Raw genomic sequence first — 57671 nt, forward strand, 5'->3', positions numbered from 1 at the left:
AAGGGGTTCTCTGAGAACATACTGGGCAACAGATGACGATTAAGCAGTGAAGCAGTGAAACAGTAAGGTAGTGAAATAGTGAAACAGTAACCGACTTACCAACAACTAACAACTAACAACTAACAACCAATAACTAATAATTAACAACCAATAATGGAAAAAGAAAATCTAGACAAAATAATAAAACAGGTAGCGGATATAAACGTACCAGTTCAGCCGGAAAGGCGAAATCCTAAAGATCCCGGGTATAAAAAAGGAAATTTGTATGATGGACCGGTATATCATGGTAGGAAAAAGTTTTCTGTGAACAAAGATATTTATAAAGGTAGGTCCAGGGCTGCGCGAAGCAGTATATCTGGCAGCCCCAAATCCCAAAGAAATGCGCTTAGAGTTATTCCGATTTCGGGTCTCGATGAGGTTGGTCGCAATTGTACGGTAATTCAATATGGCGACGACATTGCAATAATTGATCTGGGAATGGGCTTTGGTGACGACAAATCATATGGCGTTGATGCAAAACTTCCAAACGTTGAGTATCTTGTTGAAAATAGGCGTAAGATAAGAGGAATTCTTGTTACCCATGGGCATATGGATCACATTGGGGCGCTTCCTTATTACATTGCATCACTTGGATATCCTACAATTTACGCACCACCTTTTACAATAGAAATGATTAAGAGCACAATTTTTGATGATAGGGTCGAGGGAGTTGAAAAAGGCAAGGTTAAATTAGTGACTGTATCGCCAAGGCAAATTGTTACGCTTGGTCAGATTAAGGCACAGTTTGTAAGAGTTACGCATTCTATTCCCGATTCAAGTACAATTGTAATGCATACTCCGGCGGGTGCCGTATTTTTCTCGGGTGATTACAAGTTCGATGATACACCATTAAATGAGCCAACGACAGACTATTCCTTAATAAAAGCAGTTGGAGACAAGCACCCGATTTTAGCACTTCTCGATAGTACAAACTCCTATATTGAAGGAAGAAGTAAATCCGAAAAAGATATTTATAAAATTTTGGAAAGTTCTGTGAAAGAAGCTAAAGGGCGGGTTATAGTTGCAACCTTCTCGTCAATGATAAACAGGGTGTATTCGCTTATAGATATTGCACATAAACTCAAGAAGAAGGTAATTCTTTTGGGTGGTAGTATTCGTAAAACCTATGATATTGCAGTAAAAACCGGATATATTCAGGCACACAAAGACGTGGTTATCGATCCTAGGCAGGAGAGGAAATACAAGGATTCTGAACTTTTGTTCCTTGTTACCGGAACGCAAGGTGAAGAGATGTCAGTTTTGAGTAGGCTTTCGCGAAGTGATTCCAAGTGGATAAAGATAAAGCCAGGTGATACTGTAATTATGTCTTCATCGGTGATTCCGGGAAATGCCATTGCTATACAACATGTAATCGATGGGCTTATTAAGCTTGGAGCGGATGTTGCGCATCAGGCAATTCTGGACGTACACGTTAGTGGGCATGCATACCAAGATGATATGAAAAGAATGACCGAGCTGGTAAGAGCTCGAAATGTGCTTCCCGTACACGGACATTTGTCATTTAGGGTGCAGCATGGAAAGCTTCTTAAAAAATGGGGATACAAGGATGAAAATATTCTTATAGCTGATGATGGAACGGTGTGGGAATACACCGGGCGCAACTGGGTTGCCGTTGAACAACTCAAAGTTTCGCCGGTTTTGGTTGACGGATCAATGGTTATGAAGAAAAACGATCAGGTAATGCACGAACGTGTGAATATGTCTGAGTCCGGGGTAGTGTTAGTCAAGGTTAGTAGTTCTCGTGAAATTAAGTTTGCAAGCAAGGGAATTGCACCTGAGTCATATATGAATAATGTATTTAAAGAGCTCGAATCTTTGGTTAGGGAGGAGCTGAATTCCAAGAACAGTGCCAAGGAAGCGGCGATTGTAGCCGTAGTCAAGAAACACATTGAATTTAAACTTGGAAAGATCCCCGAAGTGTTTGTGGCGGTTAGTGATCAGTGAAATAGTAAAGTAGTGAAACAGTAAAGTAATAACCAACTTACCAACTTCAGTCAAAGGCTGATCTGTCTCCTTGTCCGCCCTTTGGTGGATGGCAGAAACTAACTTACCAACTTGACAAACTGTACCCGGCTTTACTAAAATAGCAGTCGTGGATTTAAACTGCCAATAACGTAAAACGTATAACATATAACTTTACTTAAATAACCATGGAAAAAATAATCCCTATCGGACATAGAGTCTTATTGGAACCACTTGAAGAGAAAAAAACAATAGGTGGTCTGGAAGTTCCCGAAACCGAGAAGCAAGAATCACGTAAGGCTAAAGTTGTTGATTTGGGAAGCGGAATCGATAAAGACGGCAAAAAGCGCGAGTTCCGGGTTAAAAAGGGGGACACTGTAGTGTATAAAAAATACGCAGGTGAGGACTTTGAGCTTGACGGTAAAAAGCTTGTTGTTATTTCGGAGGACGATATCATTGCGGTAATTCAATAACTAGTAAGGACATGTCTGTGACTTGTCCAATAACATGCAATCTGTAATATATAACTTTTTAAAATCTTAAAATGGCAAAACTAGTAACTCATGGTGATAGTGCCCGAGAAAATCTTCTTAAGGGTGCAAACCTTTTGGCCGATGCAGTAAAGTCGACACTGGGACCTGGTGGTCGCAATGTAGCAATAGGTAAGTCCTTTGGTGGTCCTCAAATTACCAAGGACGGCGTGACTGTTGCAAAAAGTGTTGAAAACAAAGACCCATTAGTTAATGCGGGAGTTGACATGATTAAAGAGGCTGCTGTCAAAACCGGTGATATTGCCGGTGATGGTACTACTACGGCCGTTGTAATTGCTCAGTCAATAATCCAGTTAGGTATTAAAAATATTGCTGCAGGTGCCAATCCAATGGAGATTAGAACCGGAGTTGAGAAAGGTATTAAAGTTATTGTTGATAAACTCGAAAAAAATGCCAAAAAGATTAATACTCGTGATGAGGTTGAACAGGTTGCCGTTGTAAGTACAAATAACGACAAAGCATTAGGTGCACTTATTGCGGATGTTATTGATAAGGTTGGAAAAGATGGTGTCGTTACGGTTGAGGAGTCCAAAACAATGGAAACCACAATCGATTATGTTGAAGGTATGCAGTTTGACAAAGGCTACATTAGTCCTTACTTTGTGACCAATACCGATAAACTTGAGGCCGAGCTTGAGGATCCTGCAATTCTTATTACCGACAAAAAGTTAAGTACTATTCAAGATATTACTCCAATTGCCGAGCGAATTTTACAAGGACTTAAAAAGCCATTGGTTATTATTGCCGACGAAGTCGAGAATCAGGCACTTGCTACACTTGTATATAACAAGCTTCGTGGAGCAATTCAGGTTGTTGCTGTTAAGGCTCCCGGATTTGGTGACAGACGTAAGTCAATGCTCGAGGACATTGCTATTTTAACCGGTGCTAACGTGATTTCCGAAGAAACTGGTAGAAGTTTGGAATCAATTGATCCGGAGGATTTAGGATCTTGCGAAAAGATTATCGTCCAAAAGGAAAATACAATTATTGTTGGTGGAAGTGGTGAAAAGAAGGCTATAACCGAACGGGTTGCTCAGATTAAAAAAGAAATGGAACTTGTTACATCGGATTATGACAAAGAAAAATTACAAGAACGACTTGCAAAGCTTTCCGGTGGAGTTGCCGTTATTAACGTTGGTGGCGCTACAGAGGTCGAGCTTAAAGAGCGAAAAGATAGGGTAGACGATGCTTTGCATGCTACTCGTGGTGCTTTGGAATCAGGTGTGCTTCCCGGTGGCGGTATTGCTTTTTTGGATGTTGTTTCGGAACTCGATGATATTAAGGAACTTCGTGGTGATGAAGTTGTCGGTATCAAAATACTAAAAGAGGCGTTAATGTCTCCTATTAAGCAGATTGCTGAAAATGCAGGTAAGAATGGAGATGTTGTTGTTGATAAATGTGGAAAAGGTATTGGATATGATGCAAGAAACGACCGATTTATCGATATGGTTAAAGAGGGTATTGTTGACGCTGCTAAGGTTACAAAATATGCGCTTATTCATGGTGCTTCCGTTGCTGTTATGCTTCTTACAACCGAGGCATTAATCGTCGACGAACCCGAAGATGAAAAGGCTTCTGCCGGTGCTCCCGATATGGGTGGTATGGGCATGATGTAACCGGCGTGTTCCTTTTGCCGGTTAAGGCACTGATGACACAGGGCAAATGTTGTAGCATAATGAAAGGGAATGTTTTGCGATGTACTCAGATATGATATATTGGACCAGGAAATAAGTTCAGTATATCAACTAGCCATGCATACAATCCCGACAGGTTCCGCAAAGTCAGCATCTGCAAAAGTCTTGCCTATTGCGCCGGAGCCTCCATTAGAAAAGCTTATTCAAATGTCCTTGCCGCCCGATATTAAGGCCGATGCAATGGCCGCTCAATAAGGATTTGAAATTAAATCTACAGGCGCTGCAGCTGTAGAGCTCGAAGATGCTGGTACGCAGTTAGTAGAAGCTCTTACTGGTGCAACAGAAACTGCCGCAGAAAACGTTGAAACAGATGTACAAAAGTCACGTAAAGGTATTTGGGAGTTTTGGGGTACAGCCATAGGTGAGAACTGGCGAAGGGTTTTAAACGTCGAAGATACAACCTCCTTTAAAGATCATGCTAAGGGTCTGGCATTTGACCTTGTTGTTTGGGCAACGTCACTTGGGGTAGATGTTGCAGACCTTTCTGTACTTGTTAATGCAGTGGACTTAGCGATTCCCGGTGCTGGGACAGCCATTTCTGCTGGTATAGACATGGCCTCAAGTGCAGTTGTAGGTAAAGCCACCGATGTAATTTATTCAAAAATGAAAGAAAAGGAGCTTAGAGATCAAGGCATTTCAGAAGCAGAAATATCAGAGCGTAAGAAAGGGGGTGAATTTAAATATGTTAGTGATACTGCCAGTGCAATTGCGCTTGCGCTGGGTTGGATCCCTGGGCTTAAAGAGGTAATAAGTAAAACATCTGTACAGGCGACACTTAATCTTATGAAACATTCAGCATTTACAGGTAGTACGTACGAAAGTGGGCTTGCTAGAGTCGAAGCATTTCTTGATGGGAAAACAGAGGCAGAGTTTAGAGCATTTGCGGAAGCACTTGGTATTAACCTTGGGAAAGATAAAGAGACAACAAAAACAAGTGATCGGACAATGGTTTCCGGTATTATTGTTAAAACCCTGGCATCGCTTTTTGCGACACAGCAGACTGTATCGACAGCTGCAACTGCTTCTTTCTAACCTAACTAAGATAATTTAAATATCGCTAATGGACATACAAGAACTAATAAATCAAAGTGTGGTTATCGAGAGACCTGCCAAAAAATCGCTAATTAATCTTGCTAAACTTCTGCCGGAAAATAGTCTGGAGCCGCTTAAGAAAATCTTAGAAACGGGTCAGGAAAAAATTAGATCTCACATCGAAACTTATCTTTTGGCTGTGCACGAAGCATTTGCCGAATACAAGAGGACTGTTTTGCAAATAAAAGGGCTTAAGGTTTTTGAAAAGTCAGAAGTTATTAAAAACGTTAATGTAATTGAAAATGCGATGATTGATAAAATTCTTGAGACGTTAGTTTAGTGACGTCTTCGATAGTTGACTTTAAAGGTACTTTCTAATATTCTTGAGTATTGGACATTGCATGGTTCCTGTGTTTCATGCTATAATACGCAATGTAATTAACTGCTAAATTTATACAATAACGAAAATGACTACTAATTGGTCTGCAGGACTAGAAGTGAGAACCCTTTCGCAACGACCCGATGCATCAGTAGCGGCTCAAACAAGTACTGGTAATGTTTTTGTTGATGCTAATCCTTCTGCACAAGGGACTGTTGATGCTAGGCCAACCGCTCCACAAACTCAACCTCCGGCTCAATCTGAGCGAACCGCTCAAGGTCAACCTCCTGTAATGGAAGCACAACAACCAGAAAGTTCACCAGAAGCACAGGATCTAGTAGACCAAGCAACAGCTGAGCTCCGTAGTGAATTAAATGGGGCTTCAGCAGAGGCTGCAGCTGCAATAGAGAGCGAAACTCAAGCTGCTCACAAGGGTCTTTGGGATCATGCAAAAGAGGTTGCAAGATGGCTTCTCAATGTTGATCAGGGCAAAACTCTTCCTGGTACGGCAGTTGGAGTTTTAAGGGATCTTGCTGTTTTGGGGATCTTCGTGGGAGTAGATCTGGTGGATGCACCTCTAATTGGGCATGGAGTGGAGGCTTTGTTTGGTGGATTAAATTCTGCGTTGGGTGCGCGTGAAGCTAAGTTCAAGGATCTAATTGATGCATATTTGAAGGGTAACGCAAATGCAATCAACGGAATTAAACACGAGTTTCAGGAAGTTGTACTGGATGTAGTTAAACAAAAATTAGGCATGGATCCTAAAGTACCTATTGGTGAATCCTTTGGAGTAATAATTGGTAGAACGGTAAGAGACTTGTTTGGGAGAGTCATGGGTTCTACTGCACAAGCAGCCGCATAATTTGTCTATACTTAAGTTTAAACTGCCAAAATGAACATGCAAAACGTCATAACAAAAAGTACAGTTATAAGTCCTTCTGTCAAGGAAGCTCTTAATAACCTTTCAGTGGTATTGCCAGAGGATATCATTCAGCCAATTACTGATATTTTAGAGGATGCACAGGCAAAAATAGATTCAAAGGTTGAACAATATTTTTTGTCTGTACAAGCCTCTTTTAGTAAATATAAAGCTAAGATTCTTTCAATTGACGGACTTTCATTGAGATTAAAGGCACAGATAGTGTCCAACGTGAACACTATCGAAACCGCTATTATGGAAAATATAATTAAATCTTTAAGTTAATAATAAATAGAGCATGGCAGTAAATCCAATTAGGGGTCCGGTACCACAATTTTTGGGTGGACCTCGTGGGGTAATGAATGAAGTCAATGCTGTTGTTCAACGACCTGCTGAGAATGTTTTTCGCTGGATTGACGAGAACCTTAGGCCCGTTAGAGTAATAGGTCGGCTTGCACAACGAATAGGCAATGCTTTCGATGCAGTTGATAATGTCGCACGTGGAGTTAGACCAGGTGTTGGTAATGTTGTTGATCAGCTCGACGCCCTTCGTGGAAATGTAGCCCAAGCCGCTGCAAACGTAGTCGATAAGGTGCCTTTGGTTGGGCATAGACTTAGCCAAAATATAGAGGAGCATCACGTTATTGCAGGCAAAGAAGTAGAAAACCTAGATAGAAGGTTTTATAAAAAGACAAGGGGAAAATCACTTGAGCAAATCGTTGATGCGCAGCTTCACTATAATGCAAAGCGTGCAGAGTATGAAGATATTGCAAATCAGCCTACGGTTCCTGGTGCACCAAATCTTGTAGAGCAATGGGCCGCCGGGCGTACAGCAGACATTGATTTGCATGGGCGGGAAGAGCTTGCTCAAATAGATCCATCAGATACTGCCGCCATTGACAAAAAGCGAAAAGAAATTGCCGCAAGACTTATGGCAGACGAAGATATGCGAGGTGCAGTTTTGGCTGGAAATGTTATGGACAGAAATTCTTCAAAAGCGGTTCTTGATGCAAAATATGGTAGGGCTAACGCAGACCAAATGGTCAAAATTATAGAAAAGAGTGCAAATGCAATGACTCCTACATATGGAGAAGTTCGCGGAGAAAAGAGATTAACCCAAGTTGATACACTGTCTACAGACGATCCGAGGCTTGGCGTAAGACTTGATATTGCTTCGGACATTGTAAAGAAAAACGCCCTAGATGCTGCCAGTAAAGAGTTTGGTAGAAGAATTGCCGATCCGATTTTGGAAGGTCAAAAGGTTGATAGGCAGATTGGATTTTTCCGGGATGGTAAGGCTAGGGATTTTGTAGCTGATCTTAGGGCCGGGCTTAGTAAACCTCCTACGGCTGACGAAATCAAAAGACTTGAAAAGGCTTTAAATAAAAGCCCATTTAACCAAAGAGTTGATATTGACGATAGACTTGCAACACCAGGATCAAGAGTTGGGCCTGCGGCCAGAGCGCTTGATGTTATCTGGCGAGAAATTTATACGTACGAAGGACTAAGAAATATTGATCTTAGTAAGCCCAAAGATAGAAATGACTTCAGAAAGACAGTTCTATGCAATATTTATGGTTTAGATACAGATTTAGATCCCAAGGTTAGGGATATGCAGAAGGTTACTGCAGAAGCCAAGAAAATTGCCGATGCTAATAACCCCGCTGACAAAGCCAATGCCATAAGTGCGCTTATGGCTAACACGCATATTTCAGAAAATATGAAGTTTGCAATTCTTTTTGATGCTGCCGTAACAAAGGGTAAAAACATAAATGGAACGCAGAACATTGAACAAATAATTGCATTTATGGATGGGAAGACAATGCCAGAAGTTATGCAAGATCTTGCTAACGCACTAGGCGTTGCCGATTTAAATAGCACTGCGCCAGGAATTAATAACATGGTTGATTATGTGTTTAATATGCTTCCCGATGTGCAATTACTCGTGGAAACTCCAGATGGTGATCTTAACCAAGCAATGTGTGAAGCCTTTATGAAGATGCAGCTTCTCGTTGATATGGACAAATTTATGGTAATGAAGGCAGATGGTTCCGGATGGGAATTTGCGGTTGATGCTAACGGAATTGCTTATTGTCCTCCAAACCTGCAGCCAGCTGTTTTCAAGTACATGGAAATGCTAGGTAAGGACAGAAATATGGGCAATGGATTCCTTAAGGCTGTTGGTGAATGGGCAATTGCAAACGCTGGAGGCGCTATGGGTGTCACAATCGATCAGTTACCTGATCGATTCTTTAACACACAGGCACAAAACAAGCGTGAAACTCCAAAAACGTTGCGTGATCTTGAAAAGAATCCTCAACTTGCCGATGCCCTTCGTGAACTTGGGCTTACTCCTGCCGAACAAGCTCGAATCATTAAAGAGAACGAAACAAGCTTGCTTGGACGTTTAATTAGTGGTAGCAAAGAGGCATTTCAAAAATTGGTTCGCGGTGGTGCATTTGCACTTGCTACAGCCGCAGTAATGACAACCATTGGAGCTACATTAGGAGCTCCGGTCGCTACTGGGCTTGCCGTAGTTATGGGTATTTACGCGGCGTTTAACGTATTACGAGGTGGTTCGGATACAATCGTTGGATTTGTAAGATCAGGTGCGGAACTACTTAACGCATGGATTCATGGCGAAGATAAAGATAGACTTGCCGAAAAGCAGCAAAGATTTAAAGTTGCACTAAAGCGACTTGGTGCATTTGCACTTGGAGCTGCCGGTGGTGCTGCAATGGTTGTTGGTTTTGGAAATTTTGCGGGCGTAATTGCGTCATTATTAATGATTCCTGCCGAAAAGGTATCAGAGGTTACCAGGCTTATGGAAAACAAATCTAGAGTCAAGAAATTAATGCAAGAGATTGCCGATGGTACTATTGCTGGCCTTTCCGAAGAAGAAAAAGCTGCCAGGAGAGCCGAATTCAGAAAATGGATTGAAAAGGAAGATAGGGCTAAGAATTTCTGGACCGCACTCGTATCCGGTGTCGTAACTGGTGCTGCGGCCGCAGGCTTATGGGTTCCTAAGCAGTATCAAAATCTTGGAGGTAAGGCTATTCAAAGAATTCGCGCAAGTAGAATGACTGGTCCTACTGGTATTATTGGTGGACCTGGTCCAAGCGTTACTCCACCCGCTGGTCCCCAAACTCCACCTGCTGGCGGAACTGTTACGGGTGACATTATCGTTGAGCAGGGTGGTAATCATGGAACCAGACTTGTTCCATTTGAGGCAGATGCTAATGGATATAAGGTAACGTTGGGTCAAGGAGATAGTGCGGGCGTAGGATTTAAAGCACTTTTTGAGGCACGTAAGGGTGCTGATATCCCGGATTTATGGCCAGATCTGGCGGCCCAGGGCAATCCGTTTGCACAGTTTGTGGCAAAACACTTGTATAATCCTACAGGTGCTGTTATACAGAGGAATGTATTCATAGACTTCCTTCGTAACAGAGGGGTAGCCGACCCTGTGGCGTTTATTAATGGAATTGATCAAAAGACGCTGGATGTTTTGTTGCGTACTCCTGGTACTGGTAGGGTAGTTGCAGGAGATGTACTAAAGTTGACCAATGAACAAGCACGCGTGCTTTTTGACTAATACGAATCTAAATTAACTGCCCACTAAAAATGGACTTAAACGACTATAGTAGTAAGTTGCAGGCTCTTACCGGCGTTGCAATGACCGACGAAGAAAAGGAATCAATTACGGCGCTTGCCAAAACTGTTGTTCCCATGCAAACAGATACCGACAGATTAGAGATTTTATTAAAGGAAAAGGGTTTAAACGCTGAAGAGGTAGAAGCAATTATCGAGCAAGCAAAGGCACTTTTAGGCCTTTGGCTTTTGCGATACATTTTCGACAATACTACAGAGGACGAGCGCAAAAATATTGAAATTGCTGCCGAAAGTCTCTCTCCAACCCAAACCAACGAACTAATGGATGTTTTAATGGAAAAAAAGATAGGTAAGTCAATGGCTGATTTGTCCGACGAGTTGTGGGCGCAGGTAGTTGACGCCTTTGTTGAAGATATCGAGACAATCATAAATGACAGTAAGAGGTAGGTGATAAATAACACCGATAGGTGTCGTAGAGACATGTTTACAACTTGTCCCTATGTATTATTATCGTACAATTGAAAAGGTATCTTGTATCCTGTATAATACGCGCATGAAAATTTGGCAACAAATAGTAACATATCTGACTGAAATTGATCCCAGCGGTTCAATTACCGCAACAGATACTAAGTCCGTGGTAACTTTGATCGTGAACATAAGTATCGGGGTTGGCGGGGGAATCGCGACTTTACTTATTATCATCGGCGGTATCCAAATGCTTGGCAGCGGCGGTGATCCGGGCAAGGTTAAAGAAGGCCAGGAAATGATTGTAAACGCATTAATGGGTTTGGCTCTTATTTTACTTGCTGTAATGGTTGTTCGAACTTTAGGATTTGATGTACTTCGTATCCCGGGCTTTACCATGTAGTTAAGTGTTGACATTGCATAATTACTCTGATAAAATACCCCTTGCAGTCTATATCAAATTCGGGAGATATCACTAAAAAATGGTAGATCTATTACTAGATAAGCTTTTTTGTATGTATAGTTTTTGTTCGCCTATTAATCGTTTCGCGTCATAAATTAACCTTGATCTAACTCATGTCGCCTAAGACACCTTTCGCATGGGGTAATTATAAGAGAAGAGGTAAAGTTGAACGAGTGAATCTTGGTTTCGTAAAAAGAATCTCTGATCCACCTTCACTTTTAGTTGCTCAGTTTAACTCCTTTGAGTGGTTTAAGCAAGAAGGAATTGACCAACTTTTCTCTTTAGTTAATCCAATTACTGACCCAACCGGGTCAAAATGGGAAGTTAAATTCCTGGATTTTCGATTTGGTGAACCGAACCGAACCGAAGATGAAGCTCTTCTTCGGGAATTAAGCTATGATGCTCCGGTTTATTCAACAATTAGACTTACAAACAAGCGTACGGGCATTGTAAAAGAAAAAGAAATTTTTCTTCTAGATTTCCCCGTAATCACTCAAAATGGCGGATTCGTTCACAATGGTGTTTCTCGAGCTGTTATTCATCAATTGATAAGAGCCGAGGGCGTTTCTTTTATGGAGGCTAAAAACAGTACTCACGATAGGGCTTTGTATATGGCGAAATTAAGACCGCAGAGAGGTTCTTGGATCGAGTTTGTTGTAAATAGACAAGGTGTTATTTTTATAAAACTTATGCAGGGCAACGTAAGAATTCCTCTTACAATGCTTTTAAAGGCACTCGGTCGTGGTTCTAATAGTGAACTGCTCGAACTTTTTGCCGATGTTGATATAGGTGAAATAAAATACATTGAATCTTGTCTAAAGTATGACCTTACTGTAGGGCAGGAAGATGCCGCATTAACCATTTATCGAATGCTTCGTTCAGACGAAACGGTTGGCGTGCAAACCGCAATCCGTTACATCCGCGGGCTTTTCTTTGATTCCAGAAAGTTTTACTTGGGCCGAGTGGGTAGGTATCAAATGTGTAAAAAGTTTGGGAAAAAGCTTGTTGAAAAAGAAAAGTTTTACAAATTAACTGTTGACGATATTATCGATATTTCAAAACGTCTTATTGAAATTAATAACGGTAATGCTCCGATTGACGATATTGACGCACTTACAAATAGAAGGATCCGAAGTGTAGGTGAGCTTTTTGTAAGTCAGCTCGAACAAGGCGTTTTGCGAATGGAGAAGAATATTCGTGACCGACTTAGTATGTATGGTGACGACGCAAAAATTAATCCTAAGCAGGTTGTTAATGCAAAGCCATTAAGATCAGTTGTTGATATGTTTTTAGGAACAAATAGTCTTTCAAGGTTTATGGATCAGGAAAATATATTAGCCGAACTCGAAAACAAGCGACGTGTTACTGCAAGTGGACAGGGTGGCGTAAGTAGCGATAGAGCCACGTTTTCAATTCGAGATATCCATTTTTCACAATATGGTCGAATGTGTCCCGTAAAAACTCCTGAAAAAATGAACATTGGTGTTGTTACTCACCTCGGATTGTACTCAAGAATAAATGACTATGGGTTTATTGAGGTCATGTACAGAGTAGTAAAATCATCACTTAGTGTTGGTAAAGACAGCATCTTAAATAGAATCCCAAGGGAAGACATAAAAGCCGGTTCTAAAATCCTTATAAAAGCAGGTGAACTAATTACAAACGAAATAGTAAAGTCTGTTGAAAAGGAATTAAAAGGTAAAGATCTTTTAGTCAGACCTTTTATTACGAATAAAATAATATGGGTCGACCCGTATCAGGAATTAGAATTGGTTTCTGCGCCTTCAACTGTTGAGCAGGACGAACACGGAAATATTCTTGCCGAAATAATCCCGGCTCGAAACAAAGGCACCTTTGGAAACGTATATGCTAACGAGCTTAATATTGTTGATGTTTCGCCGAGCCAGGTTGGAAGTGCAAGCTTGGCCCTTATTCCTTTTGCCGGAAATACCGACTCTGCCAGGCTTCTAATGGGTACCAACATGACAAACCAGGCCGTTCCTTTGGTTACGCCTGAGGCACCTATTGTTGGTACAGGTTTCGAGAGGTTTGTTGCGAAGGAATCCGGGTGGGGAATTTATGCCGATTTTGACGGCGAAATTACTTACGTAGATGCAGAAACAATTGAACTTTCCGTGAAAGGACGCCAAAAGCAAAAATATAAGCTAACTCGATTTAAACAGTCTAATCAAAACACTTCATTTACACAGCTTTCCAAGGTTTCAGTCGGAGATAAAGTTAAAAAGGGTGATCTTTTGGCCGATGGACCATCTATGGCTAACGGTGAATTGTCAATAGGTCGAAATCTTTTGGTTGCTTACATGTTTATGGATGGGTTTAATTTCGAAGATGGATTTGTAATATCTGACAGGCTTGTTAAACATGACCTTTTAACATCGGTTCATGTTAGTACTCATAGTGTTGATGTTCGTGAGACCAAGTTGGGACCGGAGGTTATAACTCGAGATATTCCAGGTGTTTCCGAACGAGCTCTAAGACATTTGGATGATAATGGAATTGTACGGGTTGGTGCAAATGTTACCGGTGGTGATGTTTTGGTAGGAATAATTGCACCTAAGGGTGAACATGAACTTTCGGCGGAAGAAAAACTTTTACGTGCAATCTTTGGTGAACCTTCACGAGAAGTGGCCGATAACTCGCTTAGAGTTCCCTATGGAGAAGACGGGGTTGTTACTAAGGTGCATATTCTTTCTTCGGAAAAAGGAGACAGATTGAATGCAGGTGTAATTAAACAGGTTAAAGTTTGGATTGCAAGCACAAAGAAGGTTTCATTTGGAGATAAGCTTGCCGGACGATACGGTGACAAAGGGACTGTAACAAAGATTTTGCCGGCAGAAGATATGCCGTATATCGAGGGTGGACGAACAGTTGATGTTGTACTAAACCCACTTGTTATAAAACGTATGAACCTGGGGCAAATTTTGGAAACATATTTTTCTAACGTAGCATATTCTGCAGGTGTTAATGTGGCAATGCCAAGTTTCGAAGATTATGACAAGGAATGGTTTAACGGGAAAATAAAAGAATTAGGGCTTTCGGATACAAACAAGGTAAACATGTACGATGGTCGAACCGGTGAAAAGTTTGATCAGCAGGTTGCAGTGGGCTGGCGTTACCTTATGAGACTAAAGCATATTGCAAGTGAAAAGATTCATGCAAGGTCAACGGGTCCATACACTATGGTTACGCAACAGCCACTTGCAGGTAGGTCTCATAGAGGTGGACAGCGTTTTGGTGAAATGGAAGTATGGGCGCTTGAGGCTTATGGTGCTGCACACACACTTCAGGAGATGCTTACAATAAAATCAGATGATGTAGATGGACGATCGGCTGCTTACAAAGCGATTCTTAGTGGTGAAAAGGTTGAAGTGGTAAAAGTCCCTGCATCGTTTTCCGTACTTGTTCGTGAACTTAACTCGTTGGGTCTAAATGTTGAACTTTTAAGAAACCCCAAAGAAGAGTGGCGTTCCGAAGACAAACCGGAACTGGATACAAATAAATAATATTTTTTGAATATTTATGTTAGATCTTAGACGGGAGATCAAGAACTTTGACGCGATAAAAATATTACTTGCGTCTCCGGAGGATATACTTAGATGGTCACATGGGGAGGTAACTAAACCCGAAACAATTAACTACCGAACGGGTCGTGCCGAAGTTGATGGACTTATGTGTGAAAAAATTTTCGGACCTGTGACAAGCTATCAGTGTTATTGTGGAAAATATAGGAAAGCCAGGTATAAAGGAATTGTTTGTGATAAGTGTGGTGTCGAAGTAACCAAGGCTGATGTTCGAAGAGAGCGAATGGGTCATATAAAGCTCGTAATCCCGGTTGTACATGTATGGTATGCGCACAGTATTCCAAGCAAGTTATCTATAATCTTGGATATCTCCCAGAAAGACTTAAGATCCGTGATTTATTACACAAGGTTTATTATTACTACAATCGATGAAACAAGGCGAGCCGACGCATTAAAGTTGGTCGAGGAGTATAGTGAAAAGCGAGTCGGCGAATTAAAAGAAGAGGAAGGTTTAAGGATTAATGATCTTGAAGAGGAGAAGAAGTCCGAAATAAAAGCACTAAAAAAACAAAAACTTGATAAAGAAAAATATACGATTCAGGAAGGCTTAATCGATGAGAACTATAAACGACTTGTAGGAGAAGTAAAACGCGATATCAAAGGAGAATTAGATGATGTTGAGAATGAAATTCAGCGACTATCTGATCTTGTTAAGAATTTGCGTGTAAAATCAATAATCACCGATGACGAGCACTCTCTAATGAACGATGCCGGTATTGATTTCTATTCAGCAATGATTGGCGCCGAGGCAGTTGAACACCTCTTAAAGCAGGTTGATCTTGCTGCCGAGGAGAAAATGCTAAAACAGAAAATTGTTGATGCCGCAGGAAGACAAAAGGCAAATGATATCCGAAGGCTAAAATACATAACCTCAATGATTAAAAACAAGGTAAAGCCTGAGTGGATGATTGTTCACGTTATTCCTGTAATTCCACCTGACTTAAGGCCTATAATCGGATTAACCGGTGGTCGATATGCCGTTTCGGATCTAAATGATCTTTATAGAAGGGTTATTAACAGAAACAACCGACTAAAGCGCTTGATCGAAATAAATGCACCCGAAGTTATTTTGCGGAATGAAAAGCGGATGCTTCAGGAATCAATTGATTCACTAATCGATAATGCACACACACCACACAAGCCGGTACTTAATTCAAAGAGAATTGCGTATAAATCACTTACGGATCAACTTCGTGGTAAAAAGGGTAGATTCAGAAGGAACTTACTAGGTAAGCGTGTTGACTATTCCGGACGTGCAGTTATTACCGGGGATCCAACGTTAAGTCTTTACGAATGTGGAATTCCGAAAGTAATGGCACTTGAACTTTTTAAGCCGTTTATTATTCACGAGCTTATTGATCAGGGTCATGCAATTAACGTTCACGAGGCGAAGCGTATTATAAATGATGAGGAAGTAATCGTTTGGGATACTCTCGAGAAAATTCTAAAGGATCGCCCCGTTCTACTTAATAGACCACCAACACTTCATAAACAGAGTTTACAAGGGTTCTATGTTAAGCTTGTAGAGGGAAGTGCAATCAGGTTTCATCCGTTAGTTTGCGGAGGATACAATGCTGACTTCGATGGCGACCAAATGGGAGTTTTTGTTCCACTTACCGACGAGGCTGTAGAGGAAATAAAAACCAAAATGCTAACAAAGTACAACATTCTTAAACTTGCAAACGGTGAATCCGTAATTTCTTTGTCAAAAGATATGGTTTGGGGTGTTTATTATATAACTCAGGATCCGGTTGATAAGCCCAAGCGAGTTTTTGCGGATACTGATTCTGCAGTTGGTGCCTTTGAGGCTGGTTTTCTTGGAATTAGAGATCCTGTCGTTACCGAGACAAAAGCCGGAGTTATCGAAACAACCGTTGGTAGAGTTTTGTTTAACGAAGTTTTTCCCAACGAAATCCCTTACATAAACGAGCTTATGAATAAGCGAAAAATTAATAATATAATTGCTGAGTTTGCCGAGACAATGGATCCCGACCTGTTGGTTAGTCTTCTTGACGGACTAAAGAACTTAAGCTTTAAATATGCCACCGTCTCGGGATTTACAATTGGAAAGTCCGATCTGACTTCATATCAGGGCAAGCTTGGCGAGATTGATAATGCTACAAAATCCGAGTCAGAGATTCTTGAAAATTATGAAGAGGGACTTATTACTCAAGAAGAGAAAGAAAGATTGATTCAGGAACTTTGGCTTGATACAACAGAGAATCTTGCCAACAAATCATGGGAAGATCTTCAAAAGAATGTTGAAAACTCGGTTTATATGCAGATAGAGGCCAAACTATCGGGAACGATTGACAACTTAAAGCAGGTAGTTGCTATAAAAGGACTTGTTCGAGATCCTTCCGGTAAGTGGGTGAACCTTCCAATTAAAAGTAATTATACCGATGGACTTTCCGTTTTCGAATTCTTTGTTGCGGCACGTGGTGGACGCAAGGGTCTTGCCGATACGGCATTAAGAACTGCCGATAGTGGATATTTAACAAGAAAGCTTGTTGATGTATCGCACACATCAATTGTTCGCATGGATGATTGCGGATACTCCGGCGAGGGTGTTGAACTTCACAAGAACTCTGCGCGTGAAATTGATTATTATTCAAACATTAAAGGAAGAACAGTAGCTGAAGATATTGTCGACCCCAAAACCAAAAAAGTTATTCTTAAAAAGAACGAAGTTATTGACAGAGATATCGCTAAATTTATTGATCAATGCGAAAAGATAGAGTCAATAAAGGTAAGATCACCACTTTTATGTGAATCTCCGGTTGGACTTTGTCAGAAGTGTTATGGATCTGATATTGGTACAGGAAAATTGGTTGAAATCGGAAAAGCCGTTGGAGTTATTGCATCGCAGTCTGTAGGTGAAGCTTCAACGCAGATGACGCTTCGAACTTTTCACTTTGGCGGTTCTAAAGTTAAAGATATTACCCAGGGTGTGCCTAAGCTTGTTGAACTTTTCGAGGTTAGAAATCCAAAGTTTGCTGCCAAATTGTCCTCGTTAACCGGAAAGGTTAGCCTTAGGAAAACCAAGGCTACAACTGTTGTTGAAATAAATGGCCGAAAGCAGCAAAAGATAAGATATATTATTGAAGGTGTAAAAGAAATAAACGTAAAAGATGGGGATAACGTCAAAAAGGGAGAAGATCTTTTCAAGATTGACGACAAAAAGAAAGTTATTGCCGTTATGGACGGAGAGGTTTTTCTGTCGGGTGACGTACTTACTCTGACAGGTGAGGTTTCTTCCGTGGAGCGGTTTAGATTTAGAGAAACGACACAGGTTATAGTAAAAGATGGTGATAAAATAAAGGCCGGTGATCCCATAACCGAAGGTAACATTCCTCCTAAAGACCTTTTTGATGTAACTGACATTATTACAACTCAAAAGTTTATAATAGAAGAATTGCAAAGAGTGTATAAAGATCAGGGTATTGAAATAAGTGATAAGCACCTCGAGGTACTTGTCAGGCAGATGAGTAAGAACGCATTAATAATTCATCCGGGTGACAGTGACTATGTAATTGGTGAGGTAGGCGATAAATACTTAATGAAGCTTAAGAATGAAATACTTATGAAGTCCGAAAAACGTCCAATTGTTTTTGAACCATTGTTAATTGGCGTAACGGCATCATCACTTAGGGCCGAAGGAATTTTATCGGCACTTTCGTTCCAGGAGCAGGTAAGAGTATTAACGGATGCTTCATTAAAGGGTACGGTTGATCACTTGGTTGGATTCAAAGAAAATGTAATAATTGGAAGGTTGATTCCAACAGGCGAAGATGCTCGGATAAAAGCACCGGAGGATCTTCCTTACGTAAAAGGACTTGTTTGATAAAGTCCCTAAAATATGGTATAAATACGAGCTAAATTTTGTTCTACAGAACGTGCCAACAATTAACCAGTTAATAAGAAACGGTAGAAAAAAGGTTACCAGAAGAAAGAAATATAGAGATCTTGCTATTGACCACAATAAGATTAAAAATAAATATACAGAAAGGGCTAATCCCTTTAAACGAGCAGTTGTTTTACAGGTTAAGACGATGACACCTAAAAAACCTAACTCTGCAACACGAAAAATTGCAAGGGTTAGACTTGCTAACGGTCGAGAGGTTACTGCATATATTCCCGGTATAGAGCATTCCATCCAAGAGCACGCCGTTGTGCTTGTTAAGGCCGGTCGAAAGCAAGATTTACCTGGTGTAAGGTATCAAATTGTTCGTGGCGTATATGATGTCGAGGGTGTTGTTAACAGAAAACAGAGTAGGTCAATATATGGAGTTAAAAAATCAAAAGATTAATTATTAGTTGTTTTAAATAAATGAGAGGAAAACGTGCAAAGCACCGAAAACCAATTCCAGATGTAAAGTACCAGAGTGTGTCGGTTGAGAGACTTATCAATCGGGTCATGCAGGGTGGTAAAAAAACTCAAGCCACAAAAGCTGTTTATTATGCAATGGAGCAGGCAGCTTCAAAGTTAAATGAATCGGCTCTTGTTGTTCTGGAAAGGTCATTAAACAATATAAAGCCCGTAGTTGAACTTAGATCACGTAGAGTTGGTGGTGCTAACTACAGCGTTCCGGTTCCCGTAACCGAAGCTCGACAAGAAACATTAGCAATTCGTTGGCTTGTTGAAACCGCCAGAACAGCCAAAGGCATAAAGTTTAGGGAATCACTACTTTCAGAGCTTGTTGCAGCGTATAACGGTTCGGGAGAAGCCGTCAAAAAGCGTGAAGGTGTCGAAAAAATGGCTGAAGCAAACAGAGCCTTTGCTCACTTTAAGTGGTAAATTCAATATTCAGTTAGTAGTATGCAACTCGTAAATCCAGGTATACGATTTCTTTAGGTGATGTTTGGTGTAGCTACATGAACTTGATATTTTCCTTATTATTTCTTATACTTTAGAAGATCATTACTTTTACTGCCTAATGCATGTATAGCGATAGCATAAACTTGTTAAGTCCATCAACTGTTCCCAAAAACAAGAAAGACGTCTTTCTAAATTGGATATTACTTTGGGGTAGAATTCTATCACTCATTACCGCTGCTTTCCTCATAGGAGTCTTTGTCTATCGACTGTATTTGGATACCAAACGTAATAAACTTGAGGAAGATGTTGATTCATACATAATAACGTTAAATCACATGAAGGAAAAAGAGATCGAGGTTTTGACCCTTCAAAAAATATTGGCGGAGGTATCTTATTTAAAGGCCGGGCAGGGATTAATAACTGACAGGCTATTTATAATTACAGAATATCTGTCCGACGTTGAGCTTGAAATAGTAGCAATGACTCAGGAGAGAGCAGATTTTGAATTTATTGTTGATAGCTACGAAGAATTATACGAAATAGAAAGTAAGATGCGTGAAGATAGTCGAATCCAAAGTCCCGGACCAAGCTTTAGTGTTGATGAAACAATCAAAACAGACTCGGAGATTCGAGTTGTTGGTGTAGTTAAGTTTGAATAATTAAAAGTCGTAAATACGATGCCAGATAACATACAAAATCCCGAAATAACTCAGCAGCCGGTAGCAATGGTAGCGCCTGCACAGGGAATGAAAATACAGGAAATAAGATCCGGAACCTATGCAACCCTTAGGCGGATATTTCTGTCTACACCGGAACGAAAATCGTATACAATGCTAGGATTAACACTTATTGCCGTTGTTATTGTTATTGTGTTTGTTATTAGACCTATGCTGATTACCATAGCCGATCGAAGAACGGAGATATCTATTCTTACAACGGACAGTAAATTTCTTAATGAACGTATAAGTACCGTTTTATCAATTCAGGAAGATATGGCACGTTATAAGGATGAACTCTCAACATTTTTCGATTATTTTCCCGGTGATCAAAATATAAGTGAGATTCTTAGGGACTTATTTTTTTCTGCAGAAAACCTGGGGCTTACAGTAGTGGATATTAGTGCCGGTAGGGCTGATTATCTTGAAAATACGTCAACTGCACTTGTTCCGGGTTGGTTAACGGTTACGGTTTGGGGTACAAATTTTGACAGCATTCTTGGTTATATAAATGAGGTCGAGGACATGCCAAACTATCCGTCAGTTGAGCAGATTACGATAACCGTAGATGATGGGATGTACAGACTTATATGCAGAGTTCCGATAAGTACCGTTAATTCCAATATTATATTATTTAAAGAAACCCAGTAGGTGAGAGCAAACGTAATAATTATTCTTGCACTCCTAATTTCGGGATTAGTAGGAAGTCTTATTTTGGAAATTGCTTTCAAAGTTGAAAAATATGACTCGTCCAGAATAAACGATTTAAGATCAGCTCAAATGGAGTCAAGTCTTGATCTCGAGCTTGTGTTTGATGTAGTTAGCCGATCTAGATAGTAATTCTAAATGGTTTTTGTAATGTATTTATCGAGCTGTTGTTTTTTACTCATTTCTTTTAACTTTTTAAGGGCTTTTGCTTCAATTTGTCTTATCCGCTCGCGAGTTACGTTAAACTGAAGCCCTACCTCTTCGAGTGTCCTCGAGATTCCATCCCTAAGACCAAAGCGAAGTCTTAATACCTCTGCTTCACGTTGTGGAAGTTGATCCAAAAGAGAGGCCAACTGAGCTCTTAGAAGCTCCTGTTCCGCAAAATCCTCGGGAGATATTGATTCTTCATCGGCTATCATTTCCTCTAGTACACTTTTATCGTCATCTTGGAGTGTAGTAGTAAGTGAAATAGGAAGTCGAGCAACTTTTATTACCTGTTCAACCTTTGAAGCCTCTATCTCCATTTTTTCGGACAGTTCATCGATTGAAGGCTTTCTCCCAAGTTCCGCAGAAAGTTCTGCGTTTACTCTTGCAAGTTTGTTTATTGTTTCAATCATATGAACGGGTACACGAATAGTTCTTGCCTGATCAGCTATTGCACGTGTAATAGCTTGTCTTATCCACCAAGTTGCATAGGTAGAAAGTTTGAAACCACGCTTGTAATCGAACTTTTCAATGGCTTTAATTAAGCCGACATTTCCCTCTTGAATAAGATCAAGTAGGTCCATCTGACCCTTTGAATATTTTTTAGCAATACTAACAACTAACCTTAGGTTGGCCTTTATTAGTAAATCTTTTGCCTCGGAATCACCTTCTGCATAACGTTTTGCCAAGATAACTTCTTCTTCGGCAGTAAGAAGAGGGATCTTTCCGATCTGATGAAGATACGCTCTAATTGCGTCTTTTGAGGCATCGGCTTGGATACTTTTTAGAATTTCGAGTTTCTTTTCAAAAGTGATATCTGTGGATTTTGTTGTGGTTTCGCCTGTGGATTCTTCTTGATCGATTATTGCAACGCCCTCATTTTCAAAGAGTGCCAGGATTTCTTCGAGGGTATTAATATCATCCTCGATGGTCAAAAACTCTGAAAGGATATCATCTTGAGTAAGAAAGCCTTGAGCTTTTCCCTTTTCCAAAAGCGCCTTAATACTAACGTTTTTCTGCAAATTGTCTTTCATACCGCTTGAAATTTGTTAAGTAAATGTCGTAATATATTATACGGGTTAGATATAACATGTGCAACGTTGTCTTACATGGATAAAAAGGCGTTACTAAACATTGCTGCAAAGTTCTGTGATAGGTGTGGCAGTCCATACAATCCCGAAGATCTTGATGTTGTAAAAGAGTTTGGGGGCACATTAATTTTGATGCTTAGGTGTCATAACTGTGGAGTCTCTCACATGGTAAACATTGCATTAAACAAAGGGGTTGGTACACGGTTTATGTTAAATACCGATCTTATGGTTGATGAAATGAAACGGGTTCCAATAGGTAGGGCAATCACCTCAAATGAAATGCTGGACCTTCACGCCGATCTTGCAAAAAAGATTAAAACCATAAAAAATCTTAAAGAGCAATTCTAGGGAAACAAATCTAAAGTTCCAAGACAACATCAGTATTAAATTCCGCTGAGTTTTTCTTTGTGTCGCCATCTGAAACTATTGTTACCGAATATACTGTATTGTAAATGCCCGGCTGTTTAACAAGATAGAGCTTGGGATATGAAGATTGCGCATTGGAAAAATTAACCTTTATCGATCCGGTTGATTGAATACCAACGTCTATGTCCACGTATACGGTTGTTTCTGTTGCAGAGTTTATCACGTTATATGAAGTCGAGCCCGAAACGTTGGTAACAATTGTGTTTGCGGGAAACTGAATTCTTATGGAGGCTTGATAGTTACCTTGCGGGTATATATTCTCAACAGACAGGTTCCGCCACTCTATTTGAGTTTCACCCGTTAAAATTGAGGACCTGGTGTCGAGTTTAACTTCAATACTTCTTGTTAAGAATGCATTTGCCTTGTTACCGCCATAATTCCATTCCGATGGATAGATGTAAAACCCGTCAGAATAGTTGGATATGGAATTGTTCCACGATAAAGCTGATAGCTTTTCTGAAATCAATGGATTGTCGACAGAAATTATAATGTTTTTTTCGTTTAGTTGAGTCTTAAAAAAGTCCAATATGGTAACAATACTGATTGAATTATTTGTTACAAGTGCGTTATAGGCTTCCGAGGCTATTTCTGACAGAATGTCCGGTTTGGTGTCGGCTCCCGGAGTAAAAGAATTATGGTAATCGACTACCTGCAAGAGAAGGTTGCTGGAAGTAATTGGCTCGTTGATAGTGTCAATTTCGATTGGCCCGGTGATAGAAAGTAGGTCGGCAAGCAAAAACATGTTTATTGTTATTACACCATCAATTTTTTGACGTACATTCATTGCTTTCAACATTGTTTCCAGTTCGGCAGACATTTCTTCGTGATCAAGGTTCCAGTTTACTTGGCTTGTAAGCCAGGTGGAGTCTTGATAAAGAAAATCCTTGGGGGGTGTAATAAAAAGACCTTCATTTTTTATTATTCCATCGAGATTGTAGATATTGTCAAACTTTAACACCTTTATTTGACCATGTTCAAATTCCAAAAGTCCGTAACCGGAAATCCAACCGCCCTGTGCCCTTAATTCGTAGGGATTTTCTAGCAGAATAATATATGTGGTTCGGTTATCAACACCTACAAGATCAGGAATAGAGGAAAGTAGTGAAAAGCTGCTTTCAATGTATTTTTCGTTTGAATCAATTAAGACTTTAATTTTATCAACCTCTTGCCCTAAAATCTTTGGAAAGACATCAGTGTTAACGGTTTTTATTATATTAGTCCCTTTGTAAAATTCTTCCTGAGACCAGACCAGGTATTGTGAATTGTTTTCGATCTCCTTGAGTTCGAGTGAATACTCTTTTGATGTGTTAATCCTCTCATATTCAATTAGTTGGGGAATTTCGAGTTGCGATAAGTAATTTATTATTGGCGTTGCGCCCTTGTCCCAATATGAAATTCCTGTGGTTATGTGATCAATGCTTAGAAATAGTTTATCGAGTTCGTTATATGCAGGAGTTATATATGAAATTGATTTGCTCCAGGAGAGTCGCTCCCAGGCGCGTTGAAGACCGGTATTACTGGACTCTATTATCTTGAGCGTTTCTGCGTTTTGGGTTGTATCACTTCCTAAAAGACTTATTGCATAAGATTTAATGTTTTTTTGATATCTGTAGCCATTATAAAATAGGCTTGTAATCGGGAAAACTAGAAAATAGAAGAGTAAAGCTACAACTGCTGATAATATCGTAAATAGTGCAATTTTTGCGGGATTGTTGACAAACATATTCCAGGACTGCTTTGCCGACGTAATAAGATTTCTAAGTGGGGATGTGGATCTTTTAAGGGTTTCAAGTAATTTTCCAATGGGCGTAAGCTCCTCGATTTCAGAAGATTGAACCGAAGTGGGAACAGGTTTGGGAATAGAATCAACCTCTTTGGGGGTTTCCTGGAACCTAGCTATAAGTGGAGGTGCCTTTGCTATTCGTTTTTTCTCGGAAACGGAGTATAGGTAGTTCACCGTTTTTTCTATTGATTCATCGATATTAAATCGGATGTCGAATATCGTTGTGTTTTCCAGACTAAGGTCGGGTTTAAAAGATTCTTTCTTTGTTTTTATAAGCTTTGTAAATTCAATGTCCTGAATTACCGGATTGTACTCAATTACTTTATACGCAAAAGAAAGAAGCGAGACTTTCTCCTTTATTGACATAAGTACGTTCTTTGAGTCTCCTGAAAAGTTTGACTTAACAAGTCCGTATACGTAGTCGGATGTATAAATACAGGAGTATGACTCAAGTCCATCTCCGGAAATTGATACTTTTTCTTCAATAATGGAGTCTATTAGCAGGTCTCTGAACGGTGTGGATACCGTAATATTCATGCCGGGACCGATAAGTTCACCGGTATATATCAACTTAACAAATTTATTTTTCTCGGTGACTTCATTTATTTTTTTTGTAATATTTGTGTAAAGATCCTTTATTGTATATTGACCTTCTGCTTTGGATTCGGTGGGGTATGTGTTGAGTGGAAATGTTATTGCAACTTTGGTTTTAGTGCTTTTGGCATATTCAAGGGTTGCTTGGAGTGTGTTTAAAATCTCAAGATATTTCTCGCTTTTAAGTACGCTTTCTCCGTCAATATGTTGGTCCAATAGTACAAATATATAATCGATTTTATTTATTACCGACTCAAGTTTCGAAATTGCATCGAGAACTATGAACTTAAAAGACAGGTTGTTTCGGATATCTCTGAAGAGTTTGTGTTTATCTTTGTTGTAGATATCGGCAACAATTACGGACCCATTTTCGGAAAGCAGTGTAGTTATAATATCCAAGGAGACAGGATAAGCTCCATAAACGACAAGTGTTGTACGTTTGTTATTCAGTCCTTTCATATTTTACTGGAATTTTCATTAATTGAACGGTTATTGTTATCTTACGTTTGTCTTTCATTACTATCTGTACACTGGTATCTTCGTAGCCATTGGATCTAAAAGTAAGTGTGTGTCCTCCTGCACTAAGCTCCCCTGTGAAGATTGGTGTCTCGCCAAGTGTAATTCCGTCTATTATTGTAAGTGTATTTGACGAATTGGAAAACACAAAAAGACTAAGATTGGAGTAGGGTTCCTCGAGATATTTTAAGACTTCAGTGACTTCTTCCGTTGGTCCCAGCTTTATATTTACTGTAAGCGCCGACTTGTTGGGCATATCAATGGTTTCGTTGTGTATTGCATAAAACTCGGAATATTCACCTGTCTTTTTAATTTGGATTTTGTGTGTTCCGCAGACGACTTTGTATGTTGCAAGTGGGGTTGTTCCAATTTCTTCGTCGTCAAGAAGAACAAGCCCGATTCCGTTTGAGATATTTACCGAAATACTACAGTTCTTTTGCTCACTAACATAGGGGATAAGCCCAATAATTGATCTAAAGTCTATTTTGTATGCAATAAAGGTTATCAAGATTACGGCAATTACCAGAATTAGCGGAGCAATAAATTTTATGGATGAATACTTTTTGTTGCCCGGTCCGCGATCGATCTCTTTTACTTTTCTTTTGTAAAGCTGTTTAAGGTTACTCATGGCAGTAGTGGTATATAAGTATTTTATTATACAGCAAAAGATTCTTCTTATGTAGATATGGGTATAGACTTTCCTTGCATAAGAATACGAACATAATGGCGATTTGATATAATATCTCATTATACTTATATCTTATTGGCATGGATATCTCTAAAATACGCAATTTTTGCATAATAGCACATATTGATCACGGAAAATCCACACTGGCAGACAGGTTTTTGGAATTTGCCAGCGGTAAAAAACTTAAAATGGGACAGGAGCGGGTTTTAGATACTTTGGATATTGAACAAGAACGTGGAATTACAATTAAAATGCAGAGTGCAAGGCTTAACTGGGATGGATACATTCTAAATCTTATTGATACTCCGGGGCATGTTGACTTTAGTTTTGAAGTAAGTCGTTCTGTTGTGGCAAGTGAAGGTGCATTACTTTTGGTCGATGCAAAGCAGGGAATTCAGGCTCAAACCATTACAAATGCTAAGCTTGCACAAAAATATGGACTTGAAATTATTCCTGTAATTAGCAAGATCGATATAGAGGGAGTTGATATAGAGCGTCGTAAAAAAGAGATGCAGGCAATGTTAGGATTTAAATTGGGTGATATTTTTCTTGCCTCGGGCAAAACCGGTCAAGGTGCAAAAGAGTTGCTCGATGCGATAACAACATTTGTACCATCGCCGGAAGCCAGATCCACAAAGGAGCTCCAGGCCCTTGTGTTTGACTCGTTTTATGATGAACACAAAGGGATTATACTTTTGCTTCGTGTGTTTGGAGGTAGTATAACAAAGGGACAGAAACTATTTGTTTCCGGCAGACCGTTTGTCGCAGGTGAAGTTGGTTATATAACTCCGGCGTTTATTCCTCAGCAAGTGCTTGGTGCCGGAGAAGTAGGGTATGTTGAAACCGGTGTAAAAGACGTACATTACATATCTGTCGGAGAAACGGTTACGGAATCGCCTGATACCAAGCCAATTTACAGTTACCAGAAGCCTGTGCCGCGTATTTTTGCTTCTGTTTTTCCAATCGAAAGTTCAGAATATGTTCAACTTGAAAAGTCTATAGACAAGTTAACGCTTAGCGATCCATCACTAAGTATTGTTCCGCAGCGATCCGAATTTTTAGGAACTGGGTTTAGAATAGGTTTTTTGGGGCTTTTACATATGGATGTTTTCCAGGAACGGCTGGAACGTGAGTTTAATTCAGCACTTATTGTTACTAGTCCGAGCGTAAAATACAAAGCTTATACAAATACGGGAGAGGTATTTAATATTGAGACGCCATCGGATTTTCCTGACCCTGCTAACATTAAGTATTTTGAAGAGCCCTTTGTTGATATGGAGATTTTAACTCCGGTTGAATACATGAGTGCAATTATGGATCTTTGCCAAAACTGTCGAGCCGAATACATCGAAACCCAGATGGGCGAAAATTTGTATGAACTTGATTTTATTGAGCTAACGTATAAGATGCCATTAGCCGAAGTAGTATCGGGTTTCTTTGATAAGCTTAAGTCGGTCTCCCGTGGATTTGCCTCAATGGATTATTCAGGAGAATTTTATCGAAAGGTACAGCTTTCTAAAGTAAGTATACTGGTGAAGCAAAACGAAGTACACGCACTTTCGTTTATAAGTGTTTCGGACAGGGCTCGGACAAAAGCGGTATCATTACTCTCGATTCTTAAGGATACCATTCCGCGTCACCAGTTTGAGATACCTTTACAGGCTGCCATAGGTGGAACAATAATTGCGAGAGAAACAGTTCAAGCCTTCAGGAAAGATGTGCTCCACAAATTGCATGCATCTGATCCGGGTAGGCGGATGAAACTTCTCGAAAATCAAAAGAAAGGTAAAGCCCGAATGAAGGAAGTCGGCAATGTAAATATTCCTCAGGAAGCATTTCTAGCCGTTCTAAAATCATGAAATTAAAAAGGCTTAAGCTCATACAATTTGGCAAGTTTCAAAAGAAAATCTTAGAATTTAATGACATAACTATTATCGTTGGACCTAATGCTAGCGGCAAAACGACAATACTTGATGGTGTATCATTTTTGTCAGATGTTACCGAGAAAAAACTTGATCTTTACAAGCGGATTGAAACCTTGGAAATAACATCGGTTTCAGGTGATGTTGTTTTTAATAAGGAGCCGGTTTCGTTTGCAATAAAAGCTGCGATTTCTGAAAGAGGTAACGGGCTTTCGAAGGTTTACTTTTTGAATAAAATTAAAACACCTAAAGTCCAAATAAACCCCTTTCCGGCAGCGGTTAAGTTTAATCCGGAGATTGTCTCTTTGTTTCATGTGGATCCTTCCGTAAGAAGACAGTTTGTGCTTGGGTATCTTAAAACCCTTGATCCGGATTTTGTACACGAATGGTCGAGATATAAAGCAATTGTTCGAAATAGAAATCTACTTATAAAACGGCTTTCGGAAGGTTTAGACGTTAAAACACAGATAGATTTTTGGTCAGAAAAAATTGTTCCGGCAGGGATAACGCTTATTGAAAAAATCGGTTACTGGACATCCGAAATTAAGAATAAACTTAAAGAATCGAAGATTAGTCTTGAGCTTGATTTGAGTATCTGCTCTATTGATGAATTTAAAAATCATATAGAAAACAACTTTAATATGGACAAGGAGCGTGGCTATACCTTAGTTTCTCCGCACACGTTTGATTTCGACATAAAGTTTAACGGACTTTCCGTGCAAGAGTATGGTTCACGAGGTCAAACAAAGCTTGCCATAGTTCATGTTATAAAGGCATTATGTGAGCTTTACCACGAAATCTTTGATGACTATCCCATTTTGCTTCTCGATGACATTGAGTCGGAGCTTGATGACAAGAGTCTTGCAATTATAAACGAACTGCTTTCAGAGAAGGAACAGCAAAAAATAATTACAATGCTTGCAGGTAGGTCCAGTCAGCTTTTTGCCGATAAAGATATTTTAAAAATAAATATTAATGAATAAGGTGATCTTTATTTACGGACCAAGCCTTACCGGTAAAACTACACTTGCCGTGAAAATCGCAAAGTATCTCTTTGGGAAATATGATATAGATTCGACACTTGTTTCGGCCGACTCTCGAAAAGTGTATAAAAACATGAATGTTGTGCAGTCATACATTTTCCCGTCGGTCAAAGAAAAAATAGATGTACATTTGGTTGAATTTTGTGACCTTTCAGAGGAGTTTACGCTTGACATGTTTCTTGTGTCCGCCCGAGAGATAATTAAAAGTGCGCATGCTTCAGGTAAATTGCCAATTGTTTTTGGTGGAAACGGTATATACATTAAGGCACTTATTGAGGGGTGGGTTACATCCGAAACGTTAAGTGAACGAACAAAGCAAACTCCGGAGTTTGAATCGATACTATTTTCTCCCGTGTTTCAAAAGGAATCTTTACTAAAGCGAATGGATGGTTGGGCTAAGCACCTCGTAAAAAACGGATTGATAGAAGAGTACGAAAAGTTAATCAAAACCTGTGCTAGAAATGGATTTTGCGCCTTACGAACAACATTGGGATATAAGCAGGTAGATGAGGTTAAAAATCGATTTAGAACAATTGACAAGGTTAAATTTGTAAAATATCTAGCTAAAGAGCTTAGGCTTTTCGTGAAGAAGCAGATTAAGTTTTATGCAAACTTGCCTGACTTCGCGGAAATCACCCTGGATAATTATAAGGACGTCATAGATCTTCTTTTCCAGTCGAAACGAACGAAAGTACCTTAAGACGGGTGTTTCGTGGGTATGTTTCAATAACGTGGTTATTATAAAAATATAGACTTTTGTGATGTTTTGCGAAGCTTTTTTGCTGAATATATTTCGCAATGGGTTCAAGGACCCATATTGCAGGAAGCAAAGGAAGTGTAAAAAGGTTTCTGAAAAGTTCCCCTAAAGAAGTTTTTCTGGAGCTGTTGCCTATTGTCAATTTGCCGTAAATAAAGTCTTCAAGCCAACTGTTCGAAGAAATCAGGTCTTGATAAGTATTCTTTCCGTAAAGTGGTGTAATTGACAAAAGCTGAAATGCTGAAAATATGTCTTTGTTTCTTAGTACTAGGTTGTTATCAGCCAAATAGGTATTTATACAAAGCAGGTTGTTTTCCTTTCCCTTGGGTGTTGTTGAGACACGTCTTACTCTTAAGAATCGATAGATTAGGTGATCCAATATCCGTGTCAGCCAGAGTGCTTTTGGATCTGTAATAATAATTACGTCGATGTCATCATCCGGAGCAGGTGTTTTTGCGGCAACCGACCCCGAAAGTGCAATCATTTTTACAAAAGGAAATAGCCAGAGTAAAAACAGGAGTCGTTTTGCAATTTTAACTTTTGTTTTTGTAAGTTCAGGTAAATTCGACGGCAGGGTAGTTTCATTTAAAACTATATACCCATTAATAAGTTTATGAGTTTTAGGAATGGCGGATTTGGGGGCATTAATTAGTTTTACAAACGAGTAGGATAATGGTTTTTTGAAGTACTCGGAGATTCTAAGGTAACGGGTAAGTAAGTTTTTGTGTATGCTCATTTTCTTTGAAAGTCCTCTATGATATACTGAAATCATAACATAAATAAGGCGTAAGTGGCACAAAAACAACACGTTATCCCTCATAACATAGTGGATGTAGATTTTAAGCTGTTTGGGGTAATGAACCTTAAACAGTTTATATATGTTGCAATTGGCGGTGTTTTAACATATATAACATTTTTGATGGTAAAAGAAGGCTCGATTCCTGCAATAATTGGCTGGCCTGCCATGGTAGTATTTGTTGTGTTTGGGCTTTCATTTGGGTTACTTCCGGTTAGGGGTAGGTCACTTGATCAGTGGGTCTTAAGCTATATTGCAGCTGTTCGTAGTCCTACTAAACGTGCCTGGATGAAAAAAGGTATAACACCTGCCGCAATTCCTTCGACAATTCCTATTGAGCAGTTAAAACCTATGCAGGTAAAACTTGGTACCCAGTCGACTGTTGGTCAAATAATCGGCGGACTGCACATCCCAACTCCTGAGGTTGACGTAAAACAGGTAAGCTTGCTTAAAGAGCCTGATTCAACCCAGTCCGTATCAATTAAAGAAGGTAGGCAGACATTGCTTTCACCAATGCATGGAACTTCCGGCACAGAAGCACAACCCGCACAGCCGATTGTGGAACCTGGTGCAGCTCAACGTTCCGCACCAACAATAATGCAGCCCCAAGAAGAATATCAGCAAGCAAGATATGAAATGATGAGTTCGTTGCCAGCCGAACAGATACAACCTCAAAAAGTGCAGCCCCAGCAAATTCAACCGACTCAGATACAGCAACCCGGACAGATACCACTTGAGCAGATACCCACGGATCAATCACAGCAACCTAAGCAAGGAGAATTAACTCAACAACCATATTCAACGGTAAATCCAACTTAATTATTTTAAACTGCCATGACGGAAGTGGAACTGCAGCAACTAACTGCGCAGAACCAAAACTTAATAGACGAAAATGCAAGGCTTAGAAAAACCATAGATGAGCTTAATCTTAAAGTCCAGGAATTAAGTTCTAAGCTTGGTGTTGGGAAAGAACAACCTGTCCAGTCCGACAGAATCACTATAAATCCACAAACAGTAAAGGATTATAGGATTGATATTATGGGAGTTGTTCCTCGTGAAAATACTGTAAATTTTGTTGTTAAGGACAGGGAAGGGCTTTTAGTTCCAGACGTTGTATGTATAATAAAAGACTCTTCGGGGCGACCAACAAGGGCCGCCAAAAGTAACCAATTGGGGCAAGTTTTATTTACAAGCCCAATGCCAACCGGAAATTATACACTTGAGCTTACCAAGTCGGGATATGCATTTCCCTTGTGTGAACTCGAATTAAATGGTAGAGTGCTTGGTTCATTTGAGATTAGGGCTATATAAATGGCACAATCTGTAAATCCAAATAAACAACCGATTTTCGATTCAACGCAGGATCATCTTGATATCGTTGAAGTGATAGACGATATGTTACTGCTTCGAGGAAATAAAGTTGCGGTTGTGATTCAAACAACGGCAGTAAACTTTGATCTTTTGTCAGACGAAGAGCAAGATTCCAGAATTATGGCTTTTGCAAGCCTCTTAAACTCGGTAACATATCCGTTGCAAATTGTTGTGAGGACAAAGAAGGTTGATATATCAAACTATCTTACTTACCTTAGAAACTACTTGACCCAACCAATGTCGGAAGGTCGAAGAACCCAAATGCAAATATATTTAAACTTTATCCAAAACCTAATAGTAAAAAACGAAATCTTAGACAAGCAGTTTTATGTTGTTGTATCATATTCAACCGTGCAGCTTGGAAACGTTAATCCATTAAAGCTTCTAAAACGAGATAAACAACCCGCACCGACAATTGCAAACGATCTTTTAATAGAGCAGGCCAAAGCGAATTTATATCCTAAGCGAGATCATATAATTCGCCAACTTATTAATATGGGAGTTAAGGGATATCAACTAACGGGTGATCAACTAAAGGACGTTTTTTATAATATCTATAATTAAAAATGAGCAATCCTATTATTGAAGGAATAAGAAAGGTCTTATTCGGGAAAAAGGCACAAAATACCCAAGGGCAACAACCTGTTCAATACACGCAATCGCAAGGCGTGCAGATGCAGCCGGTACCGCCAATGCAACCTTCCACCCAAGCAGTTATACAACCACAACCGGGTCAGGTTATACAACCACAACCGGATCAGGTAATACAACCACAGCCGGGTCAGGTAATACAACCGCCAGAAGGAACTCCTGTAATTACACAAGTGACTCAGGATATGCAACTTGCTCAGGCTCAGGCTAATGAACAGATAGGCATTAGGGATATATTGGCACCAAGCTACATAGAGGTCGATTTTAATTATATTCAGGTTGGAAGAAAATACTTTAGAACCCTTTTTATATCGAAATATCCGCGCGTAGTTAGAATCAACTGGCTTTCTCCATTAATAAATTTCGATAGCTCCCTTATTATTAGTACACACTATTATCCACTTGATATTAAAGATGTACTTGCTAGACTCAAAAAGAAAATGGGTGAGCTGGAGGCAACTTTAATGGTTCAGGTTGAGAAGGGAAAGGTTATCGATCCTACGGCAAAGGTTGCATTAAAAGATGCACAAAGCTTACAAGATGCAATTGCATCGGGTGCGGAAAAGCTATTTCAGTTTGGGCTTTACGTAACAGTTGAGGCAAATTCTACGGAAGAACTAAATAAAGTCACGAAAGATGTTGTCTCCACAATATCTGCACTTGATATGCAAGCCGACCCGACAACACTTCAAATGGAGCAGGGGTTGCAGTCGTCCATTCCATCCGGTGTAGACAAACTTTTTTACAACCGAAATCTTGATACAACATCAATTGCAACAACGTTTCCGTTTATTACGTCTGAACTTACAATGGATCATGGAATTTTATATGGAGTTAACCTGCATAACAAAAGTCTCGTTGTCTTTGATAGGTTTGATTTAGAGAATGCTAATTCCACGGTTTTTGCAAGATCGGGTGCAGGTAAAAGTTATTTCGTAAAACTGGAGATTTTTAGAAGTCTAATGCTTGGAACCGAAGTTATTATTATTGATCCGGAAAAGGAGTATGAAAGCTTGGCAAAATCACTCGATGGATTATATATTACTTTTTCCCAGGATGAAGGTTATAAAGTAAATCCGTTTGAACTTCCCGGCGCGTTAATCGAAGAGGGTGTTGATCAGCTTCGTGAAAAAATTCTCTCTCTTCAGCGATTTTTTAATATTATGTTTGGCGGAACCAGTAATTTGGAAAAGGCTATCCTTGATAGAGCAATGATGCTTACTTACAATGAAAAAGGAATAACAGTCGAACCCTCAACTCAGAGTAATCCTGCACCGCTTTTGGAGGATCTCTATAAAGTACTTAAAGGGTTTACTGAAGAAGATGCACAAAGCCTGGCAAAGCGAATGGAGCGATTTATAATTGGTAGCGCAGCAGGAATATTTAATGAGCGGACAAATCTATCATTAGACAATCCATTTACCGTGTTTTCAATTCGTGATCTATCGGAAGAATTAAGACCGTTAGCAATGTATCAAATGCTTGATTTTATCTGGACTAATATACGAAAAATCCGCAAAAAAAGAATTTTGGTTGTAGAGGAGGCCTGGTATATGATGCAACGTCCCGATTCGGCCGAATTTATGTATTCTATTGCAAAACGTGCTCGAAAGTACTATCTTGGGCTCACTACAATAAGTCAAGATGTCGACGACTTTTTATCTACTGATTATGGAAAAGCCGTAGTAAACAACAGTGCCATGCAGATTCTCTTGAAGCAAAGTTCCTCTGCAATTGACCGAATCCAGTTTGTGTTTAAGCTTACCGAGGGAGAGCGATCATTTCTTTTAAGATGCGGAATAGGTGAAGGACTATTCTTTGCAGGGAATAATCATGTGGCAATTAAAAGCGTTTCAAGTCTTGCCGAGCACAGACTTATGACAACCAATCCACAGGAAATGGATTTTTATAAACAGGTTGGACTAATGGATGATACAGATTCCGAAAAACTCTCAAAGGTGTTTACACCGACCTTAGTTGAATCCTTATACGGAAATAAAAATGGGAATATTTGATTCGATCAAGCGATTATTAGGAATAGGGAAAACTCCTGTACAAGATGGTCTCTCACAAACTATTCCGGAATTTAAATATTCACGTCGATCAGGCGAAGTCGTTGGTTCGGGTAGCCCTACGGTTCCCCAAAATGGTTGTGCGAATCAATCACCGAGGCTTCCTATAGATGATCCTGCATTAGCACTACTAAAAGCCAACGAGCTTGTTAAAGGCGGAAAAGAGTTGATATCTTCGCGCGAGGTTAACGTTAAAACAAGCGACTCCGGCGCCACAGCCAAGCTCCCGCAAAACCCGTTTAAGGGGGTATAAGTACCGACCTCATACCGACCTCATGGATTGGTTTTGACAGTTGTCCCTTGATATTTAACAAAGTTATCTATCACTGTTTACTGCTTATCATGTCACTACTCAACAATTTCTCCATCTTTTGCGTCCTTGGCGGCTTTGTCTTTTTTGTCTTCCGGCTTGTCGCTATTATTTTTGTCGGACTTTTCGGCTGTTTTGCCGGTTTTACCACCTTTATCTTTTTCACTACCTGACTGTTTCGCTTTCTCACTGGTTTTCGCCGCTTCCTGACCCATTTGTGAGTAAATCCGTTGACTCATATCCTGAATTTTACTTGTTAACTCTTCGGTCTTTTTCTCTACTTCCTTTTCGTCAAAGTCTTCTTTTGCAATAAGATCTTTTAGTTCTTTTGACAACTTTTCGAGTTCTTCTTTTTCTTTATCTGTGACCTTATCGCCCAAATCTTTTATAGTCTTTTCAACGGTAAAGGTTAGGGTATCGGCATTGTTTTTAATCTCTGCACGCTTTTTCTTTGTTTCATCTTCGCTTGCATGCTCTTTTGCTTCGGCAACCATTTTTTCTATGTCATCGTCGGAAAGACCTGTCGAAGATTTTATTACAATGTTGTTCTCCTTTCCGGTAGCCTGATCTTTTGCAGTAACACTAAGAATACCGTTTGCATCGATTTTAAAGCTGACTTCGATTCTAGGCACACCACGTGGAGCGGGAGGAATACCTTCAAGTCTGAAAATACCAAGCTCTTTGTTGTCAGCTGCCATTGGACGTTCACCTTGTAAAACTCTTATATCTACAGCGGTTTGATTATCGGCGTAAGTTGTAAATCGATCTTCTTTCTTTTCTGTTGGAATTGTTGTGTTTCTTGGTATAAGTACAGTCATTACACCACCTGCAGTTTCGATACCAAGTGAAAGTGGCGTAACATCAAGTAGGGTTACGTCGGAGACATCACCTGCCAAAACACCTGCCTGGACAGCAGCTCCCATTCCCACAACCTCGTCGGGATTTACACCCTTTTGCGGCTCTTTCTCGAAAAATTCTTTTACCGTTTTTTGTACAAGGGGCATTCTTGTCATTCCACCGACTAGTAACACTTCACCAACGTCGGATGCTTTTAGCTTTGCATCAGCAAGAGCCTTTTTACAAGGCTCAATTGATGAATCGACAAGTTCCTTAACCAATTTTTCAAGTTCTGCACGAGTGAAGTCACGTTTTAGGTGTTTAGGACCTTTTGCATCGGCAGTAATAAATGGAATATTTATAGTTGTTTTCTCACTTTGCGAAAGCTCGATTTTTGCTTTTTCGGAAGCTTCTTTAAGTCGCTGAAGTGCAGTTTTGTCTTCTGAAAGATCAATTCCTTGCTCGTCTTTAAACTCTTTGGCAAGCATATCCATTATTTTTGCATCAAAGTCGTCACCTCCAAGATGTGTGTCACCGTTGGTTGATAAAACTTCGTAGACCCCGTCTCCTATTTCCAGAATAGAAATATCAAAGGTTCCACCCCCTAGGTCATAAACGGCAATCTTTTGATCGGCCTTTTGTGAAAGACCATAGGCTAGGGTAGAAGCCGTTGGTTCGTTAAGAATACGTTTAACCTCTAGCCCTGCGATTTTACCTGCATCTTTAGTAGCCTGACGTTGAGAATCATCGAAATAAGCGGGCACAGTTATTACAGCCTCTGTTATTTTGTCTCCGAGGTATTCTTCTGCGTCAGCTTTCATTTTTTGTAGTACCATTGCGGAGATCTCTTGAGGCGTATACCACTTACCCGACATTTTAACTTCGACTCCGCCGTTTTTTGCTTTTCGGGTTTCGTATGGCATTCGCTTAATATCGGTTTGGGTCTCTTTATCATCGAACTTTCGGCCAATAAGTCGCTTAACGGAATAAATTGTGTTTTCGGCGTTTATAATTGATTGAGCTTTTGCCGCCTGCCCAACAAGACGCTCACCGTTTTCATCAATTGCGACGATTGACGGGGTAAGCCTACTGCCACTGCTGTTTGGAATAACGACGGGTTTTCCACCTTCCATGATGGCCATTACGGAGTTTGTAGTTCCAAGGTCAATTCCTAATATTTTACTCATTTTTTTAGTAACAATAAATTATTTATTGAGAGGCAACAATGACTCGTGTGGGTCGAACTATATTTCCCTCGAGCATATAGCCCTTTGATACTACGGCCGCAACCGTATTCTTTTTAAATTTCTTTGTTTTTAAGGTCGATAATGCCTCGTGCAAGGAGGGATCAAAAGTATCTCCTTCTTTTACTGAAATCTCGGTTAAGCCAAGTTTCTCAATAAAGCCGGGAAGCATTTCAAATATTGATAATACACCGTTAACCCACTCATCCGTTTTTTTTCTATTTTCTTGTTTCGCAAGTTCCAGGCTGTCCATTATCAAAAGAAGTTCTGTCGAAATCTCTTTTATACGGTTAAAGATTAATTGTTCCGTGTCTTTGGCTGCCCGCTTTTTTAGATTGTCATAGTCTGCAAGTGCTTTTGCAAGTTGGCTTTTTAAAATTTCTACCTCTGTAGGCTTATTTGCCGGTGTCTGTTTTTTTACTTCTTTGTTTGTTTTCATTAAACTTTATTATCTAATAAATCACCTATGAATCTAACGGCGGGAATTACCTTTGAATAATTAAAGCGTTTTGACGAAATAACGCCAATATATCCGGGAGTTCCATTTTTCCCCGTAAATTTTTTGGCAACTATTGCTATGTTCTCTAGGTCTAAATATTTTAGGTCTTTGCCAATTATTGTAAATACTACATTAGTTGTATTTTTAACCAAATTGTCGAAATGTGTCTTGTTTTCTAAAAAGTGCAGTAAACTTGTCAGCGTGTCTGAATCTAGAAGTTCCTCGTATTTTGAGACTCTGTATAGTCCCTTTGTAATTGTTATATTTTTGAAGAAACAAAAAACGGGTTCGTCAATGTAAACAGATAACAATGTCGATATGTTGGTAAGTCTTTCGTATGCACCCGTGGATTCTGTAATGGCAGTTTCAACGCTCTGGGCAAATTCTTGTGGTATTTCTACTTCAGTTAGTATGTTTCTAAGGAAATACTTAATTCCAAGGTCCGATGGGACTCTGCCCGACGATATATGGCTTTTTTTGAGAAGTCCATGTTTCTCAAGCTGAGCCATTTCATTACGGACGGTTGCGGGACAGGCATTAATTTTATACCTTCTAACTACGATAGAAGAAGGTACTGCAGACAAATCTCTTCCCAAAAACTCTGATATTACCGCATGTAATATTGCCAGTTGTCGTTTTGAAATTTCGTCTACAGGCATTTAGCAATCAGTTATGTTAAGTGCTAAATGATTTTACGGAGATAGAAGGCGATTGTCAAGCGTTGCCAATGAAATTTCTCCGGCACTTGCTATATATACAGAAGAAAATAAGCCGTAAAGGCAAGCCATGCCCCATGGGAACTTTATCACCTCCCGAAAGTAGAACCATGCATGATTGATATCAAACATATCCTTGTACTGCCCTAGCAGTCTGTACTCACGATGATTTGGTTAGATCTGGATTTGCTGCCTTGTGTCGCAAGCAAAAAATCGATAAAGTTCCCATGGGGCATGGCTTGCCTTTGCACAGTGATCTAGTACGAGTACTTGTCTTCCGGGGTTTCGTCTTTTTCCTCTTTGGCTTTTTTAATCTTTGGAAGAATTGTTATAAAGAAAATGAAACCAAGAATTAATACGGGAACCAATAATATCACCGCAAGTTTTAGAAGTCCGCTTACAAGTGCGCCCAAAAGACCTATTGTTAACGTAATAGTGTATTCGATAAGTGCAATTTTAGGCTCGGATATGTTTATTGCCAGTAACTTGTGGTGAAGATGACGCTTATCTCCGCTTGTCATTAGATCACTAATTTTTTGCGGCTTGGTCTCGATAACTCTTTGAATTACCACAAAAACCAGATCGGTAAGCGGAAGTGCAAGGGCAACAAAAGTGGTTGCAAGTTTTGCACCGCTTTTTATTGCTAGGGCAGCGATTAAGAATCCGTAAACGGATTTACCCGATGAGCCCGAGTGAATTTTGCCCGGATAAAAGTTGTAAATTGCATAGCCGATTAGACATCCGGCCAGAGTAATGCTTAAAAATGCACTTGATTCGTTAAAAAACCGTGCGCTAATTAAAAACACGATTATTAAGGCAAGTGCGGAGTTTCCTTCTAAAAGCGCGTCGGTTCCACCATTTACCTTCAGGGCATTTATGACAACAACAATCCACGTAAGTAAAATGAGATCGCCTGGAATACTAAGGCTTAGCGGAATACCAAGAAAAGTGTCTTTCCACGTAAATACTGACAGATTGACAACAATGTTTGTTCCGGGAATGTTTATTGTTGAAAGATTTTCGGGTGACAATGCAAATATTAAGGCAGCAAGTATTTGAACAGCAAGCTGTATCTTAAAGCTTAGATTTAGCTTATCGTCGAACACACCCATTATTACTAGTATTAAGGTTGGAATAAATAGCCACCAAAGATTTTCAATAACGTGCCCATTTATAAGTATAAGTATCAGAAAAGGGATAATTACGGCAAGCCCACCCAAAAGCGGGACAGGTGGTTTTTCAAGACGTCGATCCCTATCGGGAGATGGTTTTCGCATACTGGGTGGCAAGTCCATGATTTTTAACCGCTTTGCGATTAGACCAATTATTGGAGTTAAGAGTAGCGAAAATATTAGACCTTGTCCAAGATACGGTAAGTATTGAAAATATTGCTCTTTAAAAAGCTCCATATTATGAAACTAGGTTAACCAAATTTACAAATCCTAAAGAGAAGAGGCTAAGGGATATGGCCGTTGATATTACAACGAATCTTGTTAAGTGCTTGCTATATTTGAATAAATGAGTACAAATTAAAATCACGGAAAAACTTCCTATTGCAAATCCCCAAGGAACAAACTTAACCGCGTTTATAGATTCAAGCAAATTATTACTTTCCTTTGTTAAAAGCCAGAATGGAATCTTCTCAATCTGACCGGGGTTATATGCTGTCGATATCGCAAAGGTATAAAGTGTTGTAATAAGAAACAGGGGTGCTGCCAAAATAAACGAATAATCCGTTAAAAATTTATTGGCTCTTAAGTCCGAGCATAACTTATAGATAATATGACCGATTGAAAAATCCCTTTTGAAGGGAAGTTTTTTTTGCGGTTTTTTTGAGAAGATCGACTTTAGATCCATTGTTTGTTAAACAGGAATTGATATTGGTGGTTCATCATTTTTGGGCTCGTTGCCGTTAGGCGTTTGATTACTACTAAGTGGTTGACTACTACCGGTGCTACTTGTTGTGGTTGTTGTCAAGGTAGATGAAGTAACAGGTGGAGGAGTAATCATACCATCGGGTGGTAGGCCGGATACCGGAGTAGTATTACTTTGCTTAGGTGTTTGTGAGCTTAATGTGGTTGGTGTTCCCGTTGTCGGTTGCGTTGTTGTAGCTGTACTTGTAGTGGTTATTGTTGCGGGTTCACTGCTTTGGTAAAAGCCTGAAGGTGACGAAATCGTGGCAACGTTATTAGGTTCTTGATATATGTATGTAGATGTCTTAGTTGGTGGGCTGGAAGATTGGCTAGTTAGGGAACTTGTAGATTGAGTTGTTGGTGGATTTATGGGTTGATAAGTTGTTGTGGATATGTACTTAGTGGTTTTATCTCTTCCAAAAAGAAATGGTAAGAAGAGTAAGCCTAGAAGTAGGAATGCAATACCAATCGCAATTATTATAAGAAGATTTTTGGGAAACTCGATCCCAAATAGTGTTATTGTGTCACTACTTGTCTCTTTCTCACTTTCGGTTGTTGTTGCAAGTTTTATGCTAAAGTTCCAATTTTTCTCTGCCTTTTCTGTTTTATCATTTTCAAAAGAAACTTTCACCGAGTGCTGTCCCTCTGTAAGGTTCTTGGCAACATATGTAAATGAGGCCTTTTGGTCAGTACGTTGGTTCAATATTATTAGATCGGATATATCTTTATCATCCAAAAGCACAACAAGAGAATCTCTGTCAATTATATTGTTGTTTCCTGCATTTAAGTCAGCCTGGAGTGTTACTTCAGTTTTGACAATAGTTGATCCGTTTAGTGGAATAATATTTGTGATTTCGGGAGGGAAATACGTATTTTCCGGGTTTGTCACAGTGTTTCCTTCTACGGGAGGGGTATTATCTTCCGGTGGTTGGCTGGGGTTTATTGCGCCTGTGCCTCCACCCTGTGAAACGTTGGTAACACTAATTTGTGGAGTAACCAAATAGCCAATTCCTGCAGGGACCTGGTCATCCGTAGCCTGAACAATAACATAGTAGGTTCCTGTAGGAAGGTTAGGGGTCCAGTTATATTCTACAAAGTTGTGGTTAAGATCGACTATTTTTACCCAAGTTGATGAGTTGGCCGGATTGGTTGTGTAATATAATGAATATCTAATTATCTGGTTTCGATCATTTGTTCCCGTCCAGTTTATTCTTAGTGTTTGTGTACTTGTCATTACTACGGGGGACGTTGGGGAGGCTATAACAACAACTGGCGTATCGTTACCTTCGGTTCGTTGAACAATAACGGGCCATACTCGTGTTACATAGTGAATAGGATAACCGTCATTACAGGTAATTGTAATCATGTAAGAGCCTTCTTCGTTTGTTGAGCCTGTAAGCGAAATTGCAATTTGAGATCCGTTTGAGCTTGGAGTTTCGGTGATAGTTACCCATTTTCTACCGCTTGATCCCTCGGGTGCTATTGCAGTACAGCTTATTACATCACCATCGGGGTCGGCAACATTCAATGTAAATTGATAGGTCTGACCTTGATTTATAATGTTCGCATTGTTTGCGGTAGGATTGTTTTGGAATACAGGCGCACTGTTTCCTGCCGGAGTTAAAACAATTGTTCCACCGGATGCATGTACCGGTCGGACGATAAAATTAATAATGTTGTCGATTAGACTTTCTTCTCCATTCGCCGTTACTACTGTAAGATCAACGCTGTAAACATTTTGAATTGTTGGAGTAAAGGTGAAGGGCGGTTCACTGTTTTCGTCGATTAGTACAAGCGTTTGCGGATTAGTAAATTCCCAGGTTAATGTGTCAATAAGCTCGTTTTCTGCAAATATTTCTGCAGTAACCTTAGTTACTCCGGTTGTGGATTCAATTGTTGCGCTAAAGGTTACGGGATATCCTAGAATAATATTGCCCGACGAAGGTGTAACGGAAAAATTCTTAACGACAAACCCCTCGCGAGTTGATACGGAAATCATTGTTTCATATACGACATAGTCAATACCATCGGTGACATATATTTTAATAGGATTTTCGGCTGCTGCATCTAATGGAACATCCCATGATATATCGCCGGTTTCACGGTTAAGTTGTAAACCGGCAGGGTATACTGGTTGAACGTTCTCACATTCTTCATGAGTTCGGACAACACCTTTTGAATCTGTTACCTCCGCAGGACAGTTTAATAGGTAGATTAATACGTCTTGGTCTTTGTCGGTTGCAATAATTTTACTTGCATATAATTCTCCGGCGTATGCGTTTGTTTCAGGCTTTTCTGACACGGCCGGAAAGTTGTTTACGACTTGGTCTCCGGCATAGTTTCGATATTTAATTAAGTCCCTAACTTCAAATGCAATTATAGGTAACATAATAAATGCAAGAAGAACAATAGCGGCATTTATTCGTTTTTTTGTAGGTTTATCCATATGCGTTAGAATAAAGAGTAATTTTATTTATTTTTTATAGCTTTCAAGAATTTCGTTTAATGTTTTCTCTTGATTATTGAGAATTCCAGTATTTATTGAACCTGAGCTTATCATGCCATCGATAATTGGATAAAATACTTCTTGAAAACTGGTTTTATCTATTGGCATCTGGGTAAGGTATGGGGCAATTTCTATTATTGTGTCGACATAAGGTGCCGTGCTTATCTCGGAAGCCATTGAAGGTCTTCCATACGGTTCACCAAACGCACGAATTTTCGAGGCGTTAGAATACATACTCCTAAGCTGTTCAGCCTCCGAAAGATATTTAATAAAATCCCAAGCAATCTCAGGATGATCACATTGTGCTGAAACTGCTTCGCCCCAATATGAACCAAGATCGATAGGGACTTGATTTGCCGGGAGTTGTGGCACCGGGGCTATATCGAAATTAATTTCAGGGTTTGCATTGATAATGTCGAATACACGCCAACTTGGGGCAAACATCATTGCAAGCTTACCTGAATGGAACATAACAAGATCATTGCTTAATGCGTCGTTCCAGACATTGTGAGTTTTAACGAAGCCTGTGTAAAATGATAGTGATTCTTTTACTTTCTGATTACTAAGTGAGGCTTTGCCATCTTGTGCAATTATGTTGGCACTGTTTTGCAAAAGCAGAAGCGCTATTATTTCGTCGGCATGATTAATATTATTTGCGGTACCAATTGCCGCACCGGCTTGTGTAATCGTGGTTCCACTTCTTTTGGTAAGTTTAATTGACATTTCTAGAAATTCATCCCAGTCTGTTGGGGGAGAGGTAAACCCCGCCTGCGCTAGCAAGTCCTTGTTGTAGTAAAGTACCAGCCCGTCAACCTCAAGAGGAATTGCATAAATTGCATTATCCGATCCGGTGAAACTCTTGACTGCAGTGTTATAAAAATTCTGAGAATACTCTGAAGTACTCATTATTTTTGATGGAAGTGGGGTAAGGTGTTTTTGTAACACCGGTAGCCATGTATTATGGATTCGAACAATATCTGGACCTGCCTCTTCGGAAAGCCTGTATGGAAGACTTGCTTCATATTGACTAAATGATTTTTGTACGTAGATAATTTTTACGTTTTGGTGTTTGGCTTCGTAGGCCGCAATAACATCTTCCATAACGCTATTAGGTTCCCATAGTCCCCAATAGACAATTTCTATTTTTTCTGTAGTTGGATCACCTGAAGGGTTCTTGAAAAACAAAAAATAAACGACAACTCCTATAATGGCAAGAATCAAAACGACAAGGAGGATTAGAAGTACTTTACGACCTTTACTCACTTTGTAAGAAGAAACCATTTTATATAGCCAATTGTATCACAGTTCCAGGCGTTCTGCGATAATTATAAGTCTGTGGGTTCCAACTCCAAGTGGCCAACAAGTCATAAGTGTTACAATTTCTTTGCCTTCAATTCCTGACAACATGGTTAGATCTTCAGGGGATGTGATTTTTACCATTATAGTCTTATACTCTAGGGTTTTACCGTCACGGACTACCTGAACGGTATCTCCGATATCAATATCTTTTAGTCTTGTAAAAATAGTTTCGGGAAGGTTCGGATATTTGTTAAATACATTATCTGTTGTGCTGTGCCCATATATAAATGAGTTACCACCGTCACCGGGGAGTGGAGTATACTTAAAATGAGCAACCCCTTGTTTAAGGGCTGTTTCATACCGGTTTTTGTCGGAACTATCAACGTTTGAGGTTATTTTAATATTTGAGATTCCAACTGCGTCTATGGTTATTGTAAGTGGGGAGGTGTACGTTGTATTCACAACTATCTTTGAATTTTGTTCGGACTGCTCAGCGAGTGGTGAATTAACTACAATATTTTCAAAATAGCTTGCGCCCGGATCGTAGTATTCAATTTCGGTGATACTTGGCTCTACCGGTTTATAAAAAATATCTTTAAGGTAAGGTGCGACGTATTGAAGCCCAATTGGTAAGAACATTACAGCAAAAATCCCAAGGGATATTAAAAATGAGAAGGTGCCTAAAACCTTTGAGAAATTGATCTTGTGTTCGTTTGTTTTTGAGGCTTCTTTATATTTTACCTTTACTTTTACCATAGTCATTTATATTTTAGTGGTGTTTGATTGTCAACAACTTAATAAGTATAATCGGTGCGTGTTACAAAGGTTATAACTTTGGGTTTTTTAAAAAAATGAAGCGTGATTATTATGAAATTCTTAATGTAGACAAGGAAGCAACCGAGGCGGATATCAAGAAAGCATACAGGAAACTTGTAAAAAAGTGGCATCCGGATGTTAATAAGGCTGCCGATGCCGAGGAAAAATTTAAAGAGGTTCAGGAAGCCTATGAGGTATTGTCTGACAGTAGGAAGCGTGAACAGTACGACTCTTTTGGGCATTCTGGCGTGGGTGATGGTATGAACTTCAACGAAGGTTATTACGATATGGGTAGTATGAGTGGGATGGGAGGAATGGAAGATATTTTAAACCAGTTTTTTGGTGGAAGTGGATTTTCGTTTGGGTCAATGTTTGGCGGTGACGGGTTCGGAACCGGAAGTGCAAGTGCTAGAGCCGAGCGCAGTAGGTTTAGTCCCGACGATATTCACGTTAACGCAACGCTTTCGTTAGAGGAAGCCAACGAAGGATTAACTCGCGAGATTGAATTTGAATTTAAAGGTGTTTGTAACAGCTGTAAAGGAACGGGTGCAAAGAATGAGGAGTTTACCTCCTGTAAAGAGTGTAATGGTAAGGGTGTTGTAAGGTCGGTTCAACAATCGTTCTTTGGACAAATGGTAGTGCAGCGGGCCTGTGCAGTTTGTGGGGGCAGTGGTAGCATTCCCAAGGCTGTTTGTTCGGAGTGTAACGGCAAAGGTTGGATTCCGCAGAAGGAAAAATTAAAGATTAAAATTCCCGTTGGTGCGTATGACGGGCTTGTGCTTAGGTTTAGAGGGGATAATAGAGGCGATCTTTATGTACACGTGAAAGTTAAGTCACACAATGTTTTTACAAGGGATGGTAACGATGTTTTTATTGACATAGATGTTCCTTTGGTTACAGCGGTACTTGGCGGCGAGATTTTAATTCCTACCCTTTATGGTGATGTTCGACTTAAGATTCCCGCAGGTACGCAGCCTAACGATATTATAAAGGTAAAACAGTATGGTACTTACATTGTAGGTAACAGTTCACAAAAAGGTGATTTGTATGTAAACTGTAGTATAACTATTCCGAAAAAACTTTCCCCAGAGGAAAAGGAGATTTGGGAAAAACTTAGTACAGTTAAAGGTAAATGACTCTAAACAGTCGAGTTAGAACAATTATCTTCTATATTTTCATGGTTTGTGGGGTTACTGCATTGGGACTTATTATTTATGTCAAAGCTTTGCATAAAGAGTCAAATGTTAAAGGAAAAACTGTTTCGAAAACAAATCCGGTGGAGGCTAACGTTACAATGGTTGGGGGAAATTGTTTTTTGGCATATTGGGAAACAGAAGAAGAGTCAATTGGATACGTAAAATATGGATCTTCCCCCGATACTATTAATCTTGTCGGGAAAAACAAAGAGGGGTTTATTTACTCAACCCGTCACGAAATTAAAGTTTGTGACCTTACCGAGCCTGAATATTACGTTATTATCGTCTCCGACGGGGTCCCTTATGGGCTTAATGGGGTACCAATTAAGGTTCAACGAGAGTAGGGACAGGTCTAGACCGACACCCCTTTTGCAAACGACTAGCTGGTGGTGCTTTCCGAGAAGTAGTGTGCGGGTGTGTGCATAGTCGAATTAAAATTGCAGGTAGCCCTTGAATGTAAGGGTTGGAGTCAGATTGTTACAATAAATAGCCTTAGAATGTCTCCACAACTTATTATACTTGCGGATTATTGGGGATAATACGTTAAATCCTAGACCATCACAAGGGCATACGTAAACGATGATGCACACAGTGATACAACGGGCCATGTCGGTCTAGACCTGTCCCTACGTCAGGAAATAATTTTTATTTGTTTTTTACCTTTCTAACGACGCTTTCCTCAAAATGCTTCTTAGGCTTTGTATACTTTAGGACAAGCAAACTTTCCGAACTATCGCCAACACCCGTAAACTTCAGCTTTGGAAGCTTAACAAACCATTCACCCTTGTAAAGCACTATTGCAATACCTAGTAGTGTCAAAGGAATTATTATTGCTATTGGCATGTCAAGAATTCCTGTGTCCGGACTGCAGGTTTGTTCGACAGGGAATGCATATTCGTCGTATCCTGGGTTGCCGTCTTCTATCTCTATGGTTATTTCGTTTACATTTTGACCGGTTACGGCCGCAGTTGTTGCTAATGCCGTAAATGTAATCGTTACATCGGCTCCTGATACCGGCGTTATTGTCCAGTTTCCGGTCCATACCAGTGTTGTTACTCCGTTTTGAGTTGTAATGGTTGGTTCGACAGCTGTTGCCGTTCCTGAACCTATTCGTATTCTTGCCGAATTTGCTTGATATGTGAACCCTGGTGGTAATATGTCGGTTATTCTTGTTATTACTTCTGTTGTTTGAACGTTTCCAGTTACTGTAAATGCTGCGACATTATTGGGTGGGACTCGTTCTACACAAATAGGGCCTGTTTTTTCAACAGCCATTTCGCCTGGGGCACGTAAGGTTGCATTTACTTGACATGCTGTTGAGGTTACGGGATCAGCTATTCCCGCAAATCTAATATCAACTCTTACGGAACAAAGATCGCCGTCATCGGCCCCTGCGGGCGGGGTAAAGACAAATCCTCTGTTATCGGTTGTTGCCGTTGAATTATAGGTATGAATTTCACTTGCCGAAATTGTTCCGTCACAGTTTTGGTCGACTCTCCAGATGTATTGTTGTACTGCGGCTGTTCCGCCTGCAGTTACGGTAAAGTTTCGAAGAGTTCCGGTTGAGTTTGTTAACACTATTGTGTCATTTGGAAGGACGGATACACAAACTCCATCAGTAAGTACTTGAGTTCGACTTGCGGAAAGTGTGCTGTTACATATATCGGCGCCATAGAACGAACCACTTATTTCCGTTCTTCCGTAAACCGTACAAGTGTCACTTTGGACACCACTTGCAAGAGTCATTGTAACATTTACTGCAGGATTTCCATCAAAGTAACGCCTTACTCCCTGTGCAGTTGTTTGTCCACCTACTGATAGAGTAGTAGATGAATTTCCACAGTTAACCGTATACTCTACTCTTGTTATGTTGCCATTTCCTCCGGTTAGGGTATAACTTCGGGCTGCAGTTCCTGCAGGCAGACCGGATACAGAGGTTGGTGTAATACCGGCACAGTATGGAGTTTCAGTTATGGTCCCGCCACGTTTACACCATTTGTATACCCAGCTTGGATTGTTACAGGTTCCGCAAAGAGTTTTACATCCATTACCAAAAACAGAACAACCTGTTTTACTAGTTGAATCACCTGTTATCCCACAGTCGTCATAGCCTACAGGACAGGTTGGTAGGGTGCAACCGTCAGCATAAGGACCTGTATTTGATAATGAAGAACAACCACCAGGCCAAGTGCTTTGAGTTTGCCAATTTACACATATACACCCGCTAGCGCCGTTACACTGGGAGATCGATGAAGAACAACAGTAGGTTGCTTCCGGATAAGTACATCTTATGGTATCTGGTTGGTCACATCCCCAGCCGTTACTTGCATTTCCACCTCCAAGACATGCAGTTCCTTGTCCCGTAGATGTACATGCACTACAAGAACCACCACAGTCTACTCCCGTTTCGTCTCCATCTAGAACGCCGTTCGAACAGTGGTCAGCAGCTCCACATACATTACAATGTGCGCCACCGCAGTCTACACCCGTTTCATCTTGATCTTGAATGCCATTACTACAATGTGCCGCCGGTGGAGTTGCCGTACATCTCGGGTCATTGGCGCTTACCACTGTTGCACTGTCTTCTGTGGACCAGCATGTACCAGCTGTTCCTCCGCTACAACCTCTTTGCCATCTAACCCAATCTGATCCTTTACAGCCCTCTTCGTTATCGTCGATACAGTTGTTTCCGTCACCAACACCGCCCCAATTTACACACTCTGTCCAACAGTCACACGACCAATCAGCTCTGCCAGTATCACTACCAACATTAAGTTTCCACAAAAGGTAGCCACCGGCGCCGGCAGTAATAACCGTTAACACTGTGAAAATAATTAGAATGGTTTTGGTTTTCTTTTTCTTCGTGCTTTCGATGACTTGAGTGCTCATAATACAATATAAAGGCAGAACTTAATGGTAAACTCTACAATATTTTTATTAATATGGCAAGCGCTGTTTCGGGATCAATTAATGATCTTTTAACTTGGAAGTCGATATTTAGCAATTTTTCGAAGATTTTTGTAATTCTGCTAATAGGAATTTGCGATCTTTGAAGGTTCGAAATAACAAATGGATGAATTTTTGTTTCAGCTGCAATTTCTTTTCCGGATTTTCCGGCAGTCTGCATAATTTTTACTGTATATAAAAGTCTGTATTCTCTTGCAATCATATTAAAAATAAACATAGGGTCAACCTTTGTATCAATAAGATTTTTAAAGGAGCGCATGGCTCTTGATCGGTTTGAGTCTTCAATGTCGCGAATAAGATTCCAAATTTCATATGAGTGGTGCTTGCTTGCAAAAGTCTCGATATCTTCCTGACTTAAGCTTTTACCGCTTGGTAAAAGACTAAGCTTCTCAATTTCACGTTGAATAAGAGCAGGGTCGGCACCCTGACTTTCAATAAGTTTTTCGGTTGCATACAAGTCCAGTTTAACACCTTCCTTTTGTGCAATGGCATTAACCCAGCCGTTAAGGTCACGTTTGCTTGGTTCTTCAACCCTTGTAAATTTGCCATTTTCGGAAAGCTCTTTGTAGACTTTTGTATTTTTGGGAATACACTGATTACTCCAAATAAATATATCTTTGGGGCTTTTTAAAATGCTTTCGATAAGTGTTACGAGATCATCCTTTTTTACACCCAGAATCCTTTTAATAACAAGAAGCTCCTTTTTAGAAAAAAGTGAGCTCTCAAAAAGAGAGTCGATTAAATTATTAATGTCGTCAATTTCACTGCAATCAAAGACTCTGCATAGAACGCCGGGGTTTTTCTCCTTATAACTCGAAATCATCTCATCCAATTTCGCAATACTTAAACCCTCGTTTGTTCCATCAATAGTTATGATCATTCTTCTATTGCAATAGAATTTGTTCCAAGGAAGATGGATATATTCTCAACATAAAGTGGAGCTAGTTCAAATTCATTGGTTTCATTGACAGAATAGCCCTCTTCGGTTAAGTAATTTGTAATCGATGAAATTGTTGCAGGTGCTAATGCATTTTCGTTTTCAACAATTGTAATGCCTGTTGTAGTGGCACCATAATATCCGATAAAGACAAATTTATTGTATTTGTACTCAGTAAGTAGATCGCTATAAATCTGATAAGCTTCACTGTAACCGACGCCTGAATTGTAAACATAGATTAAGGCCTTTTCATTTATTAGCTCGGGATCTTCAATGAATGCCCGTACAAAATCTTGCACATTTGTATAGTCATAATAAAGTGGGGTAGGACTTATTATGTATGCTTGATCAGACATAATTGGAATAGAACCTTCACGTAGAATAGTATAATTCCCAATTGATGGGTCAAGCACGATTCCTGTTGTTTGGGGAATTCCATCAGTTAAGGCGATTTGGACTGCAGATTCCACAGTAGGGAGGGTTACATTGTAAAGCTTAATGTTTTTTCCGACTGCTTTTACTATTTCCCAAAGAGTACTTGCATTAAGAAGAGACTTGTCACTTTCAAGTTTATAGCGAACTGCATCAATTATTTTCTGTTGGCGTCTGCCTCTGGCAAAGTCGGAACCTTCAGGCCAGGCTCCATGGCGTGACCTAGCAAATTTTACTGCTGTTTCTCCGTCCATATGAGTAAGTCCTGCGGTAAAACTAATTGTTTCGTATCCGCCGTTATAGGTTGGAAATTCGTAGTCAGTAAAGCTGTTTTCCACGTCCACATCAACTCCGCCTATAGCGTTAATCAGGTCGGCTGCACCTTGCAAATTAACAACAGCGCCATAATGAATATGAATTCCTATGTAATTCTCAACTGCAGCTGCAAGATATGAAAGCCCGACACTGCCATCAATATCAGTTACCGGTTTTCCGGTTTTCTCACTTTCTATGTTCATTGCCGTAATATACATTGTGTTTATGCGTGCGTAATATTCTTTTCTGTCGGGAAACTGTACAACGGTATCACGTGGAATAGAGATAAGATATGCTTCCTGAGTAGATCTGTCATAAGAGGCGATCATGATTGTGTCGGTATTTGAATACTCGCCGTTGGGTCGGGTATCTATTCCCACAATCAAGACGTTGGTTCGTCCAAACTCATCGGTTTCAAGTACCGGATTGTTTGATAAGACCTCGAGTATACCTTCCCAACTTAACTCGAGTCCGCTTCCTTTAAGTATGTCGTACCAGTCCCTAAAAAACACAAATCCTTTAATACCAAAGTATATAAGAGGGATTGAAAGAACAATAAGCGTAGGAATAAACCACTTCTTTTTAAAAAGGCGTGAAAAAAACTGCTTAAATTTCCCCGGCTCTCTTTTGGAATTGTTTTTGATTATTGGAGTTTTTACTGGTTTCAGGGATGACGTTACGGAACTTATCGGTTTGGTCTCAACTTGCTTTAAATTGATCTTTTTCACTATTGATTTTTGTAAATAATGGTTAGTATTCTAGCAAGATTACTCGTAAGAGGCTAGTGGTATATGCAAAACACTTGGGTTTACGTCGTTTTAGGGGCTTTGGTAAGTGAGACTGAGGTTTTCTGTGTTAGGATTTCAATTTGTCTAAGAATTGACTTTATTTCATCTTCCGATGGTGATTTTGAGCTTATTGCCCTAAGTAAAAGTTCCCATAAAGCCTTTACTTCCGAAATATCTGTAAGTAAGTTCCTCCTAAGTGGTAGCGTCATTGATTGTAATATCAAATTACTTTCTTGTTCTATTATAAGGCTAAATGGATAATAATTTCCAATTGTTGTTGCTAGCGTGGTGACAACAGTAAAAGGGGATGTTGAACCTCTTCTCTCATAGTTATCTTCCAGAGAGGATTATTTCACTATTTCACTACTTAATCGTCCTCCGTTGATCTGTGTGTTCATCGGAAGCCCTTTGCTTATTTTGCCTTTTTGCTAAAGCGATTTCCTCTTCTCACACTAGCTCTTCGGAGATTACTTCACTATTTCACTACTTAAGCTTCCGTCGATTCCTATGTTCGAAGTGAACCCTTTATCTGTTTTATTTTGTTGTTAAAGCTTGCCACTTCTCTCATAGGTATCTTCCGGAGAGGATTACTTCACTATTTCACTGTTTCACTGCTTAAGCTTCCGTCGATTTCTACGTTCGAAGTGAACCCTTTATCTGTTTTATTTTGTTGTTAAAGCTTGCCACTTCTCTCATAGTTATCTTCCGGAGGATTACTTTACTGTTTTACTACTTCACTGTTTCACTGCTTATTCCGAACCAGATAAACCTAAGTCTCGGGATCCTCGAAATTGATAAATCAATTTCGGGACTGTATACTGTTTGTATGATTCATCTGGGAATAGATTTTGGAGAAAAACGAATAGGGCTTGCCGTAAGCGACGCTAAGGAGATTGTTAGTGCTCCGCTTTCCATAATAAAGCGAGTCTCAGACGAAGCGGCAATTTCCCAAATCCTTGAGCTTGCTGTTCTTAAAAAGGTTGAAAAAATTGTTGTCGGAATGCCTCAGGCGTTTGCCTCTGTACATGAAACGCAGGTAAAAAGAGTAAGTTCCTTTATAGAAAAGCTTAACAATAGTACAGATATTCCAATTGAGACCTTTACCGAAGCATATACGTCAAAAATTGCCCATACGCAGAGGAAAGGTAAACGGCCAATAGATGATCTTGCTGCGGCTCATATTCTGCAGCGGTATTTGGATAGTAGGCTATAATCGGTAAAGTAGTGAAATAGTAATATAGTGAAATCTGGAAGGTTGCTGTGCGAGAGGTGATTCGCTTTAGCACAAAAGCAAAACAAGCAAAGGGCTCACATCGAACACGGGAACCGACAGAGGGTCAGTTAGCAAGTAGGGACATGTCCGACAGCCGTAGGGACATGTCCTGGACTTGTCCTTAAAGTAGTAAAACAGTACTAACTATTATATAATGAGCACATGGCAAAACGTGGACGACCGCCCAAAAATAGGGAATTAACAATTAAAAGCGATGAAACCAGAGTCTTCTTTGCACTTATGCTTTTGGGATTGGGACTTTTACTTCTAAGTAGTTCATTTTTATCGGGTGAATTTTTTAATCAGATTTCTAAGGCAATTGGTGATAGTACCTATGTGCTGGGAATCTTTTTTATGGCGTTGTCTCTTAGATTGTTCGGTTATAATAATTGGTTTTCGGGTACTCAAACGCTAATCGGTTTTTTCTCGGTGTGGGCAGTGTCACTTCCGTTTCTTCACTTTCTTCTTCCTATTGATAAGGGTGCTGAACTTGCCGACGAGGGTCGAGGTGGCGGTATTTTGGGTTACGCTATTCACAAAACCTTATATAATTGGTTCGATCTCGAGGGTGAGTTTATTATTCTTGTAATTATTGGACTTATTGCAATAAGTGTTACCACCGGAATTTCTATAAGAGTACTTCAGAAGTTGGTAGAAAAAATTTTTACCGTAGGTGGAAAATCAGTTTCCAAGGTTACCGAAACAGTTGGTAATAGTATAACTCAAATCAAAGAATCCACGCCCGCTTTTGGTGATGATTATGTTCAAGAAGTTGGAAAATTAGGAGAGCTTTACGATAAACAGGAAACAAGAGCTGAAATCGGCTCGAAGGTGGATACAAAAACTGAACAAACCGGCACACAGCCGAAACCTAAATCTTCGGATGATAGCAGGTTTTTGTACCCAGATTGGGAGTATCCGCCAATTTCTTTACTTGACCCTGTTCCCCCGAAGTCAGATCCAAGTGAAAGAAATGAAGCCCAAGCCGAAGTTATCGAAAAGACTTTACGTAGCTTTGGAATATCATCAGAAGTAGTCGACATAAATTATGGGCCCACGGTTGTTCAATATGCTTTAAAAATCTCTGTAGGAATTAAAGTTAATAAAATTAGCAATTTAAGCAAGGACTTGGCACTTGCACTGGCTGCGCCTTCGGGACAGGTAAGAATAGAGACACCAATACCCGGAACATCTTTTATAGGAATTGAGGTTCCGCACGAAAAACCTGATATTGTATCACTTCGTGAATTAATGAGTCTTCCTGACATGAAGGAAGATAGATTTGCGCTGCCGCTCCCATTTGGAAAAAATGTTAGCGGGTTAAGTATTGTTCGTGATCTTACTAAAATGCCGCATATGTTAATTGCAGGTGCAACCGGTTCCGGAAAATCAATCTCAATAAATGGTTTTATAATGGGACTAATAATGACCTTAAGTCCCGATCAGTTAAGGCTCATTTTGGTTGATCCCAAAACCGTTGAATTTGCTCCGTATGCAGATATTCCTCACCTTATGGTGCCTGTTGTAACCGACGTTAATAAGGTTGTAAGTGCCTTGACTTGGGCGGTTGAGGAAATGCAATGTAGATATGCACAGTTACGTGAGGCAGGAACCAGGAATATTGCCCAGTATAATGAGAAAAAAGGTTACACGTCCATGCCGTATATAGTAGTAATTATCGATGAAATGGCCGATCTTATGTTATCAACGGGAATCGATATTGAACACAAGATTGTACGACTTGCACAGATGGCACGTGCCGTAGGTATTCACTTGTTGCTTGCCACGCAAAGACCTTCAGTAAATGTAATAACGGGGCTTATTAAAGCCAATGTTCCTGCCCGCATAGGTATGACGGTTGCTACGAGTATTGATTCCCGGGTAATATTGGATACAGTTGGTGCGGAAACTCTTCTTGGTAACGGTGATATGTTGTTTAAAGCCCCTGATGTTGCAAACGCAGTTAGAATTCAGGGAGTATACACCAAAAATCAGGAGATAGAACGTGTAGTCGAATTTCTGAAAAAACAGGGTGAACCCGTATATAACGAGGCAATTCTTGAAGCAAATACCGCCGGTTTAACAGATATTGATTCCGATGGAGGTTCCCCCGAAACCTGGGTAAATGATTCCGTGTTTCTTGATGCAATAAAGGTTGTGGCTTCTGCTCAGCAAGGATCTGCCTCATATATCCAACGTAAGCTACGTATTGGATATAACCGTGCTGCTCGATACATCGACCAGATGGAAGAAGTCGGTGTAGTCGGTCCACGTGACGGAAGTAAGCCCCGTGAGGTTTTGATTACTAATGCAGATGAATTCATTGAGAGGCTTAAACATGGACCAGGTTGATTTCGGATTGATAACCCCGGGAAAACTTCTTAGGGATGCACGAATAGCCAAGGGTATTTCTGTAGATGAGGTTGCAAATGCAATCAAAGTTAGAAAGGACTATGTAATTGCCCTGGAAGCCAATAAATTTGATACTTTTGACTCTCCCGTTTATGCAAAGGGATTTCTAAAATTATACTCCAGCTATCTTTCTGTACCGACCGAGAAAGTTATTGCACTATATCGACGATTTACAGACGAAGACGTTGCAACGGAAATAAAACCTAAGCCCGATGGGATTCCACTGCCCAAAATAGTTATTACACCATCAACAATTGCCGTTTTGGCAGTTGTTTTGGTAATTGGATTTATCATTACCTACTTGGTAATCCAGTTTGCCACGTTTCAAAAGCCTCCCAAACTTGAACTTGTATGGCCTGCCAGTGAGCGAACCGAGGTAAATTCAGAAGTTGTAACGATAACCGGCTATACGGTGTTATCGGCAAATGTTTACGTAAATGATGAAAGTGTTACTGTCTCAAATGATGGCTATTTTTCGGCTACTGTAAAACTTAACCGGGGTGATAATCAAATCGTCATAAAGGCCACAAACGATGATAATATTGGCAAGAGTAATACACTTTCTGTGTACATAAGATACATACCCGTTGAATCACAAGATGTGAACGAAACTGATGTGACCGAAGAAATCATTCCCGATTCATTTCAAGCCAAATTGCAAATTGATGGAGGTGACGCATGGATTGTATTTTCGGTTGACGGAGAAAATAAATATACTCAAACACTTCAGTCGGGTTTCGACGAAAGCTTTACGGTATTCCAGAATCTTTCAATTACTTCGGGTCGTGGACAGTTTACCAAGCTGTATATAAATGGTGAACTAACTCCACTTACCCAGAATAACCAAGGTATTGTAGGGTTGGGGTGTAGGCTTGTGAGTGGCGAAGTCGTTTGCAATTAGCCATTTTAGCCATTAGTGCCTTGGATTTAATGCAGAAGCAAAACACATTCCGACTATATTTTTCCCGTGTATCGGCTTTGCTGCTTCCATCATTGTTGCACCCGTTGTGATTACGTCATCAAAGAGAATAATATTTTGCGGGAGTTTTCTGTCGAAGGAAATCAAATCGAATGCAGCTTTTACGTTTTTTTCTCGTTGTGACGATTTTTGTCTTGCCTGGGGATTTGTATGTCTAATCCGCTTTAGAATTTTAATTAGTGGGATTTTAAGGCGAATGGATATAGCCTTTGCCAACAGTTCCGACTGATTATATCCACGCCAGTTTTGGCGTTTCTTTGCCAAGGGGACGGCTGTTATACAAGAATTTTTGGGGAGCCTGAAGTATGATAACCTTTGAATAATTAGCTCGACTATAAAGTTTGTGAGTCTATAGCCGCCTTTGTATTTGAACGCACTTAGGATTTTGGCAGTACACCGGTTGTATCTATAGGGCGTAATAATTTGTGAGATATTTGTTTGAGTTTGACACTGCTTATGGGTGAACCCGCTAAAGCTTCCTCTTTTACAAACAATACAAAGTTGCGAGAAATCCGATAGCATGGAAGTACATGCCTTACAAAGATAGGGTCCGGGAATTCCACAGTTTAAGCAAAATGTAGGAAATAAATATGAAAGCAAGTCCATAAAATATTTTAATAAAACTCTCAAACAACTGCTAGAACTAAATCTGGCAAAATGCAAGAATGCTGACAGATTATTTTAGGAAAGTGATCCGAAAGTGCCTGTTTACCTAAAGATGCTGATCCACGATTTTTTTAATCTCTGCTTTGGGTCTTGCTCCTACAATTGTCTCCACAACCTTACCGTCTTTAAAAAGAATAAGTGCAGGAATGCTCATAATGTTGAACTTTGCAGCCGAAGTTCTATTCTCATCAACATTAAGCTTGCCAATGGTTACCTTTTCTGCATAATCTGTTGAAAGCCCTTCGATAATGGGGGTCATCATTAGGCAGGGTCCGCACCAAGTTGCCCAAAAATCTACAAGTACTAGCCCCTGTGATTTTTCGACGTCGGTTTCGAAATTAGCATCGTTAAATTGGACTACTGTCATTTTTCTATAGACTAAATTAGCTATCAGAATATTAATACCCTTTTAAGGTAAGGTCAATTGGTGGCGAGTTAACGTGACTTGGATATAGGTGATGTTTTATATAATCAAATAATGTATAATTTACCAAGATTATTTAAGGATTTTTCGAATGATGCTTCTTGATGGAAAAGCTCTTTCAAAAAAAATAACTCAGGATCTAAAAATCAAGACTGAAAATATTGATCCAAAGCCCAAAATGGCCGTTATTCTTGTAGGTGATGATTATGCCAGTAAGCTTTATGTAAAAATGAAAAAGAGACGAGC

The 57671-nt window shown here is 39.9% G+C and carries 51 protein-coding genes (1 of these 51 running past the window's edge); 33 read left to right on the top strand and 18 right to left on the bottom strand.

What is annotated here, in order from left to right; all coding sequences use genetic code 11:
* Positions 1 to 153 precede the first annotated feature (153 nt).
* From JW962_03470 to JW962_03555, 18 genes are all read left to right on the top strand, one after another.
* A complete protein-coding gene (locus JW962_03470; protein ID MBN1374361.1) occupies positions 154 to 2004 on the top strand; it encodes a ribonuclease J in 1851 nt (616 codons plus the stop codon).
* A 206-nt stretch (positions 2005 to 2210) separates the two neighbouring features.
* Positions 2211 to 2495: a co-chaperone GroES gene (locus JW962_03475; protein ID MBN1374362.1), complete on the top strand. Its 285-nt coding sequence runs from the start codon at positions 2211 to 2213 to the stop codon at positions 2493 to 2495.
* Between the two features lie 71 nt (positions 2496 to 2566).
* A complete protein-coding gene (gene groL, locus JW962_03480; GenBank protein MBN1374363.1) occupies positions 2567 to 4189 on the top strand; it encodes a chaperonin GroEL in 1623 nt (540 codons plus the stop codon).
* A gap of 69 nt (positions 4190 to 4258) precedes the next feature.
* Positions 4259 to 4462 carry a hypothetical protein gene (locus tag JW962_03485; GenBank protein MBN1374364.1) on the top strand — a complete coding sequence of 68 codons (204 nt, stop codon included), beginning with the start codon at positions 4259 to 4261 and terminating at the stop codon, positions 4460 to 4462.
* A 306-nt stretch (positions 4463 to 4768) separates the two neighbouring features.
* Entirely contained in the window at positions 4769 to 5299 is a 531-nt protein-coding gene (locus tag JW962_03490; protein ID MBN1374365.1) for a hypothetical protein, read from the top strand.
* A 28-nt stretch (positions 5300 to 5327) separates the two neighbouring features.
* Entirely contained in the window at positions 5328 to 5639 is a 312-nt protein-coding gene (locus JW962_03495) for a hypothetical protein (protein MBN1374366.1), read from the top strand.
* A 127-nt stretch (positions 5640 to 5766) separates the two neighbouring features.
* Positions 5767 to 6540 (top strand): hypothetical protein, encoded by a 774-nt coding sequence (locus tag JW962_03500; GenBank protein MBN1374367.1) that lies wholly within the window; start codon positions 5767 to 5769, stop codon positions 6538 to 6540.
* A 30-nt stretch (positions 6541 to 6570) separates the two neighbouring features.
* Complete coding sequence (locus JW962_03505) at positions 6571 to 6882, top strand: hypothetical protein (protein MBN1374368.1); 312 nt, start codon at positions 6571 to 6573, stop codon at positions 6880 to 6882.
* 13 nt (positions 6883 to 6895) lie between these two features.
* Positions 6896 to 10192, top strand: a complete 3297-nt coding sequence (locus JW962_03510) for a hypothetical protein (GenBank protein MBN1374369.1) — start codon at positions 6896 to 6898, stop codon at positions 10190 to 10192.
* Positions 10193 to 10221: 29 nt separating this feature from the next.
* Positions 10222 to 10656, top strand: coding sequence for a hypothetical protein (locus JW962_03515; protein MBN1374370.1), 435 nt, complete (start codon positions 10222 to 10224; stop codon positions 10654 to 10656).
* Positions 10657 to 10762: 106 nt separating this feature from the next.
* Positions 10763 to 11077 carry a hypothetical protein gene (locus JW962_03520; GenBank protein MBN1374371.1) on the top strand — a complete coding sequence of 105 codons (315 nt, stop codon included), beginning with the start codon at positions 10763 to 10765 and terminating at the stop codon, positions 11075 to 11077.
* A 173-nt stretch (positions 11078 to 11250) separates the two neighbouring features.
* The gene (locus tag JW962_03525; protein MBN1374372.1) at positions 11251 to 14661 is read left to right on the top strand and encodes a DNA-directed RNA polymerase subunit beta; all 3411 of its coding nucleotides are present in this window, start codon (positions 11251 to 11253) and stop codon (positions 14659 to 14661) included.
* Positions 14662 to 14677: 16 nt separating this feature from the next.
* Positions 14678 to 18583 (top strand): DNA-directed RNA polymerase subunit beta', encoded by a 3906-nt coding sequence (rpoC, locus tag JW962_03530; protein MBN1374373.1) that lies wholly within the window; start codon positions 14678 to 14680, stop codon positions 18581 to 18583.
* Positions 18584 to 18635: 52 nt separating this feature from the next.
* Complete coding sequence (gene rpsL, locus JW962_03535; GenBank protein ID MBN1374374.1) at positions 18636 to 19049, top strand: 30S ribosomal protein S12; 414 nt, start codon at positions 18636 to 18638, stop codon at positions 19047 to 19049.
* Positions 19050 to 19069: 20 nt separating this feature from the next.
* A complete protein-coding gene (rpsG, locus tag JW962_03540; GenBank protein MBN1374375.1) occupies positions 19070 to 19537 on the top strand; it encodes a 30S ribosomal protein S7 in 468 nt (155 codons plus the stop codon).
* 143 nt (positions 19538 to 19680) lie between these two features.
* Positions 19681 to 20217, top strand: coding sequence for a hypothetical protein (locus JW962_03545; GenBank protein MBN1374376.1), 537 nt, complete (start codon positions 19681 to 19683; stop codon positions 20215 to 20217).
* A gap of 18 nt (positions 20218 to 20235) precedes the next feature.
* Complete coding sequence (locus tag JW962_03550; protein MBN1374377.1) at positions 20236 to 20925, top strand: hypothetical protein; 690 nt, start codon at positions 20236 to 20238, stop codon at positions 20923 to 20925.
* Entirely contained in the window at positions 20926 to 21111 is a 186-nt protein-coding gene (locus JW962_03555) for a hypothetical protein (protein ID MBN1374378.1), read from the top strand.
* 5 nt (positions 21112 to 21116) lie between these two features.
* Here JW962_03555 and JW962_03560 read toward each other — a convergent pair whose 3' ends face one another.
* Entirely contained in the window at positions 21117 to 22220 is a 1104-nt protein-coding gene (locus JW962_03560; protein MBN1374379.1) for a sigma-70 family RNA polymerase sigma factor, read from the bottom strand.
* Between the two features lie 75 nt (positions 22221 to 22295).
* Here JW962_03560 and JW962_03565 point away from each other — a divergent pair, with 75 nt between their 5' ends.
* Positions 22296 to 22625 (top strand): hypothetical protein, encoded by a 330-nt coding sequence (locus JW962_03565; protein MBN1374380.1) that lies wholly within the window; start codon positions 22296 to 22298, stop codon positions 22623 to 22625.
* A gap of 10 nt (positions 22626 to 22635) precedes the next feature.
* Here JW962_03565 and JW962_03570 read toward each other — a convergent pair whose 3' ends face one another.
* Together JW962_03570 and JW962_03575 are read right to left on the bottom strand one after the other, a co-directional pair.
* A complete protein-coding gene (locus tag JW962_03570; protein ID MBN1374381.1) occupies positions 22636 to 25539 on the bottom strand; it encodes a DUF4012 domain-containing protein in 2904 nt (967 codons plus the stop codon).
* Positions 25523 to 26224 (bottom strand): PEGA domain-containing protein, encoded by a 702-nt coding sequence (locus JW962_03575; protein ID MBN1374382.1) that lies wholly within the window; start codon positions 26222 to 26224, stop codon positions 25523 to 25525. The genes JW962_03570 and JW962_03575 overlap by 17 nt, the downstream gene beginning before the upstream one ends.
* 140 nt (positions 26225 to 26364) lie before the next feature.
* On the opposite strand from JW962_03575, the gene lepA reads away from it, so the two are divergent.
* From lepA to JW962_03590, 3 genes are read left to right on the top strand one after another with little or no spacing between them, the layout of a single operon-like run.
* Entirely contained in the window at positions 26365 to 28143 is a 1779-nt protein-coding gene (gene lepA / locus JW962_03580) for an elongation factor 4 (GenBank protein MBN1374383.1), read from the top strand.
* On the top strand, positions 28140 to 29189 hold the full coding sequence (locus tag JW962_03585) for an AAA family ATPase (protein MBN1374384.1): 1050 nt from the start codon (positions 28140 to 28142) through the stop codon (positions 29187 to 29189). Before lepA ends, JW962_03585 begins: the two co-directional genes overlap by 4 nt.
* Positions 29182 to 29949, top strand: a complete 768-nt coding sequence (locus JW962_03590; protein ID MBN1374385.1) for a hypothetical protein — start codon at positions 29182 to 29184, stop codon at positions 29947 to 29949. The genes JW962_03585 and JW962_03590 overlap by 8 nt, the downstream gene beginning before the upstream one ends.
* On the opposite strand, the gene JW962_03595 is transcribed toward JW962_03590, so the two are convergent.
* Positions 29906 to 30778, bottom strand: coding sequence for a hypothetical protein (locus JW962_03595; GenBank protein ID MBN1374386.1), 873 nt, complete (start codon positions 30776 to 30778; stop codon positions 29906 to 29908). The genes JW962_03590 and JW962_03595 overlap by 44 nt on opposite strands.
* A gap of 18 nt (positions 30779 to 30796) precedes the next feature.
* On the opposite strand from JW962_03595, the gene JW962_03600 reads away from it, so the two are divergent.
* The 5 genes from JW962_03600 (at position 30797) to JW962_03620 (ending at position 35149) form a co-directional block, all read left to right on the top strand.
* The gene (locus JW962_03600; protein ID MBN1374387.1) at positions 30797 to 31621 is read left to right on the top strand and encodes a PrgI family protein; all 825 of its coding nucleotides are present in this window, start codon (positions 30797 to 30799) and stop codon (positions 31619 to 31621) included.
* Between the two features lie 15 nt (positions 31622 to 31636).
* Positions 31637 to 32113, top strand: a complete 477-nt coding sequence (locus JW962_03605) for a carboxypeptidase regulatory-like domain-containing protein (GenBank protein ID MBN1374388.1) — start codon at positions 31637 to 31639, stop codon at positions 32111 to 32113.
* Complete coding sequence (locus JW962_03610; protein MBN1374389.1) at positions 32114 to 32737, top strand: hypothetical protein; 624 nt, start codon at positions 32114 to 32116, stop codon at positions 32735 to 32737.
* Between the two features lie 272 nt (positions 32738 to 33009).
* Complete coding sequence (locus JW962_03615) at positions 33010 to 34839, top strand: ATP-binding protein (GenBank protein MBN1374390.1); 1830 nt, start codon at positions 33010 to 33012, stop codon at positions 34837 to 34839.
* The gene (locus JW962_03620) at positions 34826 to 35149 is read left to right on the top strand and encodes a hypothetical protein (GenBank protein ID MBN1374391.1); all 324 of its coding nucleotides are present in this window, start codon (positions 34826 to 34828) and stop codon (positions 35147 to 35149) included. Before JW962_03615 ends, JW962_03620 begins: the two co-directional genes overlap by 14 nt.
* Before the next feature lie 95 nt (positions 35150 to 35244).
* Here the strand turns inward: JW962_03620 and dnaK are convergent, their stop codons facing one another.
* The 8 genes from dnaK to JW962_03660 all read right to left on the bottom strand — a co-directional run bounded on the left by dnaK (position 35245) and on the right by JW962_03660 (position 44982).
* The gene (dnaK, locus tag JW962_03625; GenBank protein ID MBN1374392.1) at positions 35245 to 37230 is read right to left on the bottom strand and encodes a molecular chaperone DnaK; all 1986 of its coding nucleotides are present in this window, start codon (positions 37228 to 37230) and stop codon (positions 35245 to 35247) included.
* Positions 37231 to 37252: 22 nt separating this feature from the next.
* Positions 37253 to 37726: a nucleotide exchange factor GrpE gene (locus tag JW962_03630; protein ID MBN1374393.1), complete on the bottom strand. Its 474-nt coding sequence runs from the start codon at positions 37724 to 37726 to the stop codon at positions 37253 to 37255.
* Positions 37726 to 38445 carry a hypothetical protein gene (locus JW962_03635; protein ID MBN1374394.1) on the bottom strand — a complete coding sequence of 240 codons (720 nt, stop codon included), beginning with the start codon at positions 38443 to 38445 and terminating at the stop codon, positions 37726 to 37728. The genes JW962_03630 and JW962_03635 overlap by 1 nt, the downstream gene beginning before the upstream one ends.
* A gap of 314 nt (positions 38446 to 38759) precedes the next feature.
* Complete coding sequence (locus JW962_03640; GenBank protein ID MBN1374395.1) at positions 38760 to 39911, bottom strand: undecaprenyl/decaprenyl-phosphate alpha-N-acetylglucosaminyl 1-phosphate transferase; 1152 nt, start codon at positions 39909 to 39911, stop codon at positions 38760 to 38762.
* 1 nt (position 39912) lies between these two features.
* Positions 39913 to 40359 (bottom strand): hypothetical protein, encoded by a 447-nt coding sequence (locus tag JW962_03645; GenBank protein MBN1374396.1) that lies wholly within the window; start codon positions 40357 to 40359, stop codon positions 39913 to 39915.
* A gap of 6 nt (positions 40360 to 40365) precedes the next feature.
* On the bottom strand, positions 40366 to 42861 hold the full coding sequence (locus JW962_03650) for a hypothetical protein (protein ID MBN1374397.1): 2496 nt from the start codon (positions 42859 to 42861) through the stop codon (positions 40366 to 40368).
* A 27-nt stretch (positions 42862 to 42888) separates the two neighbouring features.
* A complete protein-coding gene (locus JW962_03655; protein MBN1374398.1) occupies positions 42889 to 44202 on the bottom strand; it encodes a sugar ABC transporter substrate-binding protein in 1314 nt (437 codons plus the stop codon).
* 18 nt (positions 44203 to 44220) lie between these two features.
* The gene (locus JW962_03660; protein ID MBN1374399.1) at positions 44221 to 44982 is read right to left on the bottom strand and encodes a sortase; all 762 of its coding nucleotides are present in this window, start codon (positions 44980 to 44982) and stop codon (positions 44221 to 44223) included.
* Positions 44983 to 45071: 89 nt separating this feature from the next.
* On the opposite strand from JW962_03660, the gene JW962_03665 reads away from it, so the two are divergent.
* Both JW962_03665 and JW962_03670 read left to right on the top strand, forming a co-directional pair.
* The gene (locus JW962_03665; protein ID MBN1374400.1) at positions 45072 to 46172 is read left to right on the top strand and encodes a DnaJ domain-containing protein; all 1101 of its coding nucleotides are present in this window, start codon (positions 45072 to 45074) and stop codon (positions 46170 to 46172) included.
* Positions 46169 to 46576, top strand: a complete 408-nt coding sequence (locus JW962_03670; protein ID MBN1374401.1) for a hypothetical protein — start codon at positions 46169 to 46171, stop codon at positions 46574 to 46576. Before JW962_03665 ends, JW962_03670 begins: the two co-directional genes overlap by 4 nt.
* A gap of 301 nt (positions 46577 to 46877) precedes the next feature.
* Here the strand turns inward: JW962_03670 and JW962_03675 are convergent, their stop codons facing one another.
* The 4 genes from JW962_03675 to JW962_03690 form a co-directional block, all read right to left on the bottom strand.
* Positions 46878 to 49121, bottom strand: a complete 2244-nt coding sequence (locus tag JW962_03675; GenBank protein ID MBN1374402.1) for a hypothetical protein — start codon at positions 49119 to 49121, stop codon at positions 46878 to 46880.
* A 34-nt stretch (positions 49122 to 49155) separates the two neighbouring features.
* Positions 49156 to 50079, bottom strand: coding sequence for a DNA polymerase III subunit delta (holA, locus tag JW962_03680; protein ID MBN1374403.1), 924 nt, complete (start codon positions 50077 to 50079; stop codon positions 49156 to 49158).
* Positions 50076 to 51611 carry an LCP family protein gene (locus JW962_03685; protein ID MBN1374404.1) on the bottom strand — a complete coding sequence of 512 codons (1536 nt, stop codon included), beginning with the start codon at positions 51609 to 51611 and terminating at the stop codon, positions 50076 to 50078. Before JW962_03685 ends, holA begins: the two co-directional genes overlap by 4 nt.
* An 80-nt stretch (positions 51612 to 51691) precedes the next feature.
* Entirely contained in the window at positions 51692 to 51880 is a 189-nt protein-coding gene (locus JW962_03690; protein ID MBN1374405.1) for a hypothetical protein, read from the bottom strand.
* Positions 51881 to 52497: 617 nt separating this feature from the next.
* Here JW962_03690 and ruvX point away from each other — a divergent pair.
* The 3 genes from ruvX (at position 52498) to JW962_03705 (ending at position 56257) form a co-directional block, all read left to right on the top strand.
* Complete coding sequence (gene ruvX / locus JW962_03695) at positions 52498 to 52884, top strand: Holliday junction resolvase RuvX (protein MBN1374406.1); 387 nt, start codon at positions 52498 to 52500, stop codon at positions 52882 to 52884.
* A gap of 222 nt (positions 52885 to 53106) precedes the next feature.
* On the top strand, positions 53107 to 55296 hold the full coding sequence (locus JW962_03700; protein ID MBN1374407.1) for a DNA translocase FtsK 4TM domain-containing protein: 2190 nt from the start codon (positions 53107 to 53109) through the stop codon (positions 55294 to 55296).
* On the top strand, positions 55259 to 56257 hold the full coding sequence (locus tag JW962_03705) for a helix-turn-helix domain-containing protein (protein ID MBN1374408.1): 999 nt from the start codon (positions 55259 to 55261) through the stop codon (positions 56255 to 56257). The genes JW962_03700 and JW962_03705 overlap by 38 nt, the downstream gene beginning before the upstream one ends.
* A 12-nt stretch (positions 56258 to 56269) precedes the next feature.
* Here JW962_03705 and JW962_03710 read toward each other — a convergent pair whose 3' ends face one another.
* Both JW962_03710 and trxA read right to left on the bottom strand, forming a co-directional pair.
* Positions 56270 to 56599 (bottom strand): ComF family protein, encoded by a 330-nt coding sequence (locus JW962_03710; protein MBN1374409.1) that lies wholly within the window; start codon positions 56597 to 56599, stop codon positions 56270 to 56272.
* Positions 56600 to 57047: 448 nt separating this feature from the next.
* Positions 57048 to 57368 carry a thioredoxin gene (trxA, locus tag JW962_03715; protein ID MBN1374410.1) on the bottom strand — a complete coding sequence of 107 codons (321 nt, stop codon included), beginning with the start codon at positions 57366 to 57368 and terminating at the stop codon, positions 57048 to 57050.
* Between the two features lie 148 nt (positions 57369 to 57516).
* Between trxA and JW962_03720 the strand changes: the two genes are divergently transcribed.
* Positions 57517 to 57671, top strand: the beginning of a protein-coding gene (locus JW962_03720; GenBank protein MBN1374411.1) for a bifunctional 5,10-methylenetetrahydrofolate dehydrogenase/5,10-methenyltetrahydrofolate cyclohydrolase. It continues 682 nt past the right edge of the window; the window shows 155 of its 837 coding nt (coding positions 1-155); the start codon lies at positions 57517 to 57519; its stop codon lies off the right edge, out of view.

It is taken from the genome of Candidatus Dojkabacteria bacterium (assembly GCA_016927995.1).
Taxonomy (GTDB): domain Bacteria; phylum Patescibacteriota; class Dojkabacteria; order JAFGLO01; family JAFGLO01; genus JAFGLO01.

Bases quoted from the DNA above. Each gene is read 5' to 3' on its own strand.
- rpoC (MBN1374373.1), top strand. From the start codon at position 14,678: ATGTTAGATCTTAGACGGGAGATCAAGAACTTTGACGCGATAAAAATA.
- JW962_03655 (MBN1374398.1), bottom strand. From the start codon at position 44,202: ATGGTTTCTTCTTACAAAGTGAGTAAAGGTCGTAAAGTACTTCTAATC.
- JW962_03550 (MBN1374377.1), top strand. From the start codon at position 20,236: ATGCCAGATAACATACAAAATCCCGAAATAACTCAGCAGCCGGTAGCA.
- JW962_03675 (MBN1374402.1), bottom strand. From the start codon at position 49,121: ATGAGCACTCAAGTCATCGAAAGCACGAAGAAAAAGAAAACCAAAACC.
- trxA (MBN1374410.1), bottom strand. From the start codon at position 57,368: ATGACAGTAGTCCAATTTAACGATGCTAATTTCGAAACCGACGTCGAA.
- JW962_03670 (MBN1374401.1), top strand. From the start codon at position 46,169: ATGACTCTAAACAGTCGAGTTAGAACAATTATCTTCTATATTTTCATG.
- JW962_03515 (MBN1374370.1), top strand. From the start codon at position 10,222: ATGGACTTAAACGACTATAGTAGTAAGTTGCAGGCTCTTACCGGCGTT.
- JW962_03570 (MBN1374381.1), bottom strand. From the start codon at position 25,539: ATGAAAGGACTGAATAACAAACGTACAACACTTGTCGTTTATGGAGCT.
- JW962_03690 (MBN1374405.1), bottom strand. From the start codon at position 51,880: ATGACGCTACCACTTAGGAGGAACTTACTTACAGATATTTCGGAAGTA.
- JW962_03505 (MBN1374368.1), top strand. From the start codon at position 6,571: ATGAACATGCAAAACGTCATAACAAAAAGTACAGTTATAAGTCCTTCT.
- JW962_03585 (MBN1374384.1), top strand. From the start codon at position 28,140: ATGAAATTAAAAAGGCTTAAGCTCATACAATTTGGCAAGTTTCAAAAG.
- JW962_03660 (MBN1374399.1), bottom strand. From the start codon at position 44,982: ATGACTATGGTAAAAGTAAAGGTAAAATATAAAGAAGCCTCAAAAACA.
- ruvX (MBN1374406.1), top strand. From the start codon at position 52,498: ATGATTCATCTGGGAATAGATTTTGGAGAAAAACGAATAGGGCTTGCC.
- JW962_03590 (MBN1374385.1), top strand. From the start codon at position 29,182: ATGAATAAGGTGATCTTTATTTACGGACCAAGCCTTACCGGTAAAACT.
- JW962_03575 (MBN1374382.1), bottom strand. From the start codon at position 26,224: ATGAGTAACCTTAAACAGCTTTACAAAAGAAAAGTAAAAGAGATCGAT.
- JW962_03705 (MBN1374408.1), top strand. From the start codon at position 55,259: ATGAATTCATTGAGAGGCTTAAACATGGACCAGGTTGATTTCGGATTG.
- JW962_03500 (MBN1374367.1), top strand. From the start codon at position 5,767: ATGACTACTAATTGGTCTGCAGGACTAGAAGTGAGAACCCTTTCGCAA.
- JW962_03665 (MBN1374400.1), top strand. From the start codon at position 45,072: ATGAAGCGTGATTATTATGAAATTCTTAATGTAGACAAGGAAGCAACC.
- JW962_03470 (MBN1374361.1), top strand. From the start codon at position 154: ATGGAAAAAGAAAATCTAGACAAAATAATAAAACAGGTAGCGGATATA.
- JW962_03495 (MBN1374366.1), top strand. From the start codon at position 5,328: ATGGACATACAAGAACTAATAAATCAAAGTGTGGTTATCGAGAGACCT.
- JW962_03615 (MBN1374390.1), top strand. From the start codon at position 33,010: ATGCAACTTGCTCAGGCTCAGGCTAATGAACAGATAGGCATTAGGGAT.
- JW962_03645 (MBN1374396.1), bottom strand. From the start codon at position 40,359: ATGGATCTAAAGTCGATCTTCTCAAAAAAACCGCAAAAAAAACTTCCC.
- JW962_03520 (MBN1374371.1), top strand. From the start codon at position 10,763: ATGAAAATTTGGCAACAAATAGTAACATATCTGACTGAAATTGATCCC.
- JW962_03640 (MBN1374395.1), bottom strand. From the start codon at position 39,911: ATGGAGCTTTTTAAAGAGCAATATTTTCAATACTTACCGTATCTTGGA.
- lepA (MBN1374383.1), top strand. From the start codon at position 26,365: ATGGATATCTCTAAAATACGCAATTTTTGCATAATAGCACATATTGAT.
- JW962_03595 (MBN1374386.1), bottom strand. From the start codon at position 30,778: ATGATTTCAGTATATCATAGAGGACTTTCAAAGAAAATGAGCATACAC.
- JW962_03485 (MBN1374364.1), top strand. From the start codon at position 4,259: ATGTTTTGCGATGTACTCAGATATGATATATTGGACCAGGAAATAAGT.
- rpsG (MBN1374375.1), top strand. From the start codon at position 19,070: ATGAGAGGAAAACGTGCAAAGCACCGAAAACCAATTCCAGATGTAAAG.
- JW962_03610 (MBN1374389.1), top strand. From the start codon at position 32,114: ATGGCACAATCTGTAAATCCAAATAAACAACCGATTTTCGATTCAACG.
- JW962_03510 (MBN1374369.1), top strand. From the start codon at position 6,896: ATGGCAGTAAATCCAATTAGGGGTCCGGTACCACAATTTTTGGGTGGA.
- JW962_03700 (MBN1374407.1), top strand. From the start codon at position 53,107: ATGGCAAAACGTGGACGACCGCCCAAAAATAGGGAATTAACAATTAAA.
- JW962_03635 (MBN1374394.1), bottom strand. From the start codon at position 38,445: ATGCCTGTAGACGAAATTTCAAAACGACAACTGGCAATATTACATGCG.
- JW962_03620 (MBN1374391.1), top strand. From the start codon at position 34,826: ATGGGAATATTTGATTCGATCAAGCGATTATTAGGAATAGGGAAAACT.
- JW962_03650 (MBN1374397.1), bottom strand. From the start codon at position 42,861: ATGGATAAACCTACAAAAAAACGAATAAATGCCGCTATTGTTCTTCTT.
- JW962_03565 (MBN1374380.1), top strand. From the start codon at position 22,296: ATGGATAAAAAGGCGTTACTAAACATTGCTGCAAAGTTCTGTGATAGG.
- JW962_03545 (MBN1374376.1), top strand. From the start codon at position 19,681: ATGTATAGCGATAGCATAAACTTGTTAAGTCCATCAACTGTTCCCAAA.
- JW962_03560 (MBN1374379.1), bottom strand. From the start codon at position 22,220: ATGAAAGACAATTTGCAGAAAAACGTTAGTATTAAGGCGCTTTTGGAA.
- holA (MBN1374403.1), bottom strand. From the start codon at position 50,079: ATGATCATAACTATTGATGGAACAAACGAGGGTTTAAGTATTGCGAAA.
- JW962_03605 (MBN1374388.1), top strand. From the start codon at position 31,637: ATGACGGAAGTGGAACTGCAGCAACTAACTGCGCAGAACCAAAACTTA.
- JW962_03630 (MBN1374393.1), bottom strand. From the start codon at position 37,726: ATGAAAACAAACAAAGAAGTAAAAAAACAGACACCGGCAAATAAGCCT.
- JW962_03475 (MBN1374362.1), top strand. From the start codon at position 2,211: ATGGAAAAAATAATCCCTATCGGACATAGAGTCTTATTGGAACCACTT.
- groL (MBN1374363.1), top strand. From the start codon at position 2,567: ATGGCAAAACTAGTAACTCATGGTGATAGTGCCCGAGAAAATCTTCTT.
- JW962_03525 (MBN1374372.1), top strand. From the start codon at position 11,251: ATGTCGCCTAAGACACCTTTCGCATGGGGTAATTATAAGAGAAGAGGT.
- dnaK (MBN1374392.1), bottom strand. From the start codon at position 37,230: ATGAGTAAAATATTAGGAATTGACCTTGGAACTACAAACTCCGTAATG.